Annotated in this window: 34 protein-coding genes and 3 pseudogenes; 25 read left to right on the top strand and 12 right to left on the bottom strand. The window is 42.9% G+C overall.

What is annotated here, in order from left to right:
* Positions 1–92: 92 nt before the first annotated feature.
* The 3 genes and pseudogenes from LD028_RS06505 to LD028_RS06495 form a co-directional block, all read right to left on the bottom strand.
* Positions 93–1,142 (bottom strand): Fic family protein, encoded by a 1,050-nt coding sequence (locus LD028_RS06505; RefSeq protein ID WP_237811332.1) that lies wholly within the window; start codon positions 1,140–1,142, stop codon positions 93–95.
* Positions 1,143–1,241: 99 nt separating this feature from the next.
* Positions 1,242–2,233: pseudogene (locus LD028_RS06500) on the bottom strand (Gfo/Idh/MocA family protein).
* Positions 2,230–3,087 (bottom strand): CvfB family protein, encoded by an 858-nt coding sequence (locus LD028_RS06495; RefSeq protein ID WP_237811331.1) that lies wholly within the window; start codon positions 3,085–3,087, stop codon positions 2,230–2,232. The pseudogene LD028_RS06500 and the gene LD028_RS06495 overlap by 4 nt, the downstream one beginning before the upstream one ends.
* Before the next feature lie 123 nt (positions 3,088–3,210).
* On the opposite strand from LD028_RS06495, the gene LD028_RS06490 reads away from it, so the two are divergent.
* A complete protein-coding gene (locus LD028_RS06490; protein ID WP_198936698.1) occupies positions 3,211–4,326 on the top strand; it encodes an SEC-C metal-binding domain-containing protein in 1,116 nt (371 codons plus the stop codon).
* A 21-nt stretch (positions 4,327–4,347) separates the two neighbouring features.
* On the opposite strand, the gene LD028_RS06485 is transcribed toward LD028_RS06490, so the two are convergent.
* Positions 4,348–5,076 (bottom strand): hypothetical protein, encoded by a 729-nt coding sequence (locus tag LD028_RS06485; RefSeq protein WP_237811330.1) that lies wholly within the window; start codon positions 5,074–5,076, stop codon positions 4,348–4,350.
* Between the two features lie 200 nt (positions 5,077–5,276).
* Between LD028_RS06485 and LD028_RS06480 the strand changes: the two genes are divergently transcribed.
* Positions 5,277–7,316, top strand: a complete 2,040-nt coding sequence (locus tag LD028_RS06480; RefSeq protein WP_237811329.1) for an S-layer homology domain-containing protein — start codon at positions 5,277–5,279, stop codon at positions 7,314–7,316.
* A 25-nt stretch (positions 7,317–7,341) separates the two neighbouring features.
* Here LD028_RS06480 and LD028_RS06475 read toward each other — a convergent pair whose 3' ends face one another.
* The gene (locus tag LD028_RS06475; protein WP_342799723.1) at positions 7,342–7,938 is read right to left on the bottom strand and encodes a hypothetical protein; all 597 of its coding nucleotides are present in this window, start codon (positions 7,936–7,938) and stop codon (positions 7,342–7,344) included.
* 101 nt (positions 7,939–8,039) lie between these two features.
* On the opposite strand from LD028_RS06475, the gene LD028_RS06470 reads away from it, so the two are divergent.
* The 10 genes from LD028_RS06470 to LD028_RS06425 all read left to right on the top strand — a co-directional run bounded on the left by LD028_RS06470 (position 8,040) and on the right by LD028_RS06425 (position 19,358).
* Positions 8,040–8,774 (top strand): WecB/TagA/CpsF family glycosyltransferase, encoded by a 735-nt coding sequence (locus LD028_RS06470; protein WP_237811327.1) that lies wholly within the window; start codon positions 8,040–8,042, stop codon positions 8,772–8,774.
* Positions 8,771–10,303 carry a putative polysaccharide biosynthesis protein gene (locus LD028_RS06465; protein WP_237811326.1) on the top strand — a complete coding sequence of 511 codons (1,533 nt, stop codon included), beginning with the start codon at positions 8,771–8,773 and terminating at the stop codon, positions 10,301–10,303. Before LD028_RS06470 ends, LD028_RS06465 begins: the two co-directional genes overlap by 4 nt.
* Positions 10,276–12,168: a DUF5693 family protein gene (locus tag LD028_RS06460; protein WP_237811325.1), complete on the top strand. Its 1,893-nt coding sequence runs from the start codon at positions 10,276–10,278 to the stop codon at positions 12,166–12,168. Before LD028_RS06465 ends, LD028_RS06460 begins: the two co-directional genes overlap by 28 nt.
* Positions 12,165–13,247, top strand: a complete 1,083-nt coding sequence (gene csaB / locus LD028_RS06455; RefSeq protein WP_237811324.1) for a polysaccharide pyruvyl transferase CsaB — start codon at positions 12,165–12,167, stop codon at positions 13,245–13,247. Before LD028_RS06460 ends, csaB begins: the two co-directional genes overlap by 4 nt.
* Positions 13,248–13,353: 106 nt before the next feature.
* Positions 13,354–15,450: a methyl-accepting chemotaxis protein gene (locus LD028_RS06450; protein ID WP_237811323.1), complete on the top strand. Its 2,097-nt coding sequence runs from the start codon at positions 13,354–13,356 to the stop codon at positions 15,448–15,450.
* A gap of 88 nt (positions 15,451–15,538) precedes the next feature.
* Positions 15,539–16,021 carry a competence protein ComK gene (locus LD028_RS06445; protein ID WP_077429888.1) on the top strand — a complete coding sequence of 161 codons (483 nt, stop codon included), beginning with the start codon at positions 15,539–15,541 and terminating at the stop codon, positions 16,019–16,021.
* Positions 16,022–16,061: 40 nt separating this feature from the next.
* Positions 16,062–16,490 (top strand): DUF1284 domain-containing protein, encoded by a 429-nt coding sequence (locus LD028_RS06440; protein ID WP_237811322.1) that lies wholly within the window; start codon positions 16,062–16,064, stop codon positions 16,488–16,490.
* 49 nt (positions 16,491–16,539) lie between these two features.
* Positions 16,540–17,886 carry an aspartate kinase gene (locus LD028_RS06435; RefSeq protein ID WP_237811321.1) on the top strand — a complete coding sequence of 449 codons (1,347 nt, stop codon included), beginning with the start codon at positions 16,540–16,542 and terminating at the stop codon, positions 17,884–17,886.
* A 60-nt stretch (positions 17,887–17,946) separates the two neighbouring features.
* Positions 17,947–18,867 carry a processed acidic surface protein gene (locus LD028_RS06430; protein WP_237811320.1) on the top strand — a complete coding sequence of 307 codons (921 nt, stop codon included), beginning with the start codon at positions 17,947–17,949 and terminating at the stop codon, positions 18,865–18,867.
* A complete protein-coding gene (locus LD028_RS06425; protein ID WP_077429884.1) occupies positions 18,849–19,358 on the top strand; it encodes a class D sortase in 510 nt (169 codons plus the stop codon). Before LD028_RS06430 ends, LD028_RS06425 begins: the two co-directional genes overlap by 19 nt.
* Here LD028_RS06425 and LD028_RS06420 read toward each other — a convergent pair whose 3' ends face one another.
* Positions 19,359–19,766: a YwpF-like family protein gene (locus tag LD028_RS06420; protein ID WP_237811319.1), complete on the bottom strand. Its 408-nt coding sequence runs from the start codon at positions 19,764–19,766 to the stop codon at positions 19,359–19,361.
* A 371-nt stretch (positions 19,767–20,137) separates the two neighbouring features.
* Here LD028_RS06420 and LD028_RS06415 point away from each other — a divergent pair, with 371 nt between their 5' ends.
* Positions 20,138–20,497 (top strand): CCDC90 family protein, encoded by a 360-nt coding sequence (locus tag LD028_RS06415; protein ID WP_004892763.1) that lies wholly within the window; start codon positions 20,138–20,140, stop codon positions 20,495–20,497.
* Between the two features lie 22 nt (positions 20,498–20,519).
* Here LD028_RS06415 and LD028_RS06410 read toward each other — a convergent pair whose 3' ends face one another.
* Positions 20,520–20,933, bottom strand: coding sequence for a helix-turn-helix domain-containing protein (locus LD028_RS06410; RefSeq protein ID WP_237811318.1), 414 nt, complete (start codon positions 20,931–20,933; stop codon positions 20,520–20,522).
* A gap of 191 nt (positions 20,934–21,124) precedes the next feature.
* On the opposite strand from LD028_RS06410, the gene LD028_RS06405 reads away from it, so the two are divergent.
* Entirely contained in the window at positions 21,125–21,574 is a 450-nt protein-coding gene (locus LD028_RS06405) for a hypothetical protein (protein ID WP_006319994.1), read from the top strand.
* A gap of 409 nt (positions 21,575–21,983) precedes the next feature.
* Here LD028_RS06405 and LD028_RS06400 read toward each other — a convergent pair whose 3' ends face one another.
* Both LD028_RS06400 and secA2 read right to left on the bottom strand, forming a co-directional pair.
* On the bottom strand, positions 21,984–22,850 hold the full coding sequence (locus LD028_RS06400; RefSeq protein ID WP_237811317.1) for an accessory Sec system S-layer assembly protein: 867 nt from the start codon (positions 22,848–22,850) through the stop codon (positions 21,984–21,986).
* 16 nt (positions 22,851–22,866) lie between these two features.
* Complete coding sequence (secA2, locus tag LD028_RS06395; RefSeq protein ID WP_237811316.1) at positions 22,867–25,200, bottom strand: accessory Sec system translocase SecA2; 2,334 nt, start codon at positions 25,198–25,200, stop codon at positions 22,867–22,869.
* Positions 25,201–25,437: 237 nt separating this feature from the next.
* Here secA2 and LD028_RS06390 point away from each other — a divergent pair, with 237 nt between their 5' ends.
* Both LD028_RS06390 and LD028_RS06385 read left to right on the top strand, forming a co-directional pair.
* Entirely contained in the window at positions 25,438–28,869 is a 3,432-nt protein-coding gene (locus tag LD028_RS06390) for a S8 family peptidase (protein ID WP_237811315.1), read from the top strand.
* Between the two features lie 107 nt (positions 28,870–28,976).
* Positions 28,977–30,569, top strand: coding sequence for an S-layer homology domain-containing protein (locus LD028_RS06385; RefSeq protein ID WP_237811314.1), 1,593 nt, complete (start codon positions 28,977–28,979; stop codon positions 30,567–30,569).
* A 23-nt stretch (positions 30,570–30,592) separates the two neighbouring features.
* Here LD028_RS06385 and LD028_RS06380 read toward each other — a convergent pair whose 3' ends face one another.
* On the bottom strand, positions 30,593–31,558 hold the full coding sequence (locus LD028_RS06380; protein ID WP_237811313.1) for a C40 family peptidase: 966 nt from the start codon (positions 31,556–31,558) through the stop codon (positions 30,593–30,595).
* Between the two features lie 377 nt (positions 31,559–31,935).
* Here LD028_RS06380 and LD028_RS06375 point away from each other — a divergent pair, with 377 nt between their 5' ends.
* The 9 genes and pseudogenes from LD028_RS06375 to LD028_RS06335 all read left to right on the top strand — a co-directional run bounded on the left by LD028_RS06375 (position 31,936) and on the right by LD028_RS06335 (position 45,924).
* The gene (locus LD028_RS06375; RefSeq protein ID WP_237811312.1) at positions 31,936–34,809 is read left to right on the top strand and encodes an S-layer homology domain-containing protein; all 2,874 of its coding nucleotides are present in this window, start codon (positions 31,936–31,938) and stop codon (positions 34,807–34,809) included.
* Between the two features lie 247 nt (positions 34,810–35,056).
* A pseudogene (locus tag LD028_RS06370) lies at positions 35,057–35,461 on the top strand (JAB domain-containing protein); the annotation flags it as partial.
* A 277-nt stretch (positions 35,462–35,738) separates the two neighbouring features.
* Entirely contained in the window at positions 35,739–36,311 is a 573-nt protein-coding gene (locus LD028_RS06365) for a transposase (RefSeq protein ID WP_237811311.1), read from the top strand.
* Position 36,312: 1 nt separating this feature from the next.
* Entirely contained in the window at positions 36,313–37,833 is a 1,521-nt protein-coding gene (locus LD028_RS06360; protein ID WP_237811310.1) for a YifB family Mg chelatase-like AAA ATPase, read from the top strand.
* Positions 37,834–38,009: 176 nt separating this feature from the next.
* Positions 38,010–38,399 (top strand): hypothetical protein, encoded by a 390-nt coding sequence (locus tag LD028_RS06355; RefSeq protein ID WP_237811309.1) that lies wholly within the window; start codon positions 38,010–38,012, stop codon positions 38,397–38,399.
* Between the two features lies 1 nt (position 38,400).
* The gene (locus tag LD028_RS06350) at positions 38,401–38,772 is read left to right on the top strand and encodes a type II toxin-antitoxin system RelE family toxin (RefSeq protein ID WP_237811308.1); all 372 of its coding nucleotides are present in this window, start codon (positions 38,401–38,403) and stop codon (positions 38,770–38,772) included.
* 186 nt (positions 38,773–38,958) lie between these two features.
* A pseudogene (locus LD028_RS06345) lies at positions 38,959–39,339 on the top strand (transposase); the annotation flags it as partial.
* Positions 39,340–39,427: 88 nt separating this feature from the next.
* Positions 39,428–39,667, top strand: coding sequence for a hypothetical protein (locus tag LD028_RS06340; protein WP_237811307.1), 240 nt, complete (start codon positions 39,428–39,430; stop codon positions 39,665–39,667).
* Positions 39,668–39,900: 233 nt separating this feature from the next.
* Positions 39,901–45,924 carry a pullulanase X25 domain-containing protein gene (locus LD028_RS06335; protein WP_237811306.1) on the top strand — a complete coding sequence of 2,008 codons (6,024 nt, stop codon included), beginning with the start codon at positions 39,901–39,903 and terminating at the stop codon, positions 45,922–45,924.
* Positions 45,925–45,957: 33 nt separating this feature from the next.
* On the opposite strand, the gene LD028_RS06330 is transcribed toward LD028_RS06335, so the two are convergent.
* Positions 45,958–47,796, bottom strand: a complete 1,839-nt coding sequence (locus LD028_RS06330) for a stalk domain-containing protein (RefSeq protein WP_237811305.1) — start codon at positions 47,794–47,796, stop codon at positions 45,958–45,960.
* Between the two features lie 86 nt (positions 47,797–47,882).
* Positions 47,883–49,805: a 5'-nucleotidase C-terminal domain-containing protein gene (locus tag LD028_RS06325; protein ID WP_237811304.1), complete on the bottom strand. Its 1,923-nt coding sequence runs from the start codon at positions 49,803–49,805 to the stop codon at positions 47,883–47,885.
* Positions 49,806–49,940: the final 135 nt, after the last annotated feature.

Below are 49,940 nucleotides of genomic sequence, written 5' to 3'. Positions count from 1 at the left end.
TTTTCCTTTAACATATTAACAAAAGAAAAACGATTTTGTCCTTGACAAAATCGTTTTTCAACAGTCTGGAATAAGCGAGCATAGACGCTCGCTTATTCACTAGCTTTTTTCCACTTTGCGCTTCTTCCTTTACCAATTGGGGTGATTTTTTTTGCTTCTTTTAATTCGTTTAAGACGCGATTGATCGTTGCTTCACTAATGTCAGGACAGGCATGGCGAATCTCTTCTTTTGTAAAGTATCCAATTTTCCCTTCAATGAAATCTTTAATGCGCTTTCGTTTATTTCCGCGACTTGTTTCTACATAGCCCACACGCTCTTCAAGTTTTTTATATGCAGCAACGATAATCGATAAAAAGTAATGTAGCCAAGGAAAAATATCGTTTTTCCCTTCATGCCAATGGATTGATGAGCGCTTTAGCACGTCGTAATATGTTTCTTTGCTTTCTTCAATGAGCGCTTCAATACTAATGTAACGACCGACTTCGTACCCAAATTTGTATAATAAAAGAAGTGTTAATAAACGTGACATCGGTCCATTGCCGTCGTGGAATGGATGGATGCAAAGGAAATCTAAAATGAAGATGGCAATTGCGATCAATGGATGTACGTCACCTTTTTGAACGGTATCTTGAAAAGTCATACAGAGAAGGCGCATGTGCTCATCTGTTTGAAAAGCAGGTACGGGAATGAAACGAATAAACTTTTCCCCATTCGGCAACGTTTCGCTAATATAGTTATCTTGACTTTTCCATTCTCCTCCTTGTGAAGGGACATACTCGTATAAATCACGGTGTAGTTGTTTGATGATAGAAGGGGATATCGGAATGGCATCGGATGAGGCGTGGATCAGTTTTAACACGTTCCGATACCCAGCAATCTCCCCTTCCGATCGGTCCATCGGTAACGTCTGTTCTGCCATAATGCTTTTCAGCCGTTTATTTGTAATGATAATTCCTTCAATCGCGTTTGATGATTTTGTTGATTGAATGATGGCTACATTTTTAAGTGTTTCGAGTATTTGGGGAGATTGTTTCTTATACAAATCTTGCTTCCCTTTGTATTCATCAATTTTTGAAAGTAATTGAAGAGTTTCCATCGAATAAGAGAGATGTTTCAGCAACTCGTAATTATAGATGCGCATCATATCACCTCGTGTGCAAATGATTATATTAAATTATAGCACACCCAATTATTTTTTATAAAAATATATTCATGAAATAAAAAAAGAGAACATTCCGCTTTAGGCGAAATGTTCATCAGCAGGAAATAAAATGCCTGTTTGTTTTCTTGCTTCGTCCATCACTTTCATTGTCGCAAGCGAATGGGCGTGTGAATTAATTGTAGATTCCTTCTCTCCCCGCTCGATGAGTGTCATAAATTCAAGCGCCTCATAGTACATCGGCTCGTACGGTTGCGGAACGGTGACGTCTTCAATGCGCCCGTCACGGTAATGAATATGAACACGTGCCGGCGTATGGATCGCATCGATAACGATCGTACCTTCTTCTCCTTGAATTTCGGCAGGAGCATACGAGTTTGCGATTTTGGAATACATAACGATCGCATCCATCTCGCCGTAATCGAGCATGATGCTTCCTTCGCCGTCTACGCCCGACGATAGGCGAACGCTATGGGCTTGAATGGCTTTCGGTTCGCCAAACAAAACAACGAGTGGATATAAACAATATACGCCAAGGTCCACCAATGCCCCACTTGAAAAAGCAGGGTGAAAGGCGTTTGCGACCGTTCCTTGCTTAAACGCATCGTAGCGCGAAGAATATTGGCAATAGCTTGCGACGTAGCGACGGACGCGCCCGATTTTCGGCAAATGGTGTTGGATCGCTTGAAAGTTTGGTAAACACGTCGCCTTCATCGCCTCCATCAGCACGACACCATTTTTTGTGCCGCCTCAATCATCGCTTCCACTTCTTTGGCGTTAGAAGCGAGCGGTTTTTCACAAATGACATGTTTGCCGTGATTCATAAGCGTGATTGCTTGTTCGGCATGAAACGCATTTGGACTTGCGATATATACCGCATCGACGTTTTTGCTTACTGCAAGTTCATGTAAGTTTGTAAACGTTTCGGTTGCCCCTGTTTTTTCAGCAAAGGCGTTTGCGGTTTCTTGTTGACGAGAATAAACAGCTTGTAAATGAAACGAAGGCACTTGTTTGGCCGCGCGAATAAACGCTTCTGTAATCCAATTTGTTCCGATTGTTGCAAAGCGAATCATTCGTTTTCTCTCCCTTTGATATATGTCCAACCGTCTTGTTGGTACACTTTTTCTTCTTTCATTAATCGTCCGAGCGCGCGTTTAAATGCGGCTTTGCTCATATGAAAACGCGCCTGAATGTCTTCTGGGTCGCTTTTGTCGCTATATGGCATCGCACCGCCACGGCTTTCAAGATAGTTGTAGATCGTTTCTGCATCTGTTTGTAAACTTTCTTGTTTTCGCGGAAGTAGCGATACGTTAATCGTTCCGTCTTCTTTCACAGCGATGACGCGTCCTTCGACGAGTTCACCGAGACGTGGTTCCCGTCTTCGTTGTGACTCGTGAATGAATCCGATATACCCGACCTCTGTGATAAGAAACGATCCTGCTTTAATTAAACGGTAAATGCGTCCGCGCACGTTCGTGTTAAAAGCAGAAGTGGGAGCGGGAACACTTATTTGTTTCATCGTTTCTTCATCTGCCAGTTTCGCGAGCAGCCGTCCCCGTTTATCTACTTGGAGCGAACAGTATAACTGATCTCCTTTTTCCGGCCAAAGTGTCGGAATGGACGGTAAGTCATCGATCGATAATAACACGTCTTTTTCAATGCCGATATGAACGAAAACGCCGAGCTGTGGTACGACGTCGACGACTTCAACCCAACCGTATGATGACGTCGTAATGAGCGGCCGCTTCATCGTTGCTCGCATGCGTCCATCATGATCGTGATATAAAAATATGCATACATCATCCCCAACTTGTAATTCGCCTTCACATTGACTTTCATGAAGCAAAGCGCTTTCTTTTCCGTTTGTGACGATATAGCCGAACGGCTTTTGTTCTTTCACTTGCCATGTAACCATTTGTCCAATCATTGCTCTCTTCCTTTTTTATAGCGTTTAATCCTTATTCTACACGATTGCAAGGAAAGACACAAAGGATGTATCTTCTTCCATTTTGACATGTTACAATAAAGAAAAAGTGTTGAGGTGGGGAAAATGAGTAAAGTAGCACGAAATGCGTTATGTCCGTGCGGAAGTGGAAAAAAGTATAAACATTGTTGTGGGAATAATGTTGTGTCGATGCATGAGCTTATCGATCAAGACGTTATTCACCATATGCACGATCTCATTCACTATGCTACATTTGAACACGAATCGTTTTTGTATCGAACGGTTCAAAAACATATGATCGTAGAACAAACGGACGAAGATACAACACCTGTGTTTCGCTTTTTCATTAGTATGTGGGCGATGTTTTTCAAAAAGGATGCACATGGGATGACGATTTTCGATTACTATTTGCGCACGCTTCGTAAGCAGGCAATTCGGCCGACTGTATATAGCATCATTCAATCGTGGCGGCAGGCGTTTCCGACGTTTGTTTGCATAGATGAATTGCGCGATTCGTATGTCGTTGTTACGGACTTATTAACAGAGGAAACGAAACAGATGAAATTGCTTGATATGCCGGATGAGTTTCATTTGGAAGAAGGACAAGCATTGGCGGGTGTTTTTGTACCTCATGGCCAATATATCGCTTGTTTTGGAACATTTTTTCCTCTCCCGGTCGTTTTAACCCATCCGTTATACGTATACATACAAGATGTTTGGAAAGCGTGCGGCGAACAATATGAACGATGGATTGAGGCGTATCCAGAAACGTTTCAAAAATCGTTACGGTTAACGATGTTTGATGTCGAAAGTTTATCGCCAAAACAAGAGCAAGTGTTTACGTCATTTGAAAAAAACTTTCCGCAAAAAGAGCTGTCTATTATTGACACCGCACGTCTCATTTGGGTGGAATATTGTCGTCTGTACAATCCGACGATTCGAAAGCCAGAAGTGTACGCAGCAGCGCTTCATTACATTATGGCTGATGCGATTTTGCAACAAAGGATTTCACAAAAACAGCTTGCTGAGCAATACGGCATTTCTGCGAGTACGTTATCGAAACGGATCGATACGTTTTACGATGCGTTTGAAGACATTGCCGGACAAATTCACGACCAACTTGATGACTTATTTACTGACTGGGATGATGACGACTGGGAAGAAGATGACTGGGACGATGAGGACATCTTTGAAGTATGTGAAGATTGTGATGAAGAGTAAAAGGGAGCGACGGGCTCCCTTTTACAGTTTGCTCAACGCTTTTTTTAATAGCGCGTTGCGTTGCGCTGATTTTTGTTGTTCGTATGTTTCACGAAATTCTTTCGCATGATTTGGGCTAAAGCCATTCTTTTTTAATTCGTTTTCTAGTGCGTTGTAAATGACGTTGAATGCTGCATCTGTTTTTGCCTCAAGCTCTTGGGCAGCTGTGTTGTATTTGGAGAAGAAGTAATTAAATGATACCGATTGTCCATTTGCTTTTCTTTCTTTGTACTCTCCAATTGCGTGATCGACAAGCGCGTCAATTTTAGCATTCGCTTGCTGTTGGAGGAGTTCAAACGACGGACGATACTTTTCTTTAATGCTTGCGACCGTTACTTGTTGGACGGGTTCGTTTGTTTTGTTTTCTTCATTTGTATCATTTTGTTTGTTTGATTCGCTTTCGTTATTTGTTCCTTTTTCATCGGATGGAGACGATGATTTGTTTTCCTCCTCATGTTCTGTTTCATTGTTGTTTGCTTGACTATTTGTGTCGTCTGGATTCTTTGTTGTAGATGTTTGCTCGTTGCCTGACGCAGATGACTCGCTGGCATCAGGCAACACAATTTCATATTCTTCTTCTACAATTTTAGCTACTTCTTTGTCTTCTTTCTTCAAATCTACTTTTTTATTCGTAAGAAAATAATAGTATCCTCCTGCACCACCAAGAAGTAAAACGATGATGCTAAGTGAAATGACGATCCACTTTTTCACTTGAATGATCTCCTTTCTCTTTGTTCCGCTATGTTTATCATACACGATTTTATAGAACAATGGACATAAAAAATGCAACCAAGCTGGAAATACGTCTTGATATCGTCATACAATTGAATTATTATAAACTTATGGAAATAAAAGATAGATTACGGTTGTTAGTACTTTCATATTTACATATATTTAAATGAGGTGATGAAATGAAAAAATATCCATGGAGTCAAAAAGCGTTGCGGGCGATGGTTGCTACGGCGGTTGCTTTCACACCAGCGGTTGCGATTGGTGGACAAGCTACACATGTTGAGGCGGCGCAAGATGAACTAGGTACGAAAATCTCAAGACTTGTTGCAATTTATAACAATTTAAGTTCAGAAGGTGTGACAGTTTACAATAAGGCTGCAACAGCTTTAAGTGGAATAAGTGATAGCGATTGGGAGTACGTTATTGGCTCGACAGTTAAACAAAACATTGACGACAAAGCAGGCACAGGAAAGGCAGTAGAAGTTGCGAAAGCTTTAGCAACGATTGTGTATAGTGCCAATGGTTCGACATTAGAAAGTCAAATTCGCTCGTTCCAAACGAATTATAGCGATGAATTTGATCAAGTGTTTGGTGCATCTGTAACTGTTGATAAATTAATTACATTTTTTACAGAAGCAGAAAAAGAGGTATGGAATCATTTAGATCAAGCTATCGATTTAGCGTCTAATCCATCAGAAGAACAATACAAGAGTTTTATTCGTACGATTCGCAATGGAGTGGAATCGAAAAATCCAAGTCTTGCTACGCTAGATGCTGATTTAAGAAACGGGATCGGTGCAGGGTTAGATGATTTGTTTAGTATGAAAACAAGATTAGACGAAAAACTTGCTTTAACAGCAGAAGAGAAGTCCACTTTAAAAACAGCGCTTATAGCTGCTATTGTAGCTACAGGTAATCCGTATTCATCAGGTGGTGGTAGCACAGGCGGTGGTTCAGTTGTAACTCCTCCAAGCACAGGCGTAGACAATGGAAAAGTAAATGTTGGCCAAGATGCAGTAACGACAAAAGAGCAAACAAACAGCAAAGGACAAAAAGAAAAAGTAACCGAAGTGAAAGTAGACAAAATTGCAGACATCGTTAATCTTGTTTCAGCTCAAAATAAAGAAATCGTGTTAGGCGTTGGTGCGCTTGGAGCGAATGAAGTGGCAAAAGCGGAAGTGCCAGCGAAGCTATTTGCAGACGTAGCGGCAAAAGAGGCAAAAGCGGTAGTGAATGTTCAAACAGATAAAGCATCATATAAGTTACCTGTGGCGGAAATTCAAGCGAAGCTTACCGAAATCGCGCAAAAGCTAGGTTCAAGCATAGATAACGTAAAAATTGCTGTTGAAATCACAAAAGTAAATCCGCCTCAAGGAGTAACTGCGGTATCGGATGCGGTGGAGTTTAACGTTGTTGCTACAGCAAACGGAAAAAGCGAAACGATTACACGGTTTACGCAATATGTGGAACGTGAATTAAAGGGATCGAAAGTATTTGTTCCACAACGTTCGGTAGCTGTGCGTGTTGATGCAAACGGCAACCTCGTTTCTGTGCCAACGGTGTTTAACGGCGATCAAGCAACAGTAAAATCATTAACAAACTCCACATATGTCGTTGTTGAAAACAATAAAACGTTTGTAGATGTTGATAATGGAAAAACATGGGCAGAAGCGTATGTTGAGGCGCTTGCATCTAAGTACATTATTAAAGGAAAAACAGATCAAACGTTTGCACCAAAAGAAAATATGACACGTGCGCAATTTGCTGTTTTACTTGTTCGTGCGCTTGGATTGCCAAGTGAGACATATGATAAACGGTTCAAAGATGTGAAAGGAACAGAATGGTTCAACGAAAATGGCGAGCTTGCTGCGGCGGTGAAACATGGCATTATTCAAGGAAAAGGTAATGGTGTATTTGCACCGAATGCGCCAGTAACTCGTGCGGAAGCAGCGGTCATGTTCAAACGAGCGCTTGAATTATCATTCTTGAATTATGATATGACACAGTTAGATAGTACGAAGAAAGTCACTGACTTTACAGATGCTAGTCAAGTGAAAACGTGGGCGAAAGACAGTGTTGAAAAAATGTACCAAGCTGGTATTTTTACAGGACGAGAGAATAAGCGTTTTGTGCCAGCTGGATATATGACACGGGCAGAAGTGGCTAAAGCATTGGCGGAGTTTTTAGCATCTGCGAAATTAATGAACGATGTACAATAAAAAAGGGAGCGAAAGGCTCCCTTTTTTAAATGAGTTCAATATCTTCTAAAATCATGCTTGCAAAAAAGCCGCTAATATGATGAAGCGCCTCAAGCACTACTTTCGGATCAGCGTCAAAAAAGTCTTTCATCATTGGCTGGTTTTGTTCATGAATAAATGCGAAAATGAAATCTGTCTTGATTCGATTGCTTAGTAAGACAGGGCAATAGCTCAGTTCAAGCTTACGTTTTATATTTTCTTCGTCGCCGAAATGTTTGCGATATACTTCACGCAACGTTGGCAATTGTTCTTGAATTTTTTTATGTGCATCTGTTACCCAAGCTTGCACCGCTTCAGCAGGCGGAAATTGTTTATGAAGCAAAATGAGCTCAAATATTTTATTTAATGCAAAGCTTGACTCTGTCGCAAAAGCGACGTTCGTTAAAAGCAATCCGACATACTCTTCCTCCGTTTTCGTCTCTAAACGCATGTTCATGAAAATCTCTAATATTTCCGAGTGTACTTTCGTCTTCGTCCAATCCTTTGTCAATTGTTGAACGAGTGCCATCATCGTTCGATTGACTGTGTCATTTGTCCATTCCATCGCGAATGCAACCCTTTCTTTTGCATGTATGTATACCATTAGTTTACCAATGTTATGACGAAGAAGAAATAGTCAATGTCATATTCATTGTGATATCATTAATGGTGTTGTCGAACAATCGAATTAAAGGAGCGTTTTGTATGTCGTTTCAAACGGTTCACATACTCGGAGTTCCGTTTGTTCGTGCGACAATGGATGAAATGATGTCCGTCATTCATGCGCACGTCAAACAACAAAAGCCGTGCTTTATCGTAACGGCCAATCCTGAAATTGTGATGAAAGCAAATGAAGAACCTACATATATGGCAACGATTCAACAAGCAGATTATGTCGTTGCTGATGGAATCGGGGTGGTGAAAGCAGCTGAATGGCTCGGAACACCGCTTCCCGAACGTGTCGCAGGTTACGATATGTTACGCCGTTGTTTGCAAATTGCCGACGAACATCAATATCGCGTATATATGATTGGGGCAAAAGAAGAAGTTGTACAAGCAGCGGCACAACATATTCGTCAACACTACCCGAACGTTCGTTTAGTCGGGGTACGCAACGGCTACTTTGATTGGAACGATCAGACAATTGTCGAAGAAGTAAAACAAGCCGAGCCAGACTTTGTATTTGTTGCGCTCGGTATGGGAAAACAAGAACAATGGATCGCCGAACATATGCATACAGTCGGACGTGGTGTATGGATGGGCGTTGGCGGAAGCTTCGACGTGCTTGCTGGAGTGGTCAAGCGCGCCCCTGAACTATGGATTCGTCTAAATCTCGAATGGCTGTATCGTTTACTGAAACAGCCGACGCGAGCGAAGCGGATGATGGCGTTGCCGCGCTTTGCGTGGACGATTTTAAAGCAAAAGGTTGTTAGAAAATGAGCCAGTCATTTGTGAAAGGGACGATCATTTTAACACTCGGCACGATCATCTCGAAAGTGCTTGGCAGCATTTTTCGCATTCCGTTACAAAACATTGCGGGAGATAAAGTGCTTGGCATTTTTAGTCTCGTTTATCCGCTCTATATGGTTGCGCTCATTTTATCAGTTGCGGGGATTCCGATTGCTGTATCGAAATTAATTTCCGAAGCGCGCGCCCAGCAAAAAGAAGATGAAGTTGCACGACTTATCAAAACTGCAAGCGTATTGGCGTTTAGTTTTGGGGTGCTCAGTTTTTCACTTCTTGCAGGCGGTTCATCATGGATTGCCAAGGCGCTTGGTGGTCCAGAGGCAAAATGGGCGATTATTGTCGTATCCACAACGCTTCTTATCTCACCGTATATGGCGGTATATCGCGGGTTTTTTCAAGGGCTTGAAAATATGAAACCGACGGCGGCATCACAAGTACTTGAACAATTTGTGCGCGTTGCTTTTATTTTACTTGTTGCTTTTTATATGGTGAAAGCTGCATATCCTGACGATATAATCGCCGGAGCAATTATGATTGGGTCACCACTTGGGGCGCTTGCGAGTCTCGTATACTTACGGGCGCTGTATGCTCGCTCTCCTTATCGTCCGAAGCGCGTGAAACTAACGCGCACGCAGTGGATGGAGACGAGCAAGACGATTTTAACGTTATCCATTCCTATTGCGCTCGGTGCCCTAGCAATGCCGTTTTTAAATTTAGTCGACTCGCTATCCGTTCCGCTCGCGCTTCGTTCGTATGGCGTAGGAGCAGACGAAACGAGCTATTTATTTGGGCTATATAGCCGCGGAACAGCCCTTGTGCAAATCGCAACCGTATTTTCATCTTCGCTTGTGCTCCCGCTCATTCCGCTTTTAAGCAAGCAGTTAGCGAAAGGAGAGTTGACACAAGCGCGACAAACGATTCAAAAATCGTTTGAACTATCACATTTCTTATCATGGCCGATTGCGGCCGGATTAGCTGGTTTAACGGTTCCTTTGAACATCGCTTTATTTACAAACCACGAAGGAAGCTTGACGATGGCTATCGTGCTAGCAAGTTCCGTATTCACCTCGCTCGCTTTGCTTGGCACAGGCATTTTACAAGGCATCGGTGAATCAAAGCGCGCGGCAGTCATTATTGTCATCGGCTGTGTCGTGAAATGGGGAACAAACATATTACTTATTTCTTGGTACGGCTTAATTGGTGCTGGTATTTCGACGCTTGTCACATATGCGTTTATTACATGGATGAACCATGTTGCGATTCGCCGTCACATATCGCTTTCGTTTTGGAATCGAAAGGTCATCGTCTATGTATTTGCTTCGCTTGTTATGGGCATCGGCTTATTTTTCATTTCTCCAACGTGGGGAAGAATGGCGTCGCTCGTGTATGTAGCGATTGCAACAATCGGTGGTGGTTTATTTTATATTGGAATTGCACTTGCGCTCGGTGGGGCAAAACTTCAAGAGCTTCGCCAATGGTTGAATCAAACGAAGAAGGGATGAAGCACGTGAAAAAATGGTTGTTGATTATCATTGCGCTTTCGCTGCTGCTCATCGCCCCAGCGATCAGCAAGCGTCATCAAGCAGAATGGGACAATCGAACGTATGAAATGATGATGCCATACGATGAAATCGAAGCATGGTTGCAAGAAGAAAAAGAAGAAGACGTATGGAAGCAATTGAAAGAAGCTGGTTTAACGACGGTAAGTATAGAAGCAGAAACGCTTGATTCACTTGAGCAATCAGGACATGTCCTGTTGTTAAAGATGGACGAATGGAAACATACCCTCGTTTTATTGAATGAAACGGTCGCTCATCTTCCTTCGCGTGGGCTTGTCGTTTATCCGCTCGATGAAACGTTCCCGCTTGTTTCATCGCTCAAAGCGACGTTTGGCGATGACGTTCAAGCGATGCAAGCAAATGGAAAAACGTATTATATAATCGAAGGGAATGCGAAAAAAATCGAGCGTGTTCCACTCGGATATGATGAAATGAAAATCGCTCGTCTCATTGAACAAGGCTTAATGGTTGTGCTTCGTATTCCAGATGCACGTGATATGAACGAAGCAAGTGTACGTGTACTTCAACAAATTGAAGCGTTAAAAAATGAACATACATTTAAGTTGTTGCCGACAGGAGAAGAAGTGGCAGGCTACCCAACAGATGTCACAAAATGGGGGGAAGTCTGGAAAGAAGCAGGATACGTCCTATTGTCAACGGAGTTTTACGAAGCAAGGGGGTTGACGACATTAGCAAAAGCGATGGATGTGCACGTTGTTCGTTTACATAGTTTAAATTTAGAACAACGAAAGCCAAATGAAGCGGTCGATGTCGCTATTCGTGCGATTAAAGAGCGAAACATACGCGCCTTGTTTATTCGTCCGTATGCATCGGCAGATACAGAACAAAATATGAAAAAAACAATAACGGTGATGAAACAAATTGTTCAACGTATGCCGAGTCATTATACGCTTGGAAAAAGCGAACCGTTCGCACCAATTGAACGTTCGTCTATTGCCACAATTGGATTTGTGATTGGGGCGACTGCTTTCGTTTTTCTTGCGGTTCGTTCGCTCGTGTCGCCAATGCTGGCATCACTTGCCGCCGGCGGAACGCTCATTTTAAGTGTTGCAGGAACGGTGTTGGCGATCGATTTGGCATTGAAAGCGCTAGCCTTGCTCGTTGCTATCATTACCCCAATATATGCCGCTAAACCTTCTTCCGTTCAAGAAGGGTGGCGTGGTACGTTTATAGCATATGGTCGTGCCATTGCGATTTCGTTTGTCGGAATAAGTTGGATTGTGACGATGCTGTATGGAAATGAGTATATGGCTTATGTCGGTGAAGGGTTTCGTGGGGTGAAACTTGTTTACGTCGTTCCGCTTGTTGCCATGGTCGTACTCGTTTTACCTTGGATCATTCGAGAGCCGCTTCTTCCTTTTATGAAGCGACTATGGAAACACCCGATTACGATCGGACATGTCGTCATTAGCTTCGTTGTGCTCGCTCTGTTAGCGTATTATGTTTTACGTTCTGGCAATACAGGAACGGCAAGTGCCCTTGAACTAGCAGCGAGACAAAAATTAGAAGAATGGTTATATGTACGCCCACGCACGAAAGAGTTTTTGCTCGGTTTTCCAGCTTATTTGCTTGCGTTATTTGTCATCAATAAGCAAAAGCAGTTAGGGGCGATCCTTCTTGTCGTTGGGACAATCGGATGGTTGTCGATTATCAATACATTTACACATTTGCATATCCCACTTTTTATTTCATTTGTTCGCACAATGTATAGTCTTGGACTTGGGCTATTTATTGGTATTGCCCTCATTTACGTATATAAGTGGGTATGGAAAAAGGTGATACGATGAACATTGTACTATCTGGATATTACGGTTTTCATAACGTCGGCGACGAAGCCATTTTATATGCGATCATTCAAGCGCTTCGGGCGCATGATCCACATGTGCAAGTGACCGTGCTTTCAAACGATCCTGAATTTACAAAACAAACATATGGGGTTCATGCGGTAAATCGTTGGCGAATCGGTGACATCGTTCAGGCGCTCCGTCAAAGCGATGGGTTAATTAGCGGTGGCGGAAGTTTGCTTCAAGATCAAACAGGATGGCGCAGCATTCCGTACTATACGGGGATCATGCAAATTGCCAAATGGCTCGGCAAACCGGTCATGGTGTACGCACAAGGCATGGGTCCTGTCAATAACAAGCCAAATCAATGGTTGATGAAATGGACGTTAAATCAAGTCGATCGTCTTACGGTGCGCGATGAACCATCTGCACAACTATTAAAAACGCTAGGTGTAACGAAACCGATTACTGTCGTACCTGATCCGGTGATGGGACTAGAGCCGCCGACAACGCCAACAGTTTGGTGGCAACAACAGTCGTTTACACGTCCGGTCATTGCTGTTTCCGTACGGGATTGGCCGCGCGGTCGCGATTTTGAGAGAAAAATTGCCGTTGCGCTTGACCGTTCGATTGAAGCAGGTTTTGATGTTGTATTCATCCCAATGCATGGGCATCATGATGATCAAACGTCCCGTCGCGTGTTAGCGATGATGAAAGAGCGCGCCGTCGTTGCTCCTTATGATGCAAGCATTGAAGAAAAAATGGCGATGATTGCAAGTGCTGACTTACTCGTCGGGATGCGTTTACATGCGTTAATTTTTGCGGCGGTTGTTCATACACCGTTTGTTGCTTTATCATACGATCCGAAAATTGATGCATTTGCCAATCAAGCGAATCAACCGATATTTGCTCACGTTGAAGACGATCGGTGGGACGGTGAAGCACTATTTTCATATATTCAACAATGTATGAACGAACGAGAAGAGCGAAAAGAAGCGATGATTCAAGCTGTTGCACCGCTCCAACAAACAGCCCAACAAACAGCTGCAGAAGCGCTCGCTTTGTTTCGGAATAAAAAATAGGTCTTTGGACCTATTTTTTATTTTTGTTATATAATTTTTGTGAATCGTCTGATAAAATAAAAAACAATACGTACATATTGTTTTCGTAAGGAGCGTGGATGCAGCGGTGTTTACGTTAGGGAAAAAGTTACTGAATCGCTTGCCTTTTAGTAAAAAATTCGTGTTGTTAGCGACAATTTTTATGTTTACGTTGTTTGCAGTCAGCGTGTTGTACGTTCGGCTGTTGACGGATAAAGCGATGGTACTTGAAAAAGAAAAGCAAGGAGTAGCTTATATCGCTCCGATGGTAGATGCACTGTACGGCATACAAAAACATCGGGAATATACAATGACCGTTCTTCTCGGACATGGGAAAGAAGACAAAGTAGCAGAGGCGCAAGCGATGTTGAAAAAATCAATGGAAACATTACAAAGCGTCCATAAAGCACAAAAAGCAGACTTCATCGAGGAAGAAAAATGGAAGCAGTTATTACAACAAATGAAAGATGTGCAAGATAATTGGAAAATGTATACAGCAAGCGAGGCGGTGAAGCGCCATAACGCCCTTATTTACGACTTGCATCAACTGTTGCTTTCTGTTGCTAGCCGTTCGAACGTATCGCTCGACAACGATATGAACAATCATTATTTAGCACGTCTTTTTGTTGAACATGTACCGCTTCTTACTGAAATGATCGGAGGGGCACAGTCGTTTGCGGCAGAGTTGACAATAAAAGACGAGTTGTATGAAATTGAACGCTCAAAAATGACCTATTGGATCAATGCGTTAGAAACAGCGATGCAAACGATTAGCCGTGCAACCGCTCCTCTTTTCGTTGACGATGCGTCAATGCGCAAAAAAGTACAACAATATAACGACATCATTTCGACGGATTTATTAAGCATCACAAGCTTATTGCAACGTGAATTTTTACAAACGAATCAAATTTCGTTAACGTCCGTTGAACTATACGAGAAAACGAACAATGCGAACGAACAGCTACATGAGTTGGCTCGTTTTTCGCTTCAAGCGTTTCAAAACCATTTGCAAAGCGAGTATCGCGCCGTCATGTTTGAAAAGTGGGTGACAATTAGTGCGGGTGCACTTGCGGTGGCGGTTGTCATTTACTTATTCATCGCTTTTTATATGGCGGTACGGGAGCAAATTACTGCGATCGAACGGGCGAGCATGCAAGCGGCAAGCGGCGATTTAACGGTGCAAATGTCCGTCTCATCGAACGATGAATTTGCCCATATTGCCCAGTCATTTCAATCGCTTATTGCTTCATTTCGCTCAATGATCGGTGCTAACCAACAATTGACGCACGACGTATCCGCATCCGCCCATGAGTTAACAGCGATCACAGAAGAAGCAGCACAAGCGATGGAACAAGTCGGTGCAACGATGGAAGAAGTGGCGGCGGGATCGAGCAAACAGCGCGCATGGGCGCAGCAAAACGTCGAAGCGGTTTATACGCTTGTCGATGATACAAATTATATTTTATCGCGCTCGCAACAAGCGGCAGAAGCGGCGCGCGCCATGACGAGTGAAGCAGAAAAAGGAACGGCAGCGATGGATAAAATGATCGAGCAAATGAAAACGATGAGTGACTTCATTACGCAATCGAGTGAATGGATTCAAGCGTTGCATCAACGTTCCGCTGACATTGCTCAAATGGCGACGATGATTACAAACATTGCCGATCAAACGAATTTACTCGCATTAAATGCAGCGATTGAAGCAGCGAGAGCAGGGGAGCACGGACGTGGTTTCGCCGTCGTGGCGGATGAAGTAAGAAAGCTTGCGGAACAATCCGCGTTATCGGCTAAACAAATACGCGAACTATTGCAAGAAGTACAAACAGATACAGCACAATCGGTCGAAGCGATGCAACACGTGCGACATGAATCGGAAAAAAGCATGGTGCTTGCGCGCGAAGCGGATGAAACGTTTGATCGCATTCAACAAACGACAAGTGACGTCATGGTGCAAATGGACGATGTCGCTCAAAAAGTTGCTGTGATGACGAGCGCGTTTGATGAACTGGCTTTAACGATGAAAGAAACGGAAACGATCGCTCAAGAAGCAGAAAGGCAGACACAAACGGCAGCAGCAGCCCACGAACAACTACTTTCTGCTGTTCAAGAAATTGCCGCAAATGTACAAACGTTAAGCGATAAAGCGCAACATTTAGCCGAAAAAGGAAAACAATTTACTGTTTAGTCCCGGACATTTTCCGGGATTTTTGTTGTTAAAATTATGAAAATTCATTATAATAATGGCGAACATATATTTGTGAGGGGGAGTTTGGATGGAACGGATGGAAGAGTACATGATTATGGAGGAGACCGCTGCACTTGTGCCGCAATATGATTCATACGGCCGGCTTGGGACGATCGTTTACGAATTGTACAACACGTACAAAGTAGAGCAATCGCCGAAAGAGATTATACAACAAAGCTGCCGTTACTACGGAAGTACATATGAAGGAAAAGTTCACGCGGCAAAACATATTCTCGGCATTCGGCAAATGGTTCCGATCTCCGTTTGTGAAGCGCTTCGGCTCTACTTCTTTCCAACATGTTCTCCTGACAGCGATCGATGCATATGGATTGCACCATCCCACATCAAGATGATACAACCGTATGAAAAAAAGAAAACGAAAGTCATTTTAAAAAATAAACAAGAACTCATTGTCGACATTCAAAAAGGAACGTTTGAAGGAAAAATGTATAAAACAGCGATGCTTATGGTTACTTTACAACAAAGAATGATGCATAACTATGAAAAGTAGTGTATAATATTTCGAGAATAAAAAAGAAAAGAGGACCATTATGCGAACGTTGCGAGGACATCATTTATTATGCGTACACGGCTTTCAAGGCATGGGATATAGTGAATCGTTCGTCGAAAAGATGACCGAAATCGTTGCGTTTATGCGCGATGACCGTACGGATGGCCCGATTCGCGTCATCGCCGCCCTTGATGAAGCGTGTTATGCGTGTCCCCACCATGGAGTAGACCGTTGCGAAGCAGATGAACAATCGAACGATCATGTGCTGACGATGGATCGGCGTGTACTAAACCATTTACAGCTCGAAGAAAACGAAGTGTATATGAAATCTGAGCTCATTGAACGAACGAAGCAAGCGGTTGAACCAGATGATCTAGATGTGCTTTGTGCTGGTTGTTCGTGGCTGACGTACGGGGTTTGTAAAGAAGGAATGCGAAAATTGAAAAATTTTTCTGACAAAAGAGATTGAAGATATGCTATGATAAGGAAATAAAAATAGAAAGAAAGGGTTATGGCATATGAAAGTAGCAAAATTCGGGGGAAGTTCTGTTGCCAATGCACAGCAATTTCAAAAAGTAGCCAACATCATTATAGCGGATGACGCGCGCAAATTTGTCGTCGTCTCTGCGCCGGGCAAGCGATGCAAAGATGATACGAAGATGACAGATTTATTAATTACGCTTGCAAAAAAAGTAATCGAACATGACATATACGAAGGGGTGCTTGCGCAAGTTGTCGCACGTTATGATGAAATCGTCACCGATTTACATTTATCACGTGACATTTTAGACGTCATTTCGGCAAGCTTGCAACAAATGATTGATACGTACGACGATCAGCCCGAGCGTTTACTTGATGCGTTAAAAGCGAGCGGAGAAGATAACAATGCGAAGCTGATGGCACACTATCTTCGTCAACTCGGTTATGAAGCGCACTATGTCAATCCGAAAGACGCCGGCATTTTCGTCACAGATGAGCCGGGCAATGCACAAATTTTACCTGAGTCATACGAACAACTGGCAACATTAAAAGAAAGAAGCGGCATTTTAGTCATTCCGGGCTTTTTCGGCTATTCGCGTTCAGGGCATATCGTCACATTCCCACGCGGCGGTTCGGATATTACTGGTTCGATCGTTGCGGCAGGAGTTGGCGCTGAACTATACGAAAACTTTACCGATGTCGATTCCATTTATTGCGTTAATCCGTCGATCGTGGAACATCCGTGCCAGCTGAGAGAATTAACATATCGTGAAATGCGTGAATTATCGTATGCTGGTTTCTCGGTGTTTCACGATGAAGCGCTTGAACCTGTGTATCGTCGTGGCATTCCGGTATGCGTGAAAAATACGAACAACCCGGAAGCGCCGGGGACGATGATCGTTGCAACGAGAGATCATCGCGAGCGCCCTGTTGCAGGCATCGCAAGCGATACAGGCTTTTGCAGCATTAACGTCAGCAAATATTTAATGAACCGAGAAATCGGATTTGGGCGTCGTCTACTACAAATTTTAGAAGACGAGGGCATTTCATACGAACATACGCCATCAGGCATCGATAACATGTCTGTCATTTTACGGGAAGAACAATTAGCTGGCGATGTCGAGCGCCGTGTATTAGACCGGATTGTAAAAGAATTGCGTGTCGATGAAGTGTCAATTGAACGTGATTTAGCGCTTATTATGGTCGTTGGGGAAGGAATGGAGCGCAGCGTCGGTATTGCGGCGAAGGCGACAGCTGCATTTGCCCGCGCCAACGTCAACATTGAAATGATTAACCAAGGTTCCTCAGAAGTAAGCATGATGTTTGGCGTCAAAGCAGATGCGGTTGAAAAAGCGGTGCGCGCCTTATACGAAGTATATTTCTAGTCGTATAAAAATGGAATAATCGAACAAAATAACCATAGCACACATAAGGGAGGAAAACATATGCGCGTGCTATGGTTATTTGTTTTTTTAGTTGCGACACCTGTGCAAGCAGCTATTTCTGAAGAAGCGTTGCGACAATACGTGCAAAATATTGGCTGGACGATGGACGATTTAACGCGTTATTTAGCGAAATGGAATATGACGGTCGATGATTTTTCTTCATTGGAGGCGTTAAAGGAGCAATTAGGCACACCCATCACACCTGATCGGCTTGATGCCCTATTACAGCGTTATGGAATGACGCAAGAAGAAGCGGAAGCGCTTCTCGGACAATTTGGTGAACAACTGCAACAATATACGTTTATTGAAGATTTATCGTATGCGCTATCGTTTTATCGCGACCGTTACGATGCGATGCAAGCGATGACCGATATTTTAGCGATGATTGGACTAACGGAAAACGAAATTCGTGGATTGATTGAACGTACTCCGCCGACTGCGAAGCAAACGCTTGAACGCCTTGACGAACAAATACAAACGCTTGTGCTGCGTGACTCATCCGAACCGCTAACGAAAAAAGAGCGGGAAGCCATGCTCACCTTTTGGAACGAATGGCTGTCGCTGTATCGTCTGCAAGCGAAAGTGTTTGAAGTAAACGAACATGGGCGAAAACCGATTTCGTTTGAACAAATAGAAGCAGCTACAGCCCCTGTCGTTATGGAATGGTATGATGAAAGGGGAAATTTCGTAGCCGATTTATATATTCCGTCTGAACGGATGAATTCGAGCGTGTTGATTGATGCGAGCGAACAACTTGCACACATTGGGAAGATGGCACTTGATTTAGAAAGTGGTTTGCTTGTTGCACGCATGCCGAAAACCGCTTCTTCGTATGGGCTGAACATATTGATCGGTGTCGCTCTACTTTTTGTAAGCTTCGTGTTATGGAAGAAGGGAAAACGATGCGAGCCGTTGCGATAGCATGTTTTCTTTTTAGCGCATCGTTCATTTGGGCAAATGTGTTCGGTTGGTATAAAGCGTATGAAGCGGTAAAACGGAGCGACCAACCTACTGTACAACAGGGTGATGTGATCGGCACACTTTTTATGCCGAAACTAAACATATCCATGCCGATTTATGAAGGACTACAACAGTTAAATAAAGGGGTGGCGCACGATGAACGAAGTGCGCTTCCGGGGAAAGGTAATCATACGATTTTAGCAGGACATCGCGATACAGTATTTCGCCAGCTTGGCGACATTCAACGAGGAGACGAGCTAGTCATTCGCACGAACGATCAAACATGGACGTACGTCGTGCAACATATTCGCATCGTCAAGCCAGATGATAAAACGGTGCTCGTCCCAAAAGCGCATCCGACGCTTACGTTAATTACATGTTATCCGTTTCGCTGGATCGGGGATGCGCCGAATCGATACGTTGTCATTGCAAAACAAAAAGGGGCTGGATAATCAGCCTCTTTTCGTATGCATGTGTTCTTTAAATTGTTGCAGGAGCGTTTCGCCGTGTAGTCCGCGCTGAACTAAATCTTCAAGCACAACTTCAGCTAAATTCGACCGTTTGACGAGCGTCGCATCCATTAGTATACTCATTCGTTCACTCATTATCGTTACCGAGCGAACGGTCGCACGTACATGGGCAGGATCGTTCGTTTTGCGTGAAATGGTCACAAGCGCATCAAACGTTGCTCCGCTTTCTTTTAACGATGTAAATAGCTCGCGGTATGTTTGCTCGACGTACGCTTCGATCAGCCACTGTTTGTTTTCATCTTCTTTATTGATTATTAACCCATCAATAAGTGGAATATCTTGCTTTTGTTCATGCAATAGTGTGAGGGCAACGAGCTTAAATGTTTTCACCGCATCCACCTCGCAACAGTAGTTGTCTTTATTATATCATATGAACAATATGTAACAAAAAAAGAAAAGAAAAAGCGAAAATTGAATTTTCGGCCACTTTTTTTGCGAGAAACGGCTGAAAAACGGCGAAAAAATAAAAAAATCAGCTTGAAAATTAAAAAATCAAAATTTTACATCATTTTTGTATTTTTGTATCATATAGACCGAGGAGGTGATAAAAAGCAATTCCTCTCAACTTCCTTCCAAAATGTGTCCTCTTACTGCTCCCTCACAGTTTGGCTAGCATCCTCTCCGCTAGCCTCTTTTTTTCAATTGACCAGCTATGGTCGGAGTGATATGCTAGGGGTAAAAATGAAAGGGGTGAATGAAACGTGGAAAGCCAAGTGTTACAAGCAGTGAAAGAATTGCTTTATGAAGTACGTGAAATGCGTGGGGAAATAGAAAACTTGAAACAAGAGATGCAAAGCTTCAAACAAGAGATGCGCGCAGAGATGGAAAGCTTTAAGCAAGAGATGCGTGCAGAGATGGAAAGCTTTAAGCAAGAGATGCGTGCAGAAATGGAAAGCTTCAAACAAGAAATACGTGAAGAAGTAAAAGAACTGCATGTGCGCATCGGAAAGTTAGAAACAAAAGTGGACAAGCTGCATGACAAATTTGAACTGCACGCACAAAAGCAATGGCAAACGGAAGCAGATGTATATCGTTTAAAAAAATTAATCGGCATTGAATAAAGGGCAGAAAACGCCCCTTTTTTTATTTCAATGCTTCAATCATTTCATCGATCATCTTTATGACGATCTCTTCCAAACGTTTTCGTTTATGCATCGGTAATGACTGCAACGCATATAGTCGTTTCGCAAGCCTCGGCTGTTCATTCAAGTAGCGAATAACGGATAACTGCTCATCGCTCATGTCATTTGTCCCGTACGCCAATCGTACTTCTTGCAATAGTTGTTCATCTGTCGGGTGTTTACCGAGCAAAAAATCAGTGCTGACGCGAAATAAATCACTCATGTCGATAATCGACTGCAAATCAGGAAGCACTTCACCGTTTTCCCATTTACTCACTTTCGAACGAGACACGTTTAATCGCTGTGCCAATTGTTCTTGCGTCCAATCGTGTGCGTTGCGCAAACGCCTAATTTGTTCTCCGATATGTTGTAACATCATCTTCCACCAAATTCCCTTTTTCTTTTTACGATAGAAGAAGAAAGGGGGACTTTTTGTTCTTTTTAAGAACAAACAAATAAAATGTTCGTTTTCAGAACAAAAATAAACAGTCTTTTTGTCGAAAAAAGTTGAATGAATATTCGAAAAATGTAAAAATATACATTGGAAAAACTTGAGGGGGATGATGAATGATGAATATTTATTTTTCCAATTTCATTGTTCATGAAGCGAAAAAAAGAGGAAAAACGTGCGAGGTGCTTATTAAAGAAAAGCCGAATCCTCCATTTTATGAATCTCGCACAATCGAACCCATTCACTTTTCTGACTCACTTCAGTTTATTTCACCAGTGAACAAGCTGCCTCTTGAACCGATGCGCTACCGCATGATTACGTGCACAACAAAAGACGATTTATTTTTATTTTTTAAAACGGTAGACGATCAATTAATGATTGTCATTACGTTTTTCTTTGGTAAAGGACAAGCGCAAATATGTGTGAAACGTTGGAATGACCTCGAGAAGCGTTACATCCCCGCACCGATGAACGACCTCACAGCTGCTGAAGAACGAGCCATCCTATGTACATTTCGCTCAGTTTCCATTCGTTCTGGGCAGAGAATTCAATATTGTTTATTTTGAACGTGTGGAAAAACGACATAAGGGAAGTTTGTCAACGAAAAATTTATACCAAAAAAACTAAAAATATGTTTGTTAAACATAAAAAATCATGCTAAAATATAACTGTAGTACTATTTCCTTCTGTTTACAATAGAGAGCGGTTGGTGGCCAGAGGCAAAGAAAAAGGGCTGATGTGAATCATCAGCCCTTTTTCTTTATGAAGGGATAGGAAAGTATAAAATTTTGGATGCAGGGAGATGTCTAGCTCCAAGTGCTATCGGCTCGAGTCGCTCCGTCCCACACTGCGGCGGCGACACATTGAGATACTTCAGTGATGTTACCCACGCAGAACCAAGCGACCGCTTGGTTCGAGCTCTCCTCGGTGGGACTCGTGCGCTCTTCGCCGATAGGCAAGCACTTTGCGCTTTTCTTATTGTGGAATATAGGCACGCCATGTAGAAAAATCAAATTCATCTTTTTGTAAAAGTGATTTTGGAAAGATAAACGTCCACGGTTTGCTTGTATTTGCTTTCACTTCCAAATTCAACGTGAATGCTCCGCGTGCGACAACATCCCCCGATGCATCTTCGACAACTAATGGCATTTGTTCAAACGTAATGTTTTTACCACTGCCGTTACGAATGAGTAGTGTTACGACTAAATTCCCTTCGTTGTTTATGAGTGCTTGCAATCCCATGACGTTTACCTCTCCTTGCTTTGGTGGGGTAAGGGAGCGCACGAGCTGTTCAAGCTTTTGTTTATCTTCTTCTTTTAAATGTTGTTGCCAACTTTCTTCTAAGTCAAGCTGGTGTGGCTTTTTTAATTCAAACGCCAATTTCCATCCTGTTTCTGGAATGTCTTCTGTATATAAGTCGTTCGTGGTGAATACAAATCGCCACGGACGGCTGCTTTTTGGCGGAATGTCGCCAAGTTCATTCATAGGGAATATTTTCCTTCCGATGACTTTTCCATCTGGTCCGATGAACAGTAGTGGCATATGGTCAAAACGAATCGACTGATCTAAGCTGTTTCGGACAAACGCTGTAACAACGTAACGATCCCCATCCTTTTTCCATTCTATCCCCGATAGTGATACTTGATTTTTTTTCAACGGTGGTAATTCGTTATTGACGTATTGAAAATAATATTTTTGTTCGGTTGTTAGTGACATCAGTGGATGAATCGATAATGTCGTATGCACGTCTTCATCTTGTTGTTCACTTGCGCCGTCAAATAATTGCTCTGCTTGAACGGTGCTATCTTCCCCTTGTTTTTTCTTTTTGAAAAATGGAAACATTGTTCCATCTCCTTCCTTATTGTGATATGAGCTGGGCAAGTTGTTGGGAAGCATCCTTTTCTAATCGGTGGTACATGAGTGTAAAGAGCTCCAACCCTTCTTTTGCATATTGGCGCATCGGATCTTCTTGTCCGTAATAGCGCAACCCAATCCCTTCTTTTAACAGCTCCATCGCTTCTAAATGTTTTGTCCAATGGAAGTCGATGAGCGAAAGTAAAGCGCGCTTTAAGGCCCATTGCTGTTCTTCCGTATACGTAAATGCGTGAACGCGTGATTCCCACGATGCGATGGCTTGTTGTACGATTGCTTCCACTTCTTTTTGCTCGACGACACCAGCTACATCAATGTGTTCGTTTGTTACCGTTTGAACAGTCGCTACTAAACGTGTGATGTCCCATTCTTCTGGAATGACATCTTCTGGACATGTATAAGCCACTTCTCGTTCAAGAAACGATGGCACCATATGAACAACAATTGGAATGACATCGTCAGCTTCAAGCACGCGATTGCGGAGCGTATAAATGGTACGACGTTGTTCGTTTAGTACGTCATCGAGCTTTAAGTTATATTCTCGGATTGAGAAGTTGCTTCCTTCACAAATGCGCTGGACGCGGTTGACAAACTCATGGATGTCTTTGTTTAATACTTCTCCTTCATCGTTCACTTGTAGTGATTTTTTTATTTTTTCTAATTCGTCTTTGGCGAAGCGACGAAACATATCGTCTTCAAGCGAAATGAAAAATTGCGAACGTCCCGGATCTCCTTGACGACCAGCACGTCCTTTTAATTGGTTGTCGATGCGGCGGCTTTCATGACGTTCTGTACCGAGGACATACAATCCGCCAAGCTCTGCCACGCCTTCTCCAAGCATAATGTCTGTTCCGCGCCCAGCCATATTTGTCGCAATTGTAATTTGCCCCTTTTGACCGGCACGCGAAATCAACTCGACTTCTTGCTCAACGCTTTTCGCATTCAGCAATTGGAATGGCAGCCCTTCTTCCGCTAAATATTTCGCCACTTTTTCCGATTGTAAAATGGACGTTGTCCCAATGAGCATTGGCTGTCCCGTCGCGTGTACGCGCTTCGCTTCTTTGGCGACTGCTTTATATTTTGCCTCGATGGTCGCAAAGACGCGGTCAGGCAAGTCTTGACGGATAACAGGGCGGTTTGTCGGAATTTGAACGACATCCATGCCGTACAACGTTTGAAACTCTTTTTCTTCCGTTTTTGCTGTACCTGTCATGCCGGATAAAATCGGATAAAGACGGAAATAGTTTTGAATCGTAATTGATGCTTGAATTTTGTTCTCTTCGGTTAGTTCGAGACCTTCTTTTGCCTCGATCGCTTGATGAAGCCCGTTGCTTAAGCTGCGTCCTTCCATCGGGCGGCCGGTAAACATATCAATAAGCAATACTTTTCCGTCTTTGACGATATAATCAACATCGCGCGTAAACATGACGTATGCGCGCAACGCTTGAATGACGTAATGATATAACACTTGATGTTCAAGGTCATATAAGTTGTCGATTCCGAATCCTTTTTCAATTTTTTCAATGCCTCGTTCTGTTAAGTTGACCGTTTTCGTTTCTTCATCATATTCGTAATCTTCATCACGAACGAAATGTTTCACGATGCGTGCGCATAAGTAGCTTAGTTCCGAGCTTACGCCTGTTTTACCCGCGATAATGAGAGGGGTTTTCGCCTCGTCAATGAGTACGCTATCGACTTCATCAATAATTGCATAATGGAACGGGCGTTGCACACGATCGGCGACGCTGTATGCCATATGATCGCGCAAATAGTCGAAGCCGAATTCATTGCCGACGCCATACGTAATATCGGCATTGTATGCCGCTTTTTTTTCCTCAATGGACATGTGTGGCAAGTTCAGACCGACGGATAAGCCTAAAAACTCATGAATTTGTCCAATTAACTCGCGATCGCGCCGAGCTAAGTAGTCGTTGACTGTAATGACGTGTACCCCTTTTCCTTCAAGGGCACGCAAATAACTTGGGGCGGAAGCGACGAGCGTTTTTCCTTCCCCGGTCGCCATCTCGGCAATATTTCCTTCCGCTAGTACTAATCCGCCAATCAATTGAACGTCAAAATGACGCATGCCAAGCACGCGTTTGGATGCCTCACGAACGGTTGCAAACGCTTCGGTCTGTATATCAAATACCGTTTCGCCTTGCGTGAGCCGTTGTTTAAATTCATTTGTTTTGGCACGCAATTCGTCATCTGTCAACGTTTCAAATGTCGGTTCAAGTTCATTTATGCGCGCAGCAATTTTATGGTATTTTTTTAATTTTCTTTCATCGCTGTTTACGAGTTTTTTTATGTAAGACAACATGGGGAACCTTCTCCTTCGCTGTAAATCAAATCGTTTCAACGTACAGTATACCATTGTTCCCAAAATGTTTCACGACCCGGAAAATATTTCTTTACTTTTTGTTTATTGGGTGATATTGTAAGATTGTTAGAAAAATTTATCAAAATATGAAACTTTTTTGTCTTTTTTTCGTTATAGTGTGTGTATTTGCTTGTTCGGGCGAATACATATATGACATTCTTTTTAAGGAGGCTTTTTATGAAAAAGTGGAAGAAGACCGCATTATCTGTTAGTTTAGCTTCGTCACTTATCGTACCAACGGTCGCCCAAGCGTCGACGGAAGCACCGATTGCACAATGGAAAAAACAAACGACGACAGCATCGGCTTCACTTGCGTACAAAAAGTTTGAAGATGCACAAAACCAAGTGAGCACCGATACGCTCATCGTGAAGTACAATGAAAAAATTCCAACGGCGGTACATCGTAGTTTAGGAGCAACGTTGAAACAGTCATTCCCGCAATTAGGATATGATGTCGTCACCGTACAAAAAGGAAAAGACATGCAGCAAGTGATGAAAAATTACGCAAAATTAAAAGCCGTCAAAAGCGTGACCCCAAGTTTTACATACAAACGGCTCGGTTCTGTTGATCCGAAAGTAGATCATATGTATTTACTATCGCTGTTAAATGTGGACAAAGCGATCAAGCTAGCGGGAAAACATAGCGTGACTGTCGCGGTCATTGATACAGGTATGGATACGAAACATCCAGAGTTAAAAGGACGCCTCCTTCCTGCTTACAATGCGATTAACCCAGCAGGTGCGCCAATCAAAGACGTGCATGGGACACATGTTGCAGGCATTATCGGTGCAAATGCCAATAACGGCATTGGTGCACACGGTATCAACCCAAATGTAAAAATTTTACCGATTGACGTATTCGGTGGCGGCTGGGGGGCAAGCGACTATACGATCGCCCAAGGTATTTTATATGCGATTGAAAAAGGGGCAAAAGTCATCAACATGAGCCTGGGCGGCTACTTTAGCTCGCCGATTTTAGAAGAAGCGGTTCAAAAAGCGATTGATGCCGGCATTACCGTCGTTGCCGCAGCAGGAAACGAAGCAACCGATATGTATTCCATTCCAGCTTCATACGAAGGTGTCATTAGTGTTGGGGCAACCGACAGCAAAAATAAACTTGCTGAGTTTTCAAACTATGGCCCGTCCGTTGACCTTGTTGCACCGGGGGCGGACGTATATAGCCCGATTTACGACTATGCGAAAGGCTCGTCTTTTGCAGAGCTAAGTGGAACGTCGATGGCATCACCTGTCGTTGCAGGCGTAGCATCGCTTCTTTTATCGAAATATCCGAATTTAAAACCATATCAAGTGGAATGGATTTTAGAGCGCACCGCAACCGATTTAGGGGAAAAAGGATATGACTTAACGTACGGCAACGGCCTAGTCAACCCAGTTGCAGCGCTACAATATAACATAAAAAACGTACCTCAACAAGAAAAATGGAACGATGAAACGATTTTAGCAAAAGCGCCAGTCATTGATGCGAAAGAACCGTATGTGAAACAAGGTTCGTTCACAAAGCCAGAGGAAATGCATTGGATGAAAGTAAACGTCCAACAAGGTGAAAGTGTGCAAGCACTATTAGAAGGAGCGGAGACGTACGACTACAAGCTCGTATTCCGTTTCTATCCTGAAGGAAAAACAACGTCTGAAAAGCCGATTCAAGTGAATGACGGCCGCGCAGGTGAAACGGAAGCGAAACTATTTACAGCAAAACAACCAGGTGTGCTTGCGATCGGCGTCACAGATGCGAACGGCAACTACAATTTACAAGGAAAATCAACGTATACGTTAGCTGTACAGTCGTTTACAGAACTTGCGGACGATGGCTTGACGAAAGAAAACCCAGCAACGATTGAACAATTACCGTTTTCTTTAGAAAACTTAACGTTCGTTCCAGAAAACAATGAAAGCGACCGCGACTATTTCCGTTTTACTGTCGCAGAGCCGACGACGGTGAAATTTCAGCTATCTGCTGTGCCGGGCATCGATTCGTCATTAAACGTTTATTTCGCTGAAGAACTGTATCGCCCAGTCGACCCAGACGCAAAATATAAAGAAATTCCGTTCCCGATCGCGTCAGGAAACAATAACGGCGTCAGCAAAGGGGAGACGGTGACGTTTGAAGCGCAACCGGGCATTGAATATGTGCTCGAAGCGTCAAGCGAACCGATGGGAGGATTTTATCCAATGGTGCTTGATATGGCAATGTCAAGCAACAAAGTAAAAGAAGCAACCGCTTCAGCGATCCCGTATCAAATAAGCGCTGAAGCGATTACGCTCCCGCAAGATGAAGACAACTTCCCACCGCGTGAACCGGTGCCATCAGAAGACGGCGTTGTTGAACAAGCGAAAGCGACCGGACAAACGCGCAAGCCAAACGATATTATCATCATTGGCGATGACGGAAGCTGGAGCTACTTTGAAAAAGAACAAGTTGCACAAATTAAAGAAAATGCACGCCTTTACAACATCGGCGATCGCGCTGAGGCGTTTATTCAATTTAGCTACGACCAAGATTTTTACAAATTAACGGTACCGAAAACAGCGATATATCAATTTTCATTCGCAACACCTGACGATATGATGCCGTCAGCGATGTTGTTTGAATACGATGAGAAAAAAGACGATCTTGTGCCAGTCAACTCGTTCTACCCATTCGATTGGATGACAGGGAAAAAACAATCTGATTGGACGTTAATTCTCGAAGAAGGAAAAACGTATTACATGTCAGTACAAAACGACTACTATCAGCCAGTTGCCGATCCGTATGTCATCACATCGAAAAAATTGCTCGACGCACCGACAGATAAAAACGAAAAAAATAACGAACCGCTTCAAGCAACCGTTACGAACGTTAACGATGTGAAAACAGGAAACTTTGTCCTTCCAAACGACAGCGATTATTATTACTACAAACATCGGAAAGCGACCGAACTGTTGACGTTTTATGCAAAACCAAGTAAACAAAACGCATCGCTTCCGAAAGCATTGCGCGGCACATTAATCCCAATCGTATCTGTTGTTGAAGATACGAACGGAAATATGACGATTGACGAGGACGAATACAATAAAGCTGTCACGTTTTATCCAAACGGTTGGAGCCCGTTATACGACGTAAACGGTTCGTTCCAAGCGAAGAAAAATGTCGGATATTTCTTTATCGTCAACTCGTTTATGTGGGATGGACTGTCGCTTCAGTCGTACAATTTTGGCATTCAGTCGCTCACTCAAAAAGATGAAGATGCATCATCTGTCATGAAAAACAACGTGCCATCCAAACCGCTTTCGCTAAATAAAAAAGGAAATACGTACGAAGCGAAAGGGTATATGAACGTTGTTGATTACGGCGACAAAGACGCATACAAATTGGTCGTTGCAAAAGACGGCACATTTACATTCAAACTCGACGTACCAGGCACGATGGACGGGGTCATGTCGATTTTTGATGCGAAAGGACGGGTCGTTCAAACGTACGACCATTACGGTGATGGCGACGCTGAAATCGGCACGCTTTCGTTGAAAAAAGGAACGTACTATGTCGTCGTCGAAGAATCGCTTGCTCGGCCAAACGCCAACCCATACACGCTCTCAATTATAAAAAAATAGATGACATAAAGGCTGTCTGTAATTAGGCAGCCTTTATCATTTTCCAGCTACGTGATGTACGAAATCGTGTTAAGATAAATGTAGATTGATAGAATGAGGTGGTCGATATGCGTCGTATGCCGTTCGTCTTGTTTATGTTCGTTTTTTTGTTCTTTTTTCAAACGCCAGCGCATGCCGATGTCGTTGATTTAACGAATAAAGCGAAAGCGCAAGCGTATGAAGATTACTATCCGCTCATTGCCCGTCATAAAGGAACGAGTGGCGTCACATTTGAAAGCTATAGCGTCTATTGGAATGCAACGAAACTTGCTCAGCTTGAACAAGAGCTGCTAAAAAATAAACATGGGACGGAGCTTTCGTTACTCGGAAGCGTAAAAATTTTCCCTGACTATCCCGCAGGCGAAAACGTGCTCGGACAATATTTTGCGCAATATCAAGTCAGTCCGAAACTTGCGCTGCTTCCGAATCGCTACATTCATTTATATGGTGGGAATGAATGGACGACCGTTGAACAAATGGCAACGACGCTCGCACATGAGTATGGGCATCATTTTACGTATTATTATTTGTTGAATAAAGAACAGCGACGCCCGAACGAATGGCTTCAGTCGCAATATGCTGCCGCGCGTGAATTGTTTCGTTATCCGTCCGTACACACGGACGGGAGTGGGGAATACGAGTGGTATATGCCTGAAATATTGGCGGAAGATTACGTGCAACTGTTCGGTTCATCCAATGCGTTAAAAGGACATATGCAAATGAACGTCCATCTTCCAACACCATTTGAGCTTCCAGCTTTACAAACGTATTGGAAAAATCAACTCGGTGCTCCGTACGAACCGAGCCTGCCACTTTCGTTGCTGCTAACAAACTATACGGTGAAAAATAACGTATATGCGCTCAAGCTTTACACATATGCTGATGCGACCGTCTACGTGAATGCGCAAGATGGGGAAGGACGCTACGCTTCTGTTTATATCGGAAGCGTGCCAAAAGGAGTCAACGAGACGGTATACGATGGGACGAAACTAAGTAGCCAAGTATCATGGTTGTTTCGATCAACGCTTGTTGATACAGCGTTATTTCGCGTTGTACAACCGACAACAAAAGGATTTAATCGTGGCTCAGCGACGTTACGTGTAACGTATGGAACGATCGATACGCTTCTTTCTATCCCGCCACTTTTTCCAGACGTCGTCGGGGAGGAATTGCAAGAAGCTGCCCAGCTCCTCTATGAACGAGGTATTGTAGCAGGATACCCAGATGGAACGTATCGTCCAAACGAACGATTACTCCGTCGCCATGCAGCACTTATGCTTATTCGTGAACTGAAATTAACGCTTCCTGAAGGATATGTCGTGAAAGCAAAAGATGTCAAACCGACCGATCCGTGGTATAAAGAGATGGCGATTGCTGAATCGTATGGATTGCTGACGGGATATAACGGAAAACTATATCCGAATGACTATATTACTCGCGCCCAAATGGCAGCGATTTTAACGAGGGTATATGCCGATGTGTACGAACAGCCGGCGACGAATCAATCGTTTGTCGATGTTCCTTTTTCTCATTGGGCGTATGGAGCGATCAATACGTTGTTTTATAATCAAATTACGATCAACAATCCGTATCGCCCGAACGACGTGGTGACACGTGGACAGTTTGCCCTCTTTTTAAAACGGACGCTCGATAAAAAATAGCGAGGAAGGCTTGTCCTTCCTCGCTATTTTGCGTTGATCGCGCGATAGAAAAACACCGCGAATTGCGCGCGCGTCACCGTTTCTTTTGGACGAAACGTTCCGTCTTCATAGCCGTTTGCAACGCCAGCTGCAACAAGCTTTTCAATCGCATCATACGCCGCATCTGTTTCTTTCACATCCGCAAACGGCACATCTGCCCCGCGCTTAAAATTCCAGGCTTGCGCAAACCACATCGCTAACTGCTCGCGCGTGATCGGTTCGTCCGGTTGGAACTGTTTACTGTTTTTGTCGATTATACTTTCTTTCACAAGAGCATTAATCGCCCCAACAGCCCAATGATCGCTTGGGACGTCCGTAAACGTTTCTTTTCGATCGTTCATATTCAATTTGAAATACGCGGCGAGAAGCCCTGCAGCTTCAGCACGCGTCATCACTTCATTCGGTTTGAAATAGCTTTTCGCATACCCGAGCACAATTTCTTTTTTTCCTAACGCTTCAATTTCTTTATTTGCCCAAAAGTCATTTCCGATATCTTCGAATTGACCAGCTGCCTGCTCATAAGCGAGCACGCGTCTTGCGCCTATGTATCGCTTTTTATAGTACGAATCATCTAATGAAGAAACAGCAATTCCTTTCGATGAACTCGCATGAATAAACTCGTTGTCTCCGATGTAAATGCCTGCATGCGATGGACCTTTTTTATACGTCTCAAAAAAGACGAGATCACCGACACGTAAGTCTTCTTTTTTTACCGCACTTCCTTGCTTATATTGCTCCGCTGTCGTGCGCGCTAACGTGACGCCAACGCCGCTCATCACATGACGCGTAAACCCGGAACAGTCAAATCCTTTTTCTGAACTTCCCCCGAACTGATACGGCACACCGACGTATTTTTTCGCCAATGGAACGAGCCGATCGTAGCTATCGCTTGCGTAAGCGAAGGAAGGGAAAAGAAAAAACAAAAGCAATGCTGAAACAAACCGCCTCACCCGTCACACCTCGCTCCGTCATTATTTTTATATTTTCGACATTTTTACACAATTCCAAGTGTATCATAAATAGGAGAATCGTAACTTTACAGTTATGTAACAAAAGTTTTTGTCAAAAAGTTACGTAGGAAGGTATTGAAAAAAGTCGAACATTCGGTAAAATGGTGAATAGGTGGAAGGCTACACAATGAAAAGTTTTGTTATTCCAATGAAGAAAAAGCATTCAAAAAATGGTTGACTTTTATCATGGAAAAAAATATAATTTAGTCTGTAGTCGTTCACTCGCTAAGTTTAAGAGTTTTATAGAGAAAACATACATATCTCTTAAATTTAGCTAAACTTAAATAGAAAGAGAAACAAAAGGAGGAAATATGTCGATGGCTTACCAACCAAAGTCTTATCGCAAATTTTTAGCTGGTACAGTCTCTGCGGCAGTTGTTGCTTCAGCGATCGCACCAGTAGCAAGCGCCGCGTCTTTCACAGACGTAGCAGGAAGCGTGCATGCAGATGACATCGCTACATTAGTAGCAAAAGGTTACATTAAAGGATACGCAGACGGTACATTTAAACCAGACCAATCTTTAACACGCGGTGAAGCGGCAATCATCTTCTCACGCATCTTGAAAGATATGGGTGTGACAGAGAAAGGTGCTGGCTTCCCAGACGTTCCAGCAGAAAAAGCTGAATTAGCAGAAGCAGTTGCGATCGTGCAAGCTGCAGGCATTATGACTGGTGATGAGAAGGGTAACTTCAACCCGAACGCAAACATCACACGCGAACAAATGGCAAAAGTACTTGTTGAAGCATTTGACTTAATGAAACCAGCAGATTTCGTTTCTAACGTAACTGACTTAGACAAAGCAGCATCTTGGGCGCGTGAATACATCCAAGTATTAGATGCGACAGATGTGACATTAAACACAGAATTCATGCCAAAACAAAACGTAACACGCGGTCAATTCGCTTCATTCGTTGTTCGTGCGATGAATGTTGGCGTCACAGCAGCGAACATCACAGGTGTTGCTTTCGTTGACCTTAACACATTAGAAGTAACATTCAACGGCGAATTGAAAGAAGTGAAAAAAGAAGACTTCGCAATCGAAGGCGTTGAAATCGAGTCTGTATCGATCAAAGCTGCAGCAGCTGCTGAAGCAAAAACAACAGTTGTTGTGATCAAAACAAAAACAGCGTTAGAAGAAGGTAAAGCTTACAACGTATCTTACAAAGGTCAAACAACAGACAAAGCGAAAGTTGATGTACCTGTTGTAACGCCTAAGGTTGAAAGTGTAAGTGCGATTAACGCTGCACAATTACAAGTTAAATTCAATAAAGCTGTTGATAAATCAACAGTTGTTGAATCCGATGGTACTTTAGTAGCTGGGGTTGTATCTGTTACAAAAGTTGACGGAACTGGAAGCGTAACAATTGATGGTACTTCTTTAGCTAGTTTGAGTGAAGATGGTAAAACATTAACAATTACAGTAGCTTCAGGTGCACTAAATTCAATGAAATATGTTGTGAATGTTCCGGCAAACACTGTTAAAGCTACTGATGGCAAGTATGTTGAAAAATATACTTCAGAAGTATTAACAGCTTCTGATTCTACTGCACCAACAGTAACAAAAACAGAAACTTTAAATGCATCTACTGTTCGTGTTTATTTCTCAGAACCATTATCAAGTGCGGGTAACTGGACATTTAAATTAGCGGATGGTTCTACTGCAATAGTTACAACTACTCCAAACCTTGCAAAAGGTTATGTAGATTTAGCTATTGATTCTAGTGTTGCTGCTGGTAAAGAAATTACAGCAACTATCATTGGTGCAACAGACTACGCTAATAACTTAATTAATCCTAACCCAGTTACAGTGAAATTTACAAAAGGTCAATTAGACGGAGTTAAACCAACTGTGACATCTGTAACTGCACTTGGATTAAATAAATTTGAAGTTAAGTTTAGCGAAGAAGTACAAGGATTTGATGGTAGCGATATCTCTATTGATGGTGGTGCCCTAAATGACATCTCTGCGGGTGCTCCAGGAACTCTAGAAGCAGGAGAAGCTAAAGTAACGCAAGATGCTACTGACAAAACTAAGTATACTGTTGAATTAGGAACAGCTTTATCTGCTGGAATCCATACAGTTGGCATTGTTGCAAACGCTGTGAGTGACTTATCTGGAGAACAAAATGTTGCATTCTCAAAAGTAGTAGAATTTAAAGCAGATACAACAGCTCCAAAATTAGTATCTTCTGAAGTTAAAAAAGAAAACGGTGCTGAATACTTATACTTAACATTTGATGAATCTGTTACTCCAGGCGTAGTGAGTTCATTAACTGCAAAACAAGTGAAAGACTATGTAACGACACCAGGTACTATCGATTTAAGCGGTCTTACAGCAGTTAGCGGAACAGATAACAAGCAATATAAAGTTGCTTTAAATGCTGTACAATTCACACCATCTGGTGGTTCAGCAGCTTCACTTTCAACAGGAGCAACTTACACTGTTACGTTAGCTAACTTCACTGATGCAAGTGGCAATGCTTTAGCGGATACAACAGTTACATTTAACCGTGCTTCTGACACAGATACTAATAAACCTGCAATCGATACAACATACGATAATGGTGAATCTAGTCCTCATGTAGCTAGCAATGGTATTAAAGTTGTAGATAACGACACAATTCAAGTAAAATTTGACAGAGCACTAGATGGAGCAACTGCTACGAATAAATTTAACTACCAAGTAAACGGTTTAACAGTTGAATCAGCAACTTTACTACCTAACAATATTGTTGAACTTAAGTTAGCTGCAGATACTAATGCTCTTAGTGGATTACGTAATGTAACAATTAGCGGTGTTAAGAGCAAAGATGGCGTATTAATGGATACGTTTACTGCGAGCGAATATTTTGTAGAAAACGTGAAACCTTACGTTACATCAGCAACTTTAATTACTCCAAATCAAATTAAAGTTGTATTTAGTGAAGCTGTACAAGTATCTACTGTAACTGCAGAAGATTTAGATGTATATGTAGGTTCAACTCAAGAAGCTGAAACAGCTCCATTTGCTGTTACACAAGCAAACTCAGGTTCTACTGATAAAGAATTCATCATTACTTTAACTGATGATTTAACACCTGCTGAATATGCTCAAACAATTACTGTTAAAGTAGTAAACGGAACAACAGATATTATTGTTGATGCTAACAATAACAAAGTTAAAACTGGCGTTGTTACAGTTTCAAAATAATTAAAAAAGTGTCTATGAACAACTGTGAAAAAGCTCTGCGGAGAGAAATCTCTGCGGGGCTTTTCTTTTTTGTGATGTAGTTTACCAATCCACTTCCAGTCCCGTAATCTCTTTCTAAGAAACCGTATCAAAAAACTTTTTAAGCATTTAATATAATTATGAACATCAGATGCAAATTCTATACACTATGACCAGCCTCAATTCCTTTCGGGGAATTGGGGCTATTTTTGTTTTAGGAGGGAAAAGGATGAGCAAGTATCAAACCAACAACCACCAACAGCTAGAGTTGCTAGAAAGAGAGGTGTCTGCCAAACAGCCAGCGAAACGCGTCAACATTGTCAGCCTGAAGCTCGTTCGTGAATCTAGCGTGCTGTACAAAGAGCGACGCATCAAGTCCCCAGAAGACGCGTACAGGCTGCTGAAGCCGTTTCTCGTGGAAGCCGACCGCGAGAAGTTTGTCGTCGTCTGCTTGGACACGAAAAACCAGCCGACTGCCATCAACGTTTGTCATGTTGGAAGTCTGAACGCTAGTATCGTGCATCCGAGGGAGGTGATGAAGGCTGCCATTCTCTCCAACTCGGCTTCTATCATCGTTGCGCACAATCATCCCAGCGGTCATTGCGAGCCGTCGAGGGAGGACATCGAGGTAACGGGTAGCGTGCCTGTCACGTCCCGAAGATTGTCGAAGATTGATAGAGACAGAGAGTCACATGGCTCTCTGTTTCTTTTTTTCCGGGGTAGCGTGCCTGTCACGCCCCGAAGTTTGTCGAAGATTAATAGAAACAGAGAGTCGTTGAGTGGCTCTCTGTTTTTTGTTGCGAACGTGGTTACGTGCCAGTCACCTGTCGAGAGAAATTTTTCTTTTGATGCAGGATTTTCGCTGTTTTTGTCGAAGGGATATGCAAGAAAGTTCATGTGAGGTGAAAAGTGTGGGTCGGGCAAGGCGGATATGGGTGCCGCATTTGTTTTACCACGTTGTGTGCCGTGGAAATCGGCGTGATCCGTTGTTTAAAGAAGCAAATGATTTCCGCGCGTTTTTGTATATCCTCGAACAGCTTCATGAAAACATTCCGTTTGAACTCGCTTCGTATTGCCTTATGACGAATCATTTTCATCTTCAACTTCGCTCACAACAACAATCCATTTCCAAAGTCATGGCACTGGTTAACAAACGATACGCCAACTATTACAATACACGTTACGGGTTAACTGGTCATGTGTTTGAAAAGCGTTACTTCAGTAAACCCATTGACGATGACGCAGGGATGTTAGAAGTCAGTCGCTATATCCACCTCAACCCTGTCGAGGCGCGTATGGTGCATCTCCCCGAACATTATCGCTGGAGTAGTTTCCACTTTTATCACCAATCTACCTCATTGCCTTCGTTTATGAACATTGATGTACTCCTTCGTTACTTTTCTGGAACAATGAATGAAAAAAAGAAAGCATATGTGCAGTTTGTGAAAGAAGATGTTGTACCGAACTGTGTCAAGGAGGAATAACATGAAAGTTTGTAGCATCGGTTTGCGTGGGATGGAAGGATACCGCGTACAAGTGGAAGTGAAAGAACTGCCGGGAATGCCTTCAGTTGTGATTGTCGGATTGCCCGATACATCGGTAAAAGAAGCAAAGGAGCGTGTCATTGCGGCGTTGCATGCTTTTGGGTGCGATGTCATGAATCAAAAACTTGTCATCCATCTGTCGCCGCCCGAGCGAAAAAAACAAAGCCCGATGTTTGATCTAGCAATGGCGATTGGTATTTTAAAAGTAAAAGGAAAACTCGAGCAACCAATTCTGTCACATATCGCATTTTTAGGCTCATTGTCATTAGACGGAACGATTCAGTCAGTAGATGGCATGTTACCAGCTATTTTAGCTGCCAAAAAACTCGGCTTTCAACAAGTATATGCCCCATATGACCCGACATTTCCCTTTCAATACCTGCAGCATATCGATTGTGTTTTTGTTCAAACATTAGATCAAGTGATGCAATGTTTACAAGGTCAACCAGTGCTATTTTCGATGAATCATCTGCCTTCAGCTATCGATCCACCTCAAAAAACTCATCGTGATTTTGAACATATCATCGGACATGACTACGCCAAGTATGCACTTGAAGTTGCCGCTGCAGGAGAACATAATGTGTTAATGATCGGGCCACCAGGGTGTGGGAAAAGCCTGTTAGCTGAAACGTTTCCAACGATTTTACCACGCCTTTCCGATGAAGCGCAGTTGGAAGTGCTTAGTTTATACCAACTCGCAGGGGAAACAAAAAATGATTCCTCTCCACCGTTTCGTCATCCACATCATTCAGCATCTTCTGTAGCATTGATTGGAGGAGGGACGCAGCCGAAACCAGGGGAAGTTTCGCTTGCCCATCGTGGGGTATTATTTCTTGATGAAATGGCAGAGTTTACGAAAAAGACGCTCGACATGCTTCGCCAGCCATTAGAAACAGGCAACGTCACGATTAGCCGCGTGACGTCGACAGTGACGTATCCAGCACATTTTATTTTGATCGGAGCGATGAACCCATGCCCGTGTGGCTATTTTGGTTCGAAAAAACGCTATTGCATATGTAGCCCAAAACAGATCCGAGCATATCGCCAACGTATCTCCGGACCGATTTACGACCGCATCGATATATTGTTATCGTTAGAAGCAGTGGATTTGACTCAAAAATCAAAGCAAGTAGACTGTTCGGAAACGATTCGTCGCCGTGTGGAAGCTGCGCGTTTCCGGCAATTCGAACGATATGGGGAAGAAATAACAAACGGCCGTGTGCCGATGGACGTGCTGCTTGCGAAAAGCCCATTGACGAAAGGACAGCAGCAACTGCTTCAACATTGGGCGGCTATGAATGACTGGAGCAACCGCGTGCAAACAAAAATCGTTCGCCTTGCTCGCACCATTGCCGATTTAGCAGAAGCGGAAAACATCACCGATGAAGCATTATGGAAGGCGATGGCGTTTCGGAGAATAAAAGAAGGACGTCAAGAAAGGAATATGAAGGAAGGATGTTGAGTGGAGATAGGGAGAGTGGTTGGGTAGCGTGCCAGTCACGCCCTAAAGTATGTTAGGAATGTAAAGAATGAATGTATGAACAAATGGAATATAGGTAATAAATGTGTTGTTTTTTGTGTAAAATTATGTGTATAATATAGATAATAATGCATATACTAAAGAAAGGAGGATGGAAAGTGGGTGTTCATACATTGCCAAAAGAACAATATCCTATTGCTAACACAAACACATTGAATTTTTTGAAAACGAATGTTTTAAGTGTTACGGATCTTTCTAGAACTAAAAAATTATCAGAGATACTGGATCGTTTTTCAAATGGAGTCTCAGATGAAGTATTTGTTATTCAAAATGCAAAAAAGAAAGATGCACTGGCTGTAGTTGTTGATATAGATTATTTTGAGCAGTTGCTTCAAATAAAAGAAGTTGTAGAAGAAGCACTTGACCAAATTGTTATGGAAGAGGCATATGCACGTAAGAATAAACCTGTAAATCAAACTTTATCAGATATTTTTGATGAAGAGGATATTAATGTAAACGAACTAATGAAATTATTAGAGGAAGATTGATGTGAAAACGCTTGAAGATTTGCAGGAGATTATTTTAGAAAAATATAATGTTGAACTGAGGTTTGTTGAGGATGTAAAGCAGGATATTAAAGCGATTAATAAAGGACATAGACAAACCATTTTATTAGAAATTTTAAGAAGGGCAAAGCAAGGTCCCCTATTTAAGCCGGATGGAGTTGCTGAATCGTTACATGGGGACTTGCATGGTTTTGCAAAGATTAAGTCGAAGTCACTAAATATTAGAATTATTTATCGCCCGGTTGAAGGACAGCCGATAAGGATGGAAATAATTGCGATAGGTCCTCGTGATAAAGAAAAGGCATATCGAATGGCTGCGGAACGTTTACAAAAATTCTTCATGGAAATGGGGTAGCATGCCTGCCACGCCCCGAAGATTGTCGAAGATTGATAGAAACAGAGAGTCACGTGGCTCTCTGTTTTTTGTTGCGAACGTGGTTACGTGCCAGTCGTCCAGAGAGAGAAATTTTTCTTTTGATGCAGGATTTTCGCTGTTTTTGTCAAAGAAATGTGTGGAAACACTTTAAAAGGGGTGAAAAGTGTGGGTCGGGCAAGGCGGATATGGGTGCCACATTTGTTTTATCACATTGTGTGCCGTGGAAATCGGCGTGATCCGTTGTTTAAAGAAGCAAATGATTTCCGCGCGTTTTTGTATATCCTCGAACAGCTTCATGAAAACATTCCGTTTGAACTCGCTTCGTATTGCCTTATGACGAATCATTTTCATCTTCAACTTCGCTCACAACAACAATCCATTTCCAAAGTCATGGCACTGGTTAACAAACGATACGCCAACTATTACAATACACGTTACGGATTAACCGGTCATGTGTTTGAAAAGCGTTACTTCAGTAAAATCATTGACGATGACGCAGGGATGTTAGAAGTCGGTCGCTATATCCACCTCAACCCTGTCGAGGCGCGTAACGAGAGTAGCTTTTCGCGAAATCGGGCGCGATGAACAAGGAAGGAAACAGTCTTGTAAGTTTTCTGTAACGGTGTTAAGTATGGTGCGAGTGATTCGAATGGCGGAAGAAAGAGCGAGAATCAATGAAAGCCAGCAGGCAATAAAAAAATATTTAAGCGCAAGATTAGGATTGGAAAGTAAACCGATGCAAAATAAAGTAGATCGTATTACAGATTTGTATTTGTTGCATCATTTGCTAGACGGTTTATATCGAGCAGAGAAGAAGGAAGAAATGGATGATTTAATTGATATCGTATTAGAAAAACAAAAGAATATGATGTAGGGTATATCAAGCCCAAATAGAATGTTGATATGGAGTAGTGGAATGTGAAGCGGGTTTACGATCATGGCGAATGAGAGTATTATAAATACACGAAAAATTCAAAATTTTTATTGAAAATTCTTCTTTTTTTATGTACGATACTTAGTAAGTGGGACCGTTTGTCACCCCCTTACTATACCCCTTTGTGCAAACGGTTTCACTTTTTAAGCAATTTAAAAAAGGAGGAAAAGATCGTGGGGAGAAGATGGAGAAAGCAGGTTGCTTATTTCTCAATCTTTTTGCTTCTCGTACAGCTGTTTTCGTTTAGTGCAACCGTTAGCGCTAATGAAAACGTGCAAAGCCCTGTCGTAAACGGAAATGATGTGACATTCCGTTATGTCGGGACAGGGGAAGAGCAGTCTGTCCTCTTGGCTGGGTCGTTTAACGATTGGCAAACGGATGGAGACAAAAAGATTGAATTAACAAAAGAAAGTGACCGCATTTGGTCTGTAACAAAAACGCTTCCAGATGGAACGTATATGTACAAGTTTGTTGTGGATGGAAAGTGGGTGGTTGATCCGTTAAATGTCAATCAAGCTGATGACGGGTATGGCGGAAAAAATAGCGTCGTCGTTGTCGGCCAACCTGTCGAACAACAACGAACCGTCACGCTTGTTGGGAACTTACAAGATGAATTTGGACATACAAGTGAATGGGATCCGAAAGCGACTGCTACGATCATGACGCATGAAGGTAATGGATTGTACACATTCACAGGAACGCTTCCAGCAGGAACGTATGAATACAAAATTGCCATAAACGGTAGTTGGGATGAAAACTACGGCGCTGGGGGACGTGGTGGTAACAACATTGCACTTACGTTACAACAAGAAACGGAAGTGACGTTTTATTATAACGATCGTACACATGCGATTGCCGATTCGACATGGTATACACCGATTCCAAAAGAAAAACAACCACGGTTAGTTGGAACGATTTTGCCTGCGATCGGCTATGAAACAGAAGTCGATGGTTGGACGCCAGAAACGTCAACAGCATTTCTCGTCGATGATAATTTTGACTCCATTTATACGTTTTCAGCACGTGTACCAAAAGGAACATATGAGTATAAAGTAGTGTTAGGGAATAATTGGAGTGAGAGTTACCCACAAGATAACGCAAAGTTGAATGTGCTAGAAGAAACGAGCATTACGTTTTTCTTTGATGCGAAAACAAAATCTGTGTATACAGATTACAGCCCAACAGGCTCAGATGGAGCGGTACAAAAAGATCGATTGAAACATAACACATGGGACTCTTTATATCGCCAGCCGTTTGGTGCGGTGAAAGTGAGAGAACAAGTTACGCTTCGATTAGCTGCGAAAAAAGGAGATGTAACAAAAGCGAGCTTATATGTAAAAAATACGACAACTGGAACAGCGAAGTTATATTCCATGAACAAAGTCGGTGTCATCGGTGAAGATGAATATTGGGAAGCAACGTTTAAACCAGATGACAAAGGGTTATATGGCTATAAATTTATCGCGATGGACGGCTCTGCCAAAGCAGAATATGGTGAAGATACACAAGAAGGTCAATGGGGACGAGCAGTCGATAAAAATGCCGAATTGTTCCAGTTGACGGTATATGATTCAAGCTATAAAACGCCAGATTGGATGAAACAGGCGGTTGTTTATCAAATTTTCCCTGATCGTTTCTTTAACGGCAATCCAGACAATGACGATGCCAAATCGAATGCACGAGGAAATGAACCAATTGAACATCGCGAATGGTCGCAACTTCCAGATAATCCACGCATGAAAGGGACAGCTGGATATGATGGCGATGGCATTTGGTCGAACGACTTTCTCGGTGGGGATATTGCAGGAATTGAACAAAAGCTTGATTATTTACAATCTCTTGGGGTTAATACGATATATTTAAATCCGATTGCTAAAGCGCCGTCAAACCATAAATACGATGCGAATGACTACAAAGAGCTTGATCCAATGTTTGGAACGCCTGAAGAATTTCAATCATTTGTGCAAGCGGTTGCATCTCGTGGTATGCACTTAATTTTAGACGGTGTATTTAATCACGTATCAGACGATTCCATTTATTTTGACCGCTATGGAAAATATCCAACCGTCGGAGCATACGAATATTGGTCGGCTGTGTATGATTTGATGAATGAAAAAGGATTATCAGAAGAACAAGCTCGTGCTCAAGTTGAACAAAAGTTTAAAGATGAAGGGCAAGAGTTTAGCCCATATGGTTTTCACTTATGGTTCAACATTGAAAACGAAAAAGTAAACGGTGTGTACAAGTATCAATCGTGGTGGGGATTTGATAGTTTACCAGAATTCAAATCAATTCTCGGCAATAAAGTAAAGTATGCGAGCGAGTTAAATAACGAACAGCTTGCAAATTACATTTTTTATGAAGACGATTCTGTCGCCAAAAGCTGGATTACGCGCGGAGCTTCAGGTTGGCGCTTAGACGTTGCGAATGAAGTCGATACAGAGTTTTGGCGCGAATTTCGTAAAGAGTTGTTGCAAGGTGACTACGACCGTGGTCCAACGCTTAAAAACGGGGAGCAACCGTTAATTCTCGGTGAAATTTGGGATGATGCGTCAAAATACTTCCTAGGCGATCAATATGATTCAGTGATGAACTATCGTTTCCGTGGCGCTGTGTTAGACTTTTTACGAAATGGGAAAGCGGAAGATATTGATGCCCGATTAACAGCGATTCGTGAAGATTATCCGGAGGAAGCGTTTTATGCGCTCATGAACTTAATTGGTTCACACGATACAGCACGCGCTGTTTTCTTACTTGGAAACGGAACGGATTCATACGAACGTGCTGAACTTGATCCGAATTATAATGAAGAACTCGGTAAAAAACGGTTAAGACTTGCTGCTATTTTACAAATGGGTTATCCAGGTGCGCCGACAATCTACTATGGTGATGAAGCAGGAGTGACAGGTTCGAAGGATCCGGACGATCGTCGTACGTACCCGTGGGGAAGTGAAGATGAGCAGTTAATTGCACACTATCAGAAAGTAGGTGCTATTCGTACCGCGCATCAAAACGTATTAGCAAAAGGTACAATTGAGACGGTGTATGCGAAAGGAGACGTATACGTTTTCGCTCGTCAATATGAAAAAGACGTCGCGCTTATTGCGGTAAACCGCGGCAATAGTGAACAAACGGTTGAGTTGGATGTCGCTTCACTTATTCCAAATAGCATCAAATTAGTAGATGAACTACATGATTCGTATGATGTAACCGTAACAAATGGAAAAGTCACATTACGTGTTCCAGCAATGGACGGTCGAATGTTATTTGGAAAAGTAACTGTCGCTCTTCCGAATGAAGTAACGAATGTTCAAGCGACATCGGGCGTTGGTCAAGTGATGTTAACGTGGGAAGGCGATGCACCAACGTACCGTATTTATCAATCTACATTAAAAGGTGCAGGTTATGAGCTTGTGAAAGAAACGAATGAAAAGACAGCTGTGATAGACAATTTGAAAAACGGTACCGCATATTACTTTGCGATTACAGCTGTCGATGAAAATGGGAATGAGTCCATGAAAGTAGAAACAAGTCGCGTTGTCCCACATTATCCATTATCAGAAGAGAACGTTGCTTTACTTTCCGAAGTGAACGGTGGAGTGCTCGATTTAGCTACTTCAATTACGGTGGAAGCAAAAGCGCAAATTGCTGATGTAACGAAACATGGGTTAGCTGACGGTTTACAAGCTGTTTTACAAGTGAAAAAGCCGAATAGCGACAAATGGGAAGACATACAAGCAACGTACGACCGACAAGATGGCGATGCGAATGTATTCCGTGCATCGTTCACTCCGCTACAAGCAGGAACGTACACGTATCGTTATGGATTTACGACAAATCTCAGCGATGATTGGGTGTACACAAGCGAAAAAACATTTACGCTCACCGCAAATACAGAAGATGTGCAAGCACCTGCCAAGGAGATTCAACTTGTTCAACCAGACGTTGAATCCGGTCAAGTGAATTTAACGTGGTCGTTCGTAGATCGAGATGACAATGATGCCTATATGCTTATCATTGAGCGTGATGGTCAAATCGTCCATACAACAACGGATATCCGCACATCATTTACTGATTATGATGTTGAAAACGGAAAAACATATACGTATGTTGTAAAGTTGTATGACCGTGCTGGCAACGTTGTCGCATCAAATGACGTGCAAATTACGCCAGACATCGTGATGGTTCAAGTGACGTTTAAAGTGAAAGCACCAAGCTATACGCCGTTAGATACGCGCATTACGATTCCGAATAGCATCAACGGTTGGAATACAGGTGCATGGGAAATGACGCGCGGTGGAGCGGTCACACCTGACTGGGAGTTTACGACAGAGCTTCAAGAAGGGGAAACGATTATTTATAAATACGTTAAAGGTAGCTCGTGGGATCAAGAAGGGCTAGCTGATCATACGCGTGACGATCAAACAGATGATGACGTCAGCTACTACGGTTACGGTGCGATTGGCACAGATTTAAAAGTGACTGTGCACAATCAAGGTAACAACAAAATGGTCATTCAAGACTATATTTTACGTTGGATTGATATGCCTGTCGTTGTTGAAGATGTCACCAAAGACGGTGATCGTGTGACGATTAAAGGAAATGCGATTAAAGATGGTGTATTAACAATTAATAAAGAGCGTGTAACAATTCAAGACGACATGTCATTTACGTACACGTTCACACCACCAGCAAACCAAAAAGAAATAGCGATTCACATTGAACCGTCTGAAAGAAGCAAATCCGACATTTTCAAAAATGACGGTGGTGCGATTGCGAAAAATACGAAAGATTACGTATTAAACCTCGACACAAAACAATTGCGTGAAGGGGTATTACAAGAAGATACGGGTAGCGGTACAACACCGGGTAGCGGCACAACACCAGGTGGTGGCACAGCACCAGGCGGTGGCACAACACCAGGTAGCGGCACAACACCAGGTAGCGGCACAACGCCAGGCAATGGCACAACACCAGGGAAAGTCGAAAACGGTGCAGTTGTTTTACAACCACAAGTAGAGACGAAAGAAAAAGATGGAAAAGTCGTAGAGAGAGTTGCGACCGTTTCGTCAAATGAAGTGGCTTCTATTGTTAGCACACTTTCAAATGAAAATAAACAAGTTGTCGTCTCTCTTGGTTCGCTTGCAAAAGGTGTGACTACAAAAGTAGATGTACCAGCTACATTGTTTACACAGGCGGCAAATAAGCAAGGAGAAGCAACGATTGTGAGTGCAACTGAGCAGGCGACATACAAATTGCCAGCAAAAGAAGTACAAGCGTCTCTAGCAGCGATTGCAAAAACACTAGGTGCAACAGTCGAACAAGTAAACATCTCGATCGAAATGAAAGTAAAAGATGCTCCACAACTACGTGCGAAAGCATTATCTGATGCAGTAGAGTTTCATGTTGTGGCGAAGGCAAACGGAAAAGAACAAGTGATTGATCGTTTTACTCAATATGTTGAACGAGAAATCGTATTAAAACAAGCGGTGAACGCAAGTCGTTCTATTGTAGTGCGCGTAAACGATGACGGTTCCATTACACCTGTACCGACCACATTTGTTGGCAACAAAGCGGTCATCAAGTCATTGACGAACTCGACATACGTCGTCGTTGAAGGAACACATACATTTGGCGACATCGAGCAACATTGGGCGAAAGGATATATCGAAACATTGGCAGCTAAACAGCTTGTGAAAGGTATGACGGAAACAGCATACCGACCAAATGAGCAGATGACACGTGCCCAGTTTGCTGTGTTGCTTGTACGTGCATTAGCATTGCCACATGAAACATATGACGGTCGATTTGCCGATGTAAAAGGCACAGAATGGTTTAACAAAAACGGTGAATTAGCGGCTGCAGTCAAACTAGGTATCATTCAAGGAAAAACAGCCAATACGTTTGCGCCGAATGAGCCAATCACTCGCGCGCAAGCAGCAGTTATGATCGAGCGAGCATTGAAACTTTCGTTTGTTGGCTATGATGAGGCAACAAATGACAAAACGAAAAAGGTAACAGATTTCCGCGATGCAAAACAATTGCCAACATGGGCAAAACAGGCGATTGAAGCAGTATACCAAGCAGGAGTCATGCAAGGACGGGATAATGGAAGTTTTGATCCTACGAGCCATATGACGCGCGCCGAAATGGCGAAAGTATTAGCGGAGTTTTTAGGAAAAGTAAAACTGATGTAACGAAAGGGAGGCCTCCGATATGGAAGCCTCCCTTTACTTCACCGTCGAAACTTCAAGCCCAAGCGGCAGCGCGGCTCCGCCTGCATGCATCAGTTCAAGTGAAAGAACGTCTTGGTTTGAGAAAACAGTATAATCGATATAGGCCGATTGGGTAATCGGTTGAAGCGGCGGGATGAGATAAACAACACCGTTTATTTTCACAGCTCCACAATAAGCCCCGCCGCGACCGCTAAAACGAAGGCGAATCGTTTTTATTTCCCCTGTTTCATTTTGAATCGGAAGCGATAGACGGTATGTTAAGCCGTAATGCCCTGGATTGTGTACGGTTTCGCTCGCATGGCTTAATGCATTGGCTACTGAAAGTAAATGGTCCGTTTTTCCGTTTGATATACTGTAAGCAACAGGTTCACCATCGATTGTATATGTCGGCAATGTTGCTTCTAATGTCGTTCCTTTCCATACGCCGCGCGGATGGGTTGCATAAGAGTCAATCGGTGCGAGCGTAGGAGAAATGGTTGAAAAATTAGCTGCTGCATTTGTTACCACCGTGCGAATACGATAATTTGCTATGCCGCTTTCTTGTTGGACGGTAAAGTCATATAAAAATCCGAGCAGTTGGTTGTTTGAGATGTCAAATGCTTGAATGACCGCGCTCGTTCCTGCTTTCACTTTTACTGCTTGAGCAGTTGCGAGCGATTGGCGCAATATCGCTTCGGCAAGTGGCAACCCGACATCGTAATGCCCCCAGCTATTTGGACTTGTGCGGTATGTCCCTTTTATATTCGTTACTATTATGTCGTTTGCTGAACGATTATCAATAATCATTGCGACAGTGACGCGCGTGCCTAAGTTATTGACGTGCCAGCCAAACACGCGATGGTCCATTGCTTGAAATGATCCTTGCACGTCGTCAAGCGCTAATGTTGCTTGTCCAAGCGGCACAGTAGTAGCAGTTAACACTTCTGGATTGTCGCTTATTAATAGACGCCGTCCATCTGCCATGCTTGGCGTTGTGACGTGTTGTGGAACAGTAATGGGAGCTTCGGTAATCGGTAGCAATGGACTACGAAACGTTGTTCGTGGGATAGAGAAACATAAATCGTTATTTCCGTTGCGAGTCATTTGTGCACCAAAAACAGTCATCACCCATGAAGCCGATACGTACCATTCATCGTTTAGTCGAATGGGTGCAAGCGGTGCGACGATTTCATGATCATCAACGACTAATTGTTTTTTTCCTGCTGTAATTGTCATTTGTCCGCGAGATAAGCGAATGCGCATCGTCTCATCTGTTTCGATCCAGTCGACATTGACATCAATGGCCGTCAGTAATTTCTTTAAAGGAATATATGTATATACTCCATCGGTCATGGCGTTGTTTGTTATTTTCGTTTCGTTTACGTACACCGCCCCGGCACTTGTCTGGAGAGTTGACCAAGAGAGGCGCACCTCTTTTCCTGTCCATTGCACATTCGCATCGAGCGCTTCAGCGATAAAACGAATCGGTACAAGCGTGCGTCCTTTGTAAATGATCGGCGGGGCATCAAGTGTAACGGTTTGATCGTTGATGGTCGCTGTCGATGATTGAACGGTAAGAAAAATGACCTTTTTGTTTTTTTGAACGGTCACTTGTTTTGTATTTGCATTCCAAAAAACATTCGCTTCTGTTGATTGGGCAATTGCTCGAAATGGCACAAGAATACGATTGTTCACCATGATCGGCGAAGTATCTGTTTGTAGCACTTTCCCGTTTGAGATGATGGGGATACGTACCGTTCGAACATTTGTCGCCTCGGCGGATGTCGCCATAGTGGAAATACTAACAAAGGCAACAAGTACATATGTAATCATTTTTTTAAACAAAACTACCACTCCTTCCTAGCACATTATACCATACGATTTCCTTTTGTCACGTATTTTGGAATTTGAAGTAAAAAAGACGCCCATTTGGACGTCTTTTATTGACTAACGACTGTAATTCTACCTTCTACCGTTGGAATTGGTTTTTGTGCTTGTAAGTAGTTCATGACGACTGTACTTAACAATTCACCGCTATCAAATTCGATGTTGCTTGCGGCGAACATATCGTAACCGTCGCCACCTTTGGCGATAAAGTCATTTGTTGCGACAGTATATGTTTTCGTTTCATCAAGCGGTTGACCGTTCACTTCAACAGACGTTACACGAGATCCAGCTGGTTTCGTGGCATCGAATGTGAAGCGAATGCCTGAGACATGCGGGAAGCCCCCGTTTTGTTCAGGGTAGAGACGCACGCCGTGTTCAAGCGCTTTTTTCAAGTCTGCGCCACTCATTGATACTTTCACAAGTGTATTGGCAAAAGGTAATGTTGTTAGCACGTGATTGCGTGTGACCTCTCCTTGTGGAATAGAAGCGCGAATGCCCCCACCGTTTGTTAGTGCCACATCCGTTTGAAGTGCTTGGCGCATCGCATCAGCGATAAGGTTACCAAGGTTCGTTTCTTTTGTGCGCACGTTTGCGCGTTCTCCATCTAAGTTCACATGAACTGTTGCGATCACTTGTTGTAGTGTGGAGTCTGTCGTATTTTTGTACGTGTCTACGATGGAACGGATCGCAGCATCTTCTTGTTTTGTCGCATGATCGCGATATAAGAAACCGTTGACGCCGATCAGTTTACCTTTATAAAACAATAAATTTGTTTGTCCGAGCGCTTTTCCGTATTCGAACGCTTGCGAAACGTATGCGTATTTAAACTTTTTTGGCGCTTCAATCGTATCGTGGCTATGACCGCCGAGAATGACATCGACACCCGATACGTTGTTTGCCAGTCTTTCATCTGTTTGTAAACCAGAGTGTGATAGGACGACAATATGGTCGACTTTTCCTTTTAATTCGCTCACAAGTTGTTTTAACGTCGCTTCTTCATCAGCGAATGTGATGCCGACGATGCCAGCAGGGTTCGTTTTGACTGCTGTGTCTGTCGCGGTTAAACCGACAAGGGCAATTTTTTTATTGCCGACTTGCTTAATTGTATAAGCAGGTAAAAACGGTTTCCCGTCTTTGTAAATGTTTCCGCTGACGACTGGGAATTGAACGGCTTGCTTTAGCTCAAGCAAACGATTTTGACCGTAGTTGAAATCGTGGTTGCCTGGAACCATCGCATCGTATTTCATCGCATTCATTAAGTCGACGACAGCTTGTCCACTATTTAAGTTGACGTATGTCGTACCGTGGAACGTATCGCCTAAATCGACAAGGAGTGTTTGTTTATTTTTTTGACGCGCATCTTGGGCGATTTTTGCGATTTTAGCAAAGCCCATTTCGCCGTTTTTTTCGTTCGCAATAATGCGGCCATGTGTATCATTTGTATGAATGAATGTAATTTTTTCAATGTTTGTTTCGTATCGTTTTAAAATCGCTTTCGTTTGTTCAGCTGTGAGCCATTGTTGCGGTCGAATTGTTTTGTCGCTATATCCTTGAAGTAAGCCGAGGTGAAGGGCTGCAGCGAGCGATTGTTGTGCCCAAGGTTTTGTTGTTGCTCCGTCTTTGTACAATTTAAAGACGTTCGTTGCGTAATGATGGCGAAGCTGTAACGAGCGAATGAGAAAGACATACGCTTGTTCACGCGTTATTTTTTCGTTTGGTGCAAATGTCGTTTCTGTCTTTCCAGTTGCGATGCCAAGACGAATGGCCGCTTCGACGTAAGGTGCAAGTTGTGGATCGACATCTGTAAATGGAAGATCTTTCGCTTCGCTTTTGATATCAACACCGAGCGTTGTGATGAGCTGTTGCACAAACTCCCCGCGCGTGACATATTCGCTTGCTTCCGATGCTTGTGGTTGGAGAACAAAGGCAACAGCAAACATACAAGCAAGCATCATCCATTTTTTCATTTTGTGCATCTTTTTTCCTCCTCTATGTAATTTTTACTCTATTAAATTATAACAAGTTTTTTCGCTAAAATGTGGCTCTTCACCACAAGTTGTACTTGATCATTGAAGATCGGTGTGCATAGAGAAAATAGAGAGTACAAAAAA

This window comes from Anoxybacillus sp. LAT27 (assembly GCF_022030075.1).
Lineage (GTDB): Bacteria > Bacillota > Bacilli > Bacillales > Anoxybacillaceae > Anoxybacillus > Anoxybacillus kestanbolensis.
Note: the sequence above shows the minus strand (reverse complement) of the source record. Positions and strands in the feature narration are given on the sequence as shown.

Coding starts and splice junctions, on each gene's coding strand:
- LD028_RS06505 (WP_237811332.1), bottom strand. CDS start 1,142: ATGCGCATCTATAATTACGAGTTGCTGAAACATCTCTCTTATTCGATG.
- LD028_RS06495 (WP_237811331.1), bottom strand. CDS start 3,087: ATGATTGGACAAATGGTTACATGGCAAGTGAAAGAACAAAAGCCGTTC.
- LD028_RS06490 (WP_198936698.1), top strand. CDS start 3,211: ATGAGTAAAGTAGCACGAAATGCGTTATGTCCGTGCGGAAGTGGAAAA.
- LD028_RS06480 (WP_237811329.1), top strand. CDS start 5,277: ATGAAAAAATATCCATGGAGTCAAAAAGCGTTGCGGGCGATGGTTGCT.
- LD028_RS06475 (WP_342799723.1), bottom strand. CDS start 7,938: ATGGTATACATACATGCAAAAGAAAGGGTTGCATTCGCGATGGAATGG.
- LD028_RS06470 (WP_237811327.1), top strand. CDS start 8,040: ATGTCGTTTCAAACGGTTCACATACTCGGAGTTCCGTTTGTTCGTGCG.
- LD028_RS06465 (WP_237811326.1), top strand. CDS start 8,771: ATGAGCCAGTCATTTGTGAAAGGGACGATCATTTTAACACTCGGCACG.
- LD028_RS06460 (WP_237811325.1), top strand. CDS start 10,276: ATGGTTGAATCAAACGAAGAAGGGATGAAGCACGTGAAAAAATGGTTG.
- csaB (WP_237811324.1), top strand. CDS start 12,165: ATGAACATTGTACTATCTGGATATTACGGTTTTCATAACGTCGGCGAC.
- LD028_RS06445 (WP_077429888.1), top strand. CDS start 15,539: ATGGAACGGATGGAAGAGTACATGATTATGGAGGAGACCGCTGCACTT.
- LD028_RS06440 (WP_237811322.1), top strand. CDS start 16,062: ATGCGAACGTTGCGAGGACATCATTTATTATGCGTACACGGCTTTCAA.
- LD028_RS06435 (WP_237811321.1), top strand. CDS start 16,540: ATGAAAGTAGCAAAATTCGGGGGAAGTTCTGTTGCCAATGCACAGCAA.
- LD028_RS06430 (WP_237811320.1), top strand. CDS start 17,947: ATGCGCGTGCTATGGTTATTTGTTTTTTTAGTTGCGACACCTGTGCAA.
- LD028_RS06425 (WP_077429884.1), top strand. CDS start 18,849: ATGCGAGCCGTTGCGATAGCATGTTTTCTTTTTAGCGCATCGTTCATT.
- LD028_RS06410 (WP_237811318.1), bottom strand. CDS start 20,933: ATGTTACAACATATCGGAGAACAAATTAGGCGTTTGCGCAACGCACAC.
- LD028_RS06405 (WP_006319994.1), top strand. CDS start 21,125: ATGATGAATATTTATTTTTCCAATTTCATTGTTCATGAAGCGAAAAAA.
- LD028_RS06400 (WP_237811317.1), bottom strand. CDS start 22,850: ATGTTTCCATTTTTCAAAAAGAAAAAACAAGGGGAAGATAGCACCGTT.
- secA2 (WP_237811316.1), bottom strand. CDS start 25,200: ATGTTGTCTTACATAAAAAAACTCGTAAACAGCGATGAAAGAAAATTA.
- LD028_RS06390 (WP_237811315.1), top strand. CDS start 25,438: ATGAAAAAGTGGAAGAAGACCGCATTATCTGTTAGTTTAGCTTCGTCA.
- LD028_RS06385 (WP_237811314.1), top strand. CDS start 28,977: ATGCGTCGTATGCCGTTCGTCTTGTTTATGTTCGTTTTTTTGTTCTTT.
- LD028_RS06375 (WP_237811312.1), top strand. CDS start 31,936: ATGGCTTACCAACCAAAGTCTTATCGCAAATTTTTAGCTGGTACAGTC.
- LD028_RS06360 (WP_237811310.1), top strand. CDS start 36,313: ATGAAAGTTTGTAGCATCGGTTTGCGTGGGATGGAAGGATACCGCGTA.
- LD028_RS06325 (WP_237811304.1), bottom strand. CDS start 49,805: ATGCACAAAATGAAAAAATGGATGATGCTTGCTTGTATGTTTGCTGTT.